This is a genomic window from Clostridium sp. DJ247, from assembly GCF_014231265.1.
In genome coordinates this window covers 1-57,671 of the sequence record NZ_JABAIW010000031.1, presented here as the reverse complement: position 1 = coordinate 57,671, position 57,671 = coordinate 1, and the positions used below count along the sequence as shown (strand labels likewise).

The window sequence follows — 57,671 nt, the reverse complement described above, 5'->3', positions numbered from 1 at the left end:
TCTAAAGCAAGAAGTATACTCCTGAATATAGCATCAGTTTTTCTTCCAAACCATTTATGCAGCTTATATACAGGCTTTCTACTATTAGCTTCTTTCCTAGATAATTGAGATATGAATTTTATAGGAATTGAGTTATCTACCATTTTCACCATACATATTCACCCTTACATATAAATAACATCTACCTATATTATAACTATTGTAGATGTTATTTATAATAAATCTATACTACTCTTAGGTTTGTATCTAATGATTGTTTATCATGATATTGATTTATTCCTATTGATTTTAATTTATCATATAGGTTATCTAAAGTTTTTTCCGGATCATAATAAAATTCACTTGCTCTTACTCTATAAAAGTTCCATCCAAGTCTTCTTAAATCTAATTGTTGTTCAATATGTTCTTCCCAATTATAGTTTTCAACACTAGTATTCCCATCACATATAATTGCTGCCCTGCATTCTACACCTTCTATTAAGAAATCTATTTTATATGTTCCTATTTTAACCTGTGGCGTTACTATATATCCCTTATTTTTTATACTATTATAAAAATCTTTTTGAAACCTTGATTGAAAGACATCATTAGTATTTTTTTTAATCATATTTTTATTTTTGTAGCTTAAACAATATTCTAATAATCCATATCTTACACATTCTGGATTTAAGTCCTTTAAGTCTACAGAATGAATTAACCATAACTGATTTCTAGCTCTACTTGCAGCCACATTAAACCTTCTAATATCAGACTCCTTTGTAAGAGAATTGAATTTAACATTATTTGCTATTATCATAGACAAAAATATTATGTCTCTTTCATCCCCCTGAAAAGAATATGCATCACCACATATAAGATTTCTTTTTATAATTTCTTCTTCACCTAATTTATTTTTAAGCATGCTTTCAATTAACTCACTTTGACTTTCTCCTAAAAGAGATATTACGCCCATAGTCATTCCCATATATCTTTTATCTTTACATAATTCTACTATTTTATTTACTATAAGTTCTGCCTCTTTAAGATTTATTGGTTTATTTAATTCCCTATATCCATCTTCCACCTTTACTGTTGCTATAGGTGGATATAGCATTTCTTTTAGTTGCGAGTATCTTAAGGGATTTATTTCTCCATAGTAACAATACTCATTGCTAAAACCTATTAATTCCGGAACACACCTAAAGTGTTCTTTCAACATTAATCTATTAGGAAACACCCTTAGTGCTGTATCATAGAGGCTTGTTTGTAAATCAAACCATTGGCTATGAGGTATATCTTTAAGATATTTGTCCATTAGTCCATGTATAAGGCTTTGGCTTATTCCAATTGTTTCTGGACTTATTTGTTTATCATCTCCAACTATTATTGCCTTTTTTGCTCTCATTAAAGCACATGTAGAGAATATATTACTTTGACTACTTTCATCAAATATAATCACATCAAATAAATCTTCAGATAGTTTTATATTTTCTATTATTCTATTTAAAGGCATAATCCAAACTGGAATTACTGACTTACATCTTTCCATTTCACTTTGAGCTATTTTTCTATACTCAGATGCCATCTTTCCAGTACCTTTACCTATCCTTTTTACAGCCTGCATCCAAGCAAATAAACTTCTCTTTTCCTCTTCAGAAGTTCTTAATATTTGATTATACCAGGTTCTTTTAGCTACTATATCCTTTATAAGAATTCTCTCTTTTGATTTTTCTTGTTCTATTTCTTCTTCAATAGCCTCAAGATTAAATTCATGTATGTTTTTTAATATACTATTCAACTGAGCCCACTTCCACGCTTTACTCCAACATTCAAATTTGTTTAAATTGATCCTTTCCTCATTAATAATGTTATTTGTTGTTATAGGACAATCTATGCTTAATTTTCTTGTAAGCCTATCTAATTCTAATAAATCATTTTTTACTGATTTTAGTTGTTCAATTTTATTTAGTTCTTTTTCTACATGATCAATATCCAGTTGTGCTAACCCCTTATATAGGTCATCTAACTTACCTGTAGTTAGAATAACCTTCTTCAAAACTTCAATGTATGCTTTTGATTTATTATATTCTTCTAGTTCTTTAATACATTGAATGCACTCTATTAAATAATCATAAGTTTCTGCTATATGCCAGTTTAATTCTTCTGGAATTGATATTTTTCCTAGCATGGACATAATTTCAAACTTATAGTCTTTATCCCAATTAACTATAGTATTTAATTTATTTATATATTGTTCTATAGACATTAAGTCTAGTGTGTTAGAGCTTAAATTATCTATCTCTACTCCATATTCATTTATTGTATTTATCCATAAATTTTGCAAATCTCTTAAAATTATTTTTTCTTGGATAAACAGCTTAAATATTAAAGCCTGATCTAAACCTACTATAGGTTTATCATCAACAGTACATTCATTAATTATATAGTTGCATTCTGGGTGAAGCATCCTAAATACTTTTCCTACTTTTCCTCTTAAACTTAAATTTTTATATAGTATATCAAAGTCTTCACATAATTTATCAAATTCCACATATTTAGAAATATTTATATCATGATTTCTAAGTTCATTTCTTATCTTACTAAGGACTAATATATAATCATTACTCTTATGTGCTAGATCATTAAGTGCTTCATGTGCTATTTTACTGCTGTAAAACCTCTTTGATATATTCCCGAAGATACCTACGTTAACCTCATTCAGCTTTTTTTTATGCTGCACTAATAATTTTGTAAGCTTATGGTAATCACACCTATTCTTGTCTGGTATACGCCATTCTTTCAATATATTAGACAAATAATCCTTTTTTTCATCTAATTTCTTTACCTTAGATATACTATTAAATATCTCATTTTTTGTAGGTAATTTATCTATAACAAGTTTCATGTTATCGAAAGCCTTTTTCTGTTCTTTGTTAACTGTTAACAAGAGGCTTATGAATCTTTTAAACTCCTTTTCAGTTATAACCATTCGTAATTTAGCATCGATATTATCTTGTATCCATCCATATTTGTCTCTATTTTCTTTGACCCAACTAGCTATGTCCGTAATTTTATAAGTTTCATTATTACACTTTATGTAATTATTTTCCATACCTTCTATCATCTTTAATTTATCATATAATTCTTTCTTATTTTTCTTACATTTATCTAATTCATACTCTAAATCCTGTATTTCTTTATATAATCGCTCAGAGTCCTCTGCTAGAAATGTTGTTATTTTTCTCACTGATTCATCAAGATTCTTTAAGGAATTGATATCGTTGCCTAAAACCCCTATGCATAATGGCTTTATCTGTTCCGGTATCTTGTCTGAAAGAACCGTTAGCGCTTTTTCGTTTTGACTTGTAACTAAAATTCTCTTCCCATGTGATAAGAGATGACATATTAAATTAGCTATAGTATGGCTTTTCCCTGTGCCAGGAGGTCCTTGTAATACAACACCATAATTTTCAGATATCCGTTTCACTATTTCTTTTTGTTGTGCATTTGATGGTAGTGGAAAAAGTAAATCCTTTGATACATCTCTCCATTCATCTAAATCAGTTTCACTTTGATTTATGCTCTCCTTGTTAACTAAGGCTCTTACTGTATTTGGTATTTTATATCCTTTATCTATTTTATTAATTATAGTCTTTATTTCTTGCTGCCATAATCTTGTATTAGCCTTTCTTACGAAAATAACAGACTTATTGTATATAACAGGAGTACTTGAAAAATTGAGTTTATCTATAATTGTATTTTCTACATCAATCTTCCCATCTGGACTTAAATATGAAACTATCTCTTTAAATATATCTTTGGTATTGTTTATGTATCTTGGGTCTAAGTCATATTTTACTATTTTGTCATCAATCTTTAATATATTGGACAAATTAGGAACATCTATACCATCAAAGATGTTAACTTCAAGTTTAGCTGTGCCTATTGGAACTAGAGTAAACACTCCTTTTGCAGAATCAAACTTAATTTTCATTCTAGTAGTAAGCATAGGGTGCATTATCTTTTCATTATTGTACTCCCAAACAATTAATCCATTTCCCCAGATAATTTCTTTACATTCCTCTCTTTTCTCAAATTCTAGATACAATTTGAAAAACTGTTCGTAAACATCTTTACATCTTTTATCAATTTCAAGCCACCAGTCCTTACTACTAATTTTTTTATTTACACTACATCCAGTGACTTTACGTAAATCATTTTCCCAATAAAATTTTTCATAATCTGAAATGTTTCTTACCACTTTCTCATTAAACTTTTTAATACCTAAAAGATAAGAAAATAGCTTTTTAACTTTATCTTTATCCTCCATTTTTTTCCCTCCATAGTACATCCTATAACCCTATTCACCTTTATGTAAAATTATACCATCATATATAAATTTTTTCAAAAACAATCATAAAACACATTTCAGACTTTAATGACATCTTTTTTAGACTTATTTTCCATAAAAAAATAAAACCACCGATATGAAAATCTCAGTGGTTTTTCTATGTGTTAACTTTTCTACTAAGGGTCTTTTCTTTCCTTAAGTTCCTCTAAGCAATAAGCACCAATTGATCCTACAATACCTCCTAAGGTACTTATAGTTAGTGGTCTAAACTCACAAATTTATTATTTTTTACAAGAATCTCTTTCTATTAACTCGTGTTTAAGTATATAATCTTTAATTTCTACTTCATGCTTATTTATAATTTTTATAAGCATTCTCATACCAAATGATCCCATATCGTACATAGGTTCTGCTATAGTTGTAAGCTTAGGATAGAATATAGAAGCTGAGTATATATTATTAAATCCAATAACATCTACATCTTCTGGAACTCTTAAACCTTTATCTCTTAATGCATTTATTGCACCCATTGCAATTTCGTCACTAGCACAGAATAATGCATCTATTTTATTGTGCTCTATAATATCAGTCATTCCTTCATATCCGTCCTGAGCTTTTAAGCCTCCAAATCTAATAATGTTTTTATCTAATTCAAGTCCAGCTTCTTTAAGTGCAGCTTTATATCCTAAGTACCTTAAAGCACTAGCGTTATTAGCGTCTTCATGAGTTCCTATGTAACCTATCTTTTTATTTCCTTTATTTATTAAATAATTAACGGCCTCTGATGCTGCTTTTTCGTTATCGATATTTATACTAGGGATACTTGCCTCATTGCTAGCTGTTTCAACTAACACCATTGGAACCTGAAGCTTCTTTATAAGTTCTAACATACTGTCTTCTAAAGATGCACTCATGTATAGAACTCCATCAACCATTTTCTCTCTTAATACTTTCAAGTATTCCATTTCTTTTTCTGGATCTAGGTCTGTATTACATAGCATTATATTATAATCATATATATTAGCTACATCTTCAGCTCCTCTAACAATTTCAGGATAGAATTGGCTTGATATGTCAGGTATTATTATACCCACTGTCCTGGTTTTTTGCGTCTTTAAACTTCTTGCTACTATATTTGGTCTATAACCTAACTTTTCTATAGCTTCTAATACTTTTTTCTTAGTTTCTTCATTAACAACGTCTACATCATTCAAAACTCTAGAAACTGTAGCTATTGATACTCCTGCCTCTTTTGCCACGTCTTTAATTGATGCTGCCATCTTATCAACTCCCGATATTTTTTCTTTTAATTATTATACTTATAAAATCCTTTTATTACAAGTTATTTAAATGTTTTCTTCACTATATAATATTAATCTTATATTGAATTCTTATGTATATTAAAAATGTGTATAAGATATCTTATACACATTTTTAATTATTATCTAACTACTTCAACTGCCATATTAAAGTCTTCACCATTTATCTTATGACTGCTGTATTCCCTTTCAGCATTATAGATTATTTCCACTGCTAAAGTATCTTTCTTTATGTCATCCTCAAATTTCTTAACCACATTTTCTAAATTTAAGTTACCTGAAACATAAAGTTTTATTTTATCAGCTACCTCAAATCCACTTTCTTTTCTCATATTCTGTACTTTACTTAATATTTCTCTAAGGTAACCTTCTTCTCTTAATTCTTCAGTAATGGTTGTATCTAAGACTACGCCTGTAGTTCCTTCACCAGCAAAAGCGAATCCTTCTAGCCCCTGCATTGTTACTAGTAACTTTTCTTCATTTAGTTCTATATCTGTTCCATCTACATTGATAGTTACTATCTGTCCGTTCTTGATTTTTTGAGCAAGTTCCATTTGATTCATAGAAGATATTTGCTTTCTTATGCCTGGGATTAACTTACCATAGGCCTTACCAAGCACAGGAAGATTTGGTTTTATGTCGAAATTAACATACTTTGATAAATCAGCACCAAATACTATATTCTTTATATTTAACTCATCCTTAACTATATCACCATAGTATTCTGGAAGAGATTTAGAACTTACAAGTATTTCAGAAAGTGGCTGTCTATTCTTTATGTTAGCACCATTTCTAGCACTTCTTCCAAGCTTAACTAATTTGTAAGCCTCATCCATTTCTTTTTCTAAATCTTTATCAACTAGTTCTTCATTGTATTCAGGCCATCTGCATAAGTGAAGACTTTCAGGTGCATTACTGTCGATACTTACTACAAGGTTTTGGTAAATTTCTTCAGTCATAAATGGTACAAATGGGGCTGCTATCATACTTAATGTTGTAAGCACTCTATATAGTGTTACATAAGCGCCTACTTTATCATCAGTTAACTCTTCACTCCAGTATCTTACCCTATTTCTTCTGACGTACCAATTTGATAACTCATCCACAAAATCTCCAATGTTGTTAGCTGCTTGAGTAATTCTGTAGTTATCAAGATGATCTGCTGTTTCTTTTATTAATGAATTTAATCTAGATGTAATCCACTTATCCATTATATTTCCACTTACAAAGTCTTTATAATCTAATGGATTAAAGTTATCTAAATCAGCATATAGTACATAAAATGAGTATACATTCCAGAATGTACCTAGGAATTTTCTTTGACTTTCTTGAACAGCTTCTTCATAAAATCTTGATGGAAGCCATGGTGCACTTGCAGTATAGAAATACCATCTAGTAGCATCTGCTCCTTCATTTTCCAAAACAACACTTGGACTCAATACATTTCCTTTATGTTTTGACATCTTAAGTCCATGTTTATCAAGTACATGACCTAGCACAACGCAGTTTTCAAATGCACTCTTATCAAATATTACAGTTGATATAGCCATCAGAGTGTAGAACCATCCTCTTGTTTGGTCTACAGCTTCTGATATAAATTGTGCTGGGAAATTTTGTTCAAAAATCTCTTTATTTTCAAATGGATAATGATGTTGTGCAAAAGGCATAGAACCAGAATCAAACCAACAGTCTATTACTTCTGCAACTCTAGTCATTTCCTTTCCACAGCATGAACATTTTAATTTAACTCCGTCTATATATGGCTTATGAAGTTCTATATTTTCAGGTACATCTATTCCTTTTTCTTTAAGCTCTTCTATACTTCCTATACACTCTCTATGACCGCAATCACATTCCCATATTGGAAGTGGTGTTCCCCAATATCTTTCTCTGCTTAGTCCCCAGTCAATTACATTTTCAACAAAGTTTCCAAATCTTCCTGTTCTGATGTTATCAGGGTACCAGTTTGTGTTATTGGTATTTTGTACTAACTTATCTCTTAAAGATGACATTTTAATGAACCAAGTTTCTCTTGGATAGTAAAGCAGGTGTGTATCACATCTCCAACAAAATGGGTAAGAGTGTGAGAACTTTTCTGCTTTATAAAGTATATTATTTTCTTTTAAATACTCTACTATTTTAGTGTCTGCATCTTTTACAAATAGTCCTTTCCAAGGCGTAACTTCATCTACAAATTTACCCTCAGTATCTACAAGGTTTATAAATGCAATGTTATTTTGTCTGCAAACAAGGTTATCATCTTCACCATAAGCTGGTGCTGTATGAACGATTCCTGTACCATCTGTAAGTGTTACAAAATCTCCATGAACTACAATATGAGCTTTCCCTTCAAATTTAGAGAAGTTAAACATTGGCTCATACTCAACACCTAATAATTCTTCCCCCTTAAAGGTTCTTACTACCTCATATTCTCCTTCTAATTTTCCAAGCAAAGCCTCTGCTAAAATTAAATGTTCTCCGTTGTTTATTACCTCAGCATAATCAAAGGCTTTATTAATAGTTAAAGCCATATTACTTGGTAAAGTCCAAGGTGTTGTAGTCCATGCTAAAATATACTTATTGTCATTTTTAATCTTAAATTTAACATAAACTGATGTTTCTTTTACATCTTTATATCCTTGTGAAACCTCATGGGAAGATAAGGCTGTTCCACATCTAGGACAATATGGAACTATTTTGTGACCCTTGTATATAAGATCTTTATCCCATATTCTTTTGAGTGCCCACCAAATAGATTCTATATAGTCATTATGATAAGTTACATAAGGATTATCCATATCTACCCAGTAACCTATTCTCTCAGACATTTCCTTCCACTGGCTTACATAGGTAAATACGCTATCCTTGCATTTGTGTATGAATTTTTCAACACCATACTGTTCTATTTGTGGTTTACCTGAAATGCCCAAAGCTTTTTCAACTTCTAACTCTACTGGAAGTCCGTGAGTATCCCAACCAGCTTTTCTTATTACTTTATAACCCTTCATAACCTTATATCTTGGAATCAAATCCTTCATAACTCTAGTTAAAACGTGCCCTATGTGAGGTTTTCCATTGGCTGTTGGTGGTCCATCATAAAAAGTAAAATATTCTCCATCATTATTCAGTTCAAAGTTCTTTTTTATTATGTCATTATCTTCCCAAAGTTTTATTATATCTTTTTCCATTTGTACAAAACTTCTTGAATTATCTATTTTTTTATACATAAACTTAACTCCTTTCTATATCTTAGCGTAAATTTTTTACTATTTAAAATATTTTATACCTGAATATACTAATTACAAATAAAAAAACTTCATCCTAATAGGACGAAGTTAAGTTCGCTGTACCACCTATGGGTTTAATTTTCAAGTACATACATACTCTATCCTTTAACGTAGAACTACGAAGAAACTTACTAAAAAACTCTTTACTTGTTCAGTTCCTTAACTCCCAGGTGATTTTCACCAAATTTTTCCTATGGATTCTCACCGTCCACCATTCTCTGTAAGTAACAAACTTTGATTACTTTTCCTGCTCAACATTTTTAGTTATTGAATTTCTAATATTTCAATACAATTTGCTTCTATTATAGTATAAGCATTTTTTGTTGTCAAACTATTTTAAAAAAATTTTAATGTAAGTTTATTTATTATTTTCCAAGACGCTGTAATATTCCATCAGCTATAGCTTGTGCAAATTTCTGTTGATAATCATCACTTTTTAATTTTTCAACATCTTCTGGGTTTGATAAAAATCCTAACTCTATTAATATAGACGGTGCATTTGTATTCTTTATAACGTAGAGTCCTCTTCCATATCCATCCTTCAAGCCTCTATCATAAGTTCCTAATTGTTGTACAATGTTATTTTGTACAGCTTCAGCTAACTTTGCACTATCTTCATCCCCAGGATTGTCCCAAGTTTCTGTACCTAAAGCAGCTGGATCATCTGCAGAATTATTATGAATTGATACAAAATATCTGGCATTAGCATTATTTGATATATCACAGCGTTTTTGCAAACTATCAACAACAGACATTGGAGTTGAACGCATATCCGTTGTTCTTGTATATACAACGCTTACCCCGTGATCTTCAAGTATTTTTCCAACCTTCAATCCTACTGCTAATGTTATATCATCCTCTTGAAGCCCATCTATTCCAGTAGCTCCAGTATCTCTTCCTAGTCCATGTCCTGGGTCTATACAAATTGCTTGACTAGTTGTTACATCCGGTTTGGTAATAACATTTAATGTAAGTAATATGGTCTTACCATATCCAGGTATGGCTCCTTTATATGTATAACTTCCTTCTTTAGATGTATCTATAGTATTAGAATCCCATATAACATTAACTGTTTTGGAAGTTCCATCACTCATAGAAGCTTTTACACTTAAGGGTAACTTATAATCATTTCCTACTACAATCTTGTCAGATATATCTGATACTGAACTTATACTGCTACTACTTTTATCTACTAAACTCAAGGATTCAAGTATTCCACTAGCTATTGCTGATGCACTTTTACTTTGGAAATCATCAGTTGCCATAGTTGTACTCTCTTTTACATTGGTCAAAAATCCCAATTCAACCATAACGGCATTTGCTGTAGTTCCCCTTAATATTTCATGTTGGGCAAGACCTACTTTAGTTCCTCTATCTATAAATTGAGTATTTTTTACTAATTTTCCTTGGATAGATTGTGCTAATTTTTTCCCAGTATTATCCCTATCAGAATAATATGTCTCAATTCCGCTTGCAGATGGGTTATCAGGATAAGCATTACAACGTATACTTACAAAAAAATCTGCTTTAGAATTATTAGACACATCAAATCTTGGCTGTAAGTCGTTATCTTTGTTCCAAGCTACATTATCACTTTGTCTTGTATAGACCACATTTACTCCATTGTCCTGTAGTATTTTTCCTACTTTTAATGCTACAGCTAAATTTATATCTTTTTCTTTTACTCCTAATGTCGAAACATTACCGTCATCACTTCCACCATGTGCTGCATCAATACAAATTGTATAGTTCTTATTTGCACTATTTGCTGGATTAGCTTTAGTTATAAATTGAAGCTTAGATGGTGTTGCTGAAATGTTTTTATCTGATGCTTTTATACCGTCTTTAATAACTAAGTTATAGGTTTTTCCATAGTCATATTGATTTTTAGGTGAGACTATAATAGAGCGTCCATCATCTCCTGACTTTATACTTATTGGAACTGATTGTCCATTTTCGTCTTGTACTAAAATGTTAGAACTGTTTATTGTGTTTTTATCAATTTTCCTATTAAATCTTATTGTCCAAGACTTACTTGTATCAATATTGGACTTAGGCTCTATGTTACTATATGCATCAGCAGCTTTTACAAAAGTAGTACTACTAAAAAGTACTATTGTAGTTAGAAAGCTAATCCAAAATAACAAATAGTTTCTTTTGTTGTTCAAATAATCACCTCCGAATATAAATTTCTTTAACACCTACAAAACTAGACATTTGTAAGGTCACTTATATATTATTATAATATATAAATCCTTAATTTTACACTTAAATACAAATATATTTTCATATTATAATAAATTTTTCCTCCAAACCCACCTTATAACGACAAAAATAATTTTTAGAAAATAATCTGGTGAATTTTATTTTTATCATTAATTTATTTAAGGTTATACTATAAAGGAGTGTGAGTTTCTAAACACTAATTTATTGTTTTTTATTAAATATATATAATCACAACTTAAATTTAACTTATGCTTAGGGATATATTACCAATGTTGAAGTCACATTTAAATATTTTTTTATTAGTCTTAGCGAAAATTTGAGAAAAAATCTTAGAACTTTAGATATATTTGAGCATAGCGAGTTTATGAAAGTTCTTTTATGTTATTATGAAACTCCTCTTCCTTCCGTCAAAGGAGTAAGCGATTCGCACAAAATCACAGATTTTGGCTCTCTGCTTAAATTGGAGCTCTAGACTAATTAAAAATATTTAACGTGACGAAACATGGTAATATATCCGGTCGTATAAGTTAAATTTCGGGCGTGTTTATCTATATTATACACTCTACTTTTCCTAATTACAGAAATAGAAAATTATAAGTAGTTATAATAACATAAGAAAAAGAAAGAGGTGTTTTTTGTGAAAATAACTTGGCTTGGTCACGCATCGTTTTTAATAGAAGATTCAAAGGGTAGAAAAGTTTTGACTGACCCCTTTGATGAAAGTGTTGGTTATCCTGTTTTTGAAGGTGAAGTAGACGTTGTTACAGTAAGTCATTATCATGTTGATCACAGCTATACAGAAAAAGTAAAGTATACTCATCTTGCTGATAAAGTAGGTGCTTTCTATCTTTGTGATATTCCTATTTTAGGTATACCTTCTTATCATGATAAGGTGCAAGGTGCAAAACGTGGTGAGAATATGATATTTGTGCTACAAATTGATGGCTATAGAATATGCCATTTAGGAGATTTAGGTTATGTGCTATCAGATGATGAAATAAAAAGCTTAGGTAATATTGATGTTCTTTTAATACCTATTGGTGGTAATTTTACGTTAGATGGTAAAGAGGCCTCTGAAATAGCACAACGTATAGGAAGCCATATTATTATACCTATGCACTATAAGACTCCAGTGCTTTCCTTCGAATTAGAAGGGTTAGAAAATTTTCTAGCATATATGAAAAATGGTGAAAAAGTTGGCGGCAATACCTTATTTATAGATGGAGCTATCAATGATAAAAATAAAGTTAAAATATTAAATTTTAAATAAATTATTTCACGAAACTGAGGAAATCTTATATGATTTTCTCAGTTTTATACATACTTAGTTATATATAATGCCTAATGAGAAAAACTTAACTTTATTCACACACCTTCTCTCTTCCTATACTATGTAGATACTTGTTTATAATAGGAATAATTACATCTAAGCATTGGGTGAATAATACTATAACCTCTTCTTTTTCGGCCTTTTTCATTGCGTACTCAAGTGCTTCCTCTTCCTTATATATTGTAGTAACCATTTCTTTATTAAATCCAGTTTCATGTATTCCAGCTTTTATTAATGAAGCACTATGTCCTTTTTTTCTTCCTCTTAAGTCCTCTTGTTCTCTCACTATTATGTAGTCACTATATTTTGCTGCTATAGTTCCAAGTTCTTTTATAAGAGAGTCCATCCTGTCTCCAGGTGCGGCTATTATAGATGTTATCCTTGAAGGATTTAGAGACTTTACAAGACTAAACACCTCAGTAAAGGCTTCCGGATTATGTCCATAATCTAAGATGAGTTTAAACTTTCCCATATCTAAAATATTCTGTCTCCCTGGGTTAGCATGTAAATCACATTTTATATCTTTTATTGCTTCAACAATTTTTTCTATATCATTAATAATAGATGAAATTGCTGCTATTGATGCCATTATATTTAGTATATTTCCTTTTGAAATTCCTTTATGGGTAAATGGAATTTCTTTAATATTTATTATTTTTCTTTCTACTCCGTTTTTACAATAAATAATAGAATCGTTTTCTACATATAAAGCTTCACCACCGTCTTCAATATATTCCTCTAAATATATATTTTTATCTAAAGCAAATAGTACAATTTCGTTGCTCGTTGCCCTTTTCCTATATCTTTTATAAACCCTATTAATACAGTATTCAAACTCTCTGAATGCAGCACTTATTAAACTCTCTTGTGCCTTCACTATTATTTTCCCACCAACTCCAACCTCATCTAGTACAACAGACTTTACCTCTATTAATTCTTTTAACCCTTTTATGCCATCCATACCTATATGATCTTTAGATATACATGTTATAATACCTGCTGAAGCTTTGTCATATCCAAGACCATTTTTTAATATTCCACCTCTTGCTGTTTCAAATACAGCCGCTTCTACCTCTTTGTTTTTGAGAACTTCTCTAGCACTTAAAAAACCTGTGGTATCTCCATTCCTTACCTTTTTATTTCCTATAAATATTCCTTCTGTAGATGTTAACGCTGCATGCATACCTAATTTATTTAATAAATTATAAGTTAGCCTAGCAGTAGTAGTTTTTCCATTTGTTCCTGTTATAGATATTATTGGTATATATCCTATTCCTTCTTTTTTTAAACATTTTAGTAGACAATCTGCCAGTTCTACTTTAATACTACTATTGTTAACCTTATCTGCAATATTAAACACAGCCCCCACATCTACCACTCTAAATATATAACTTTTCTTTATATCAACATACATAAATTTTATGTTAAGTTCCTTGTATATGTTCATACAAAGATTTTTAATGTCTACGCCTATATTACTATTTTCACAATCCTCTCTACTATATTTTTCATCATTTATACTATAAATTAGTTGTACGTTTCCATTAAAACATATACATCTATAATCTATGCCTAATTCACATATAAATATTTTTCCGTATTCATCAATCATATTCTTCATCAGTGTTTGAAGTTCATGTTCATTATTTGCATAAATATTGATGTCGTATTTTTTATCAACACATCTTACACTTATGGGAAAAGTGTAATCCTTAAAATATTTTATTTCTTTATCCGAGTATACTACTTTTCCGCTTATTCTAGGAAAATTGCTATACCTAAGCATATCCCATAAAGCTTCCCTATCCATTGATATAACTGTGTTATGCATATTCTCAAAACTTTGGTAGTCTTCACTTATAATTGTAGAGTTCTTACCATATCCTAATTGAAATAACCTATCTGTTAACCTTATACAAGGTATATCAAATAACTGTGATCTATTTACAATGTAATTTACGAATCCTTTGAAAACTAATTGTGAAGCCTTATGAGCTATCTTTTCTACGCTTAAGCTCCCGTAGTAAAGGTTAGTTAATATATATTTAGCCACATTCTCCTCATTGTATGTAACCCATAAACATATGGTTTTATCTTTTTCAACTGAAATAAGCTTTTCCTTAAAACCTAATGAGAAACATATCCTAAAATACTTTTTTAAATATGCGTTTATATTAACTCCCATGCTACTATCTATATATACTCTTACTACTTTTTTCTGTCTTTTAATATTGTTACCTTCAAAAAATTTTAAAGAAAAAACTTCCATAACAACACCCCCGTAATTATTTAGTGCATCTATAGGTTTATAAACTCTTAAAAAAATTATTCATATTTTATAGGATTGTTTCACGAGATACTTATGGTAGTTTAAATTTATTTTTATTTAATCATAGTTCACTATTATTATTTGACCTGTATTTATACTTTTTGATACATCTATTATTCTTTGGTTATCTGAACCTCTATATTTTAAGTTTATTTGTTTCTTTTCCTTCTCAAATCTACCATCCACTAATACATCTATATATTTTAGTAACTCACACCAACCAACCTTTTCATATTGATACTTTAGTATACATTCAAAGGTATAACCTGTATAACACCAGATATTAAGCCCCATATGTTTAAACTTCATGGCCATATATGCAAATTTATCGGCTTGTTCAAATGGGTCGCCACCTGAAAATGTAATTCCTTTTATCATAGGGTTAAGTTCTACATCCTTTATTAACTCTTCCATATCTAATAGTTTTCCGCCCTGAAAGTCGTGTGTCATAGGATTGAAGCAGTCTTCACAATTATGCCTGCACCCCTGTGCAAAAAAAACTCTTCTTATTCCTGGTCCATTTACTAAACTCTCATAAGCTATACCTGCTAATCTGACCATACTCTCTTCCATTTTTAATCCTCCTAATCTTAAATTTTCTACATATTAAAAGACAGAGTACCTCTCTGTCTTTTAATATAAGTTTCACTTTATTACTAATAACCTTAATTTGTATAAATATGTTTATTCGTTTCTTGTGATAGTCGATCTGCTCTTTCGGCAGACTTACCTGCTCCAAATCTTTCATCTAAAGAAAGATATCCTGTCACTCTAGATACTCCTTGTATATTAGTACTTTCACACTTAGGGCATCTATGTTCTCCATAGAGATATGTACCGCATTCTTTACAGTATCTTATATGAAAATTTACTCCTATGTAACTAATATTTGTATTATCATATGCATAATTCAATATATCCATAATATTTTCACCTAGTGGATAATCATCTAATTCTATATAACTTATATGTCCACCATTACACAACTTATGATAAGGGGCTTCTATATCAATCTTATTTTTTATTGATATAGGATATCCTACAGATATATGATATGAATTTGTATAATAATTCTTATCTGTTACACCCTCTATCTCACCAAATATTTTCTTATCTTGAACTATAAACCTTCCACTTAATCCTTCTGCTGGTGTAGCATAGCAACTCCAATTCAAATGAGTTTCTTCTACAAGTCTGTCCGTATAGTTTCTTATATATGAAACTATCTGCAATCCAAGCTCCCTAGCTTTTTTATCTTCTCCATGATGTTTTCCAGTTAAAGCTACTAGGGTTTCAGCAAGTCCTATAAAACCTATGGCCCACGTTCCCTGTTTTAATATAGGTTCTATTGAATCTTCAGGTTTTAAATTCTCTGATCCTTTCATAAGTCCTTGTCCAGCTATAAAAGGTAAATCCTTAACTCTCAGCCTCTTTAAAACATTATATCTATGCATTAAAGACTCCTTTGCTAAATCTAGTTTACTATCCAGTAACTTAAAGAATCTTTCTATATCTCTTTTAGCTACAATTCCAAGTCTAGGTAAATTAATAGTAGTTGGAGCTATATTTCCTCTTCCTTTTGTTCCAGCCTCCCCATTTACATTAGAACATATATATGTTCTACACCCCATAGTTGCAGGAATTATACCTTGGTCATAGTAAAATTTATTAAAATCGGAATCCAAATTCATAAAGGTTGGATTCATTCTTTTAGCAGCAACTCTACAAGCTAACTGAAATAAATAATAGTAAGGATCTCCTGGTGCTTTATTTACACCCTTTTTTACCCTAAATATTATGTTAGGAAAAATAGGTTGTTCTCCAATACCTAGTCCTTTTTCATATTCTTTTAAGAATATCTCGCAAACAAGCGCAGAATCTTTACACTTAGGTATACCTAAATTTATGGAACTAAAAGGCACTTGTGAACCAGCCCTTGAATGCATTGTATTTAGATTATATACAATTCCTTGCATTGATTGTTCTATAGCCCTTATAAGCTTCTTTTCTACTAATTGTTCTATCTTGCTTTGTTCTATTTCTAAATCTATTAATTCTTTTCTTAACTCCTGTCTTGTAGAATCTACAAATACACCCATATCATTATCGAAGTCAGGATGTGACTGTCCACCGAACATATCATTTTGTGTTGATTGCAATAATATGCATGAGAGTTCTGCAGCAGATTCTATCCTTTTAGGAGTTCTAATATTTCCGTATCCAGTATTAAATCCTCTTGTTAATATCTCACTAGTAGGTATATGTAAACAATTTGTTGTTAAATTGTAACTATCTAAATCATGATAATATACATCTCCATTTTCATGAGCTTTAGCCAAGTATTTAGGCATTGCTGATAAGTTATGCCATTTGTTTGATTCACTTGCTATTCTAAGGAGTTTAGAACTAAAATTATTTCCTACGTTAGCGTTATCTCTATCCGTTTCCACTCCTATCTTTTCAATGGCTTTCATTAAATCAGACTTTATTTCTCTTATCTTTGTTCTCTCTTTTCTATAGTTAGAATATGCCATTCCTATATCTCTATAGTTATTTTCCAAGAGAGTTTTTTCAACTACATTTTGTATCTCCTCTACATTTATTTCTAGGACATCCATGTCCTCAATTCTTCTCATAACCTTTTGTGTTAAATCAATAAATTCACTTTCTTTTAAGTCATAGCCGATTTCTTCAGAAGATCCCTTTATAGCATTAGTTATCTTGATTGAGTCAAGGTCTACTTTTCTGCCATCTCTCTTCACAACATGTAGCATATTAACTACCTCCAAACTACCATATATTGTGTTAAATCCTTTGCTATTATACTATGGCAAAATTTTTTAATCAATTTTCAAATTAAGGTTAAGCCTATGTTAACACCATTTACTTTAGTTTACCTTCATATTCTTTTATTTTTTACTATGCTATATGATTTGATATTTAATTTATGACCTATATAAAATTATTACTCATTTTTATGCTTATTTCATTCCATATAATGTAACTTCAAAAAAACTATAGATAACCACAATCTAAGTTATGGAAGGTTTCTTTTATATTATGAATAATTAATTCACAAATACTTAAAATATTATAGAGGTGATATATGATGCTTGGAAAAATAGTTAACATTAATGATACAAATGCCTTTATAAGTTTTCAGGATGAATATACTATAAATGTTGGTGTTAACCAAATTCCAATAGGATCTAAAATTGGTGATACTATAAGTATTGAGCAAAAGCCCTTGAGAATAACCAACGATAAATTTGTTGATTTCTTTTAATATTTTCAGTAAATTAATGTGTGATAATTTTCCTTAAAATTGTTAAAAAGCTAGGAAATTAATTTCCTAGCTTTTTATATTATTCTACACTAATAGCATTTACCGGACAGCTATCAGCTGCTTCACTAGCAGAATCCTCAGCTCCACTTGGAACAGTTTCAGCTATTGCTTCAGCCTTTCCTTCATCATCCATTTGAAATACTTCAGGACTTACTGATGGACATAATCCACACCCTATACAAGTATCTTTATCAACCACTGCTTTCATTTTTATTCCTCCTATAGTTAATTTTTTTAGGTCTCATGTTTATTATTATCCAAAAAATACTTATTTATTATAAAATTTTAAATACATATAATTACACAATAGGAATTAATATAGTTTTCACTGTGGATACTTATCTAGATAACCACAACTTAAATTTAACTTATACGTAGGGATATACTACCAATATTGAAGTCACATTTAAATATTTTTTTATTAGTCTTAGCGAAAATTTGAGAAAAAATCTTAGAACTTTAGATATGTTTGAGGTGCGTGGTTATCTATCTTAAAATCCATCTGGTTTACTATCCGTAATTTTTACATTCCACCTATTATTTTCATACTTATCGAGTATATAATATTTCTTCTCACTCTTTTCTAACTTATCAGAAAAGGTAACTACAGATTTATATAATATAGATTTATATCCTTGAGTTTTAACTGTTACCCATATATCGTAATTTTCTTTATCTTTATCTGCTAAATTTACATTTTTAAATTTACTTTTTAAATCATCCTTAAAGTCTTCTAGGTCAGTAGATAGGATAAACTTTGCTGATTCCACATCATCCTTTAAACTTATACCCACGCTTTTGTTTTTATCTTTATCTTTTAGGTATTGATTTATAGACTCTGTTATTGAACCATAATAAACATTTTTAAAATCCTTAGGCTTTCTTATTGTCCAAAAACTTTTTATTATATCGTTATCTATTCTTTTTGAAACAATATAGATTTTATCACTACTGTATAAGTTTCCAGAGTCTTTTCTATCAACACCAGCTATATAATTAAATTTATGCACCTTATTACTTCCCTCATACATCTCAAAAATATAATCTGGTTCTAATGAAGATTTTTCGTTAGTAGCCTTAGCTACAGATAAAATATTATATAATTCTTCAATTGCTTTTTGATCTGTTACTATAAATCTAAATCCTTGATCTCTAGTACTTTGTATAACTATTTTTTGTATTTTTTTCTGTTTTATATATTCAAAGTCGTTATTTTTTAGATTCATTTTTACTTTTAAGTTATCAATACTAGAACATCCAGATGAAAAGATACAAAAAGATATAATTATACTTAAAAATACATACTTACTACAGAATAACTTTGACATCATATTTTGCAACTAATACTACCCCCTAAACATTAAATACTTAGATTTATATTAAAAATTATTAAATTCCTAGCATATTAAATCAAAATAAACTATTATGCTTAAACTTATAAAACATTATAACATATCTAGAAGAAAAAAACTCCCTACGCTTAATAAGGAGCTTTCCATATATAAATAAAGTTATGTTTATTCTCTATATTGTATTGTTTGAACTATTGTTTTAAATATGGTGGGCATGTTTTCCTTAAAATTATCTTCTTTTACAAAGAATGAAAACCTTACAAACTTACCCTTATTTCTTAAAAAATACTCATACCCTTTATATGTTACATTAGCTGAGTTTATTATAGTATAGTTAACTAAATATCCATCCATATTGTTTATTAAAATTTGATTTATATTATATTCTACATACATGTTTTGTTCGCTAGAAATTTTTTTACTTTCATCGAGAAAGATTTTTAAATCCTTATTAAGATTCCAAATCTCTACAAAACCGTAAATCCTCGAATCTTTACTTGTAAAATCATTATGGTATATTATTTCATCTCCAGAGAATTTCTTTTCTTCCGTAACCCAGTCTGTTGGTAACTTGTAAGTTACCTTACCCCCAAGAACTTGGTATTTTTTAAGAGAATTTATATTATTCTGCATAAGTGCAACAAACTTTAACTTTGTATCAAAGTTTTTTTCAAGTCCTAACAATACTAGCATTAAGCCTATTATGATTACTGTGACACCTAACCGTTTTCTGTTAACAATTATAAGTTTCATATATAATACCACCTTACTTTGATAATAAAATAGTTCATTAAAATATTGCTGATATAAAAATATATAATTAACTGTATTAAAATAGTACCAAAAACATTAAATATTTTTGGTACTTATACTTTTATATTCATATATTACTTTTTTGTTGGTATTACAACAGTTGATGTCTTAAAATCATAGAACATTAGCCAATATCCAAAGCCACTAACTCCCTTGTAATTTTCTTTTGCAGGTATCCAAGTTACAAATCCTGATCTTCCTCCATAAGGTTGATATAATCTATCCTTTGTACCAGGAACTGCATAAACTATATATTTTACATTTCCACTCTTATCACATTTATAACCAATAAGAAAATGTCCAAAGTTTCTTATATATGAATAATAACTTATCATAGGATAATAAATTGTAGTATACCTATTATAATTTGATATGTCATACATTTCCTCTATACAATTAACAGGAACCTTATACCACTTACATCTCTTTATTTCTGGGTGCACTATAGATGTTTCTTTAAATTCTTTTACTATAGGTTTAAAAAAGTCTCCAGTTTTTCCTCTTGGATACTCTTCTAATTTATCATTCATATTTTTGCTTTGATCCTCAGCGCTTACATTATACAAAGGTTGATTATAATAGTTCTTCTCATTAATATTGTTATTAACATTCTTAGATGTCTTATTTTCTTTTGTTTCATCTCTTATTTCATTTACTATAGGTTTAGTTGTAATTTCTTTTTCAGTTTCTACTTTATCTTCTATCTTACATGCTATTTTATCTTCTGCTCTATTTTCTGTATTATTCTCTACCTTCTCTTCTACTTTTCGTTCTATTTCCCTATCTATGTTTATCTCTACTTTTTCTTTTAAAGTTTCTTCAACTTTATTCTTTTCTTCAACTTTATTCTTTTCTTCAACTTTATTCTTTTCTTCAACTTTATTCTTTTCTTCTATCTTTTCATTTATATTCGTTCTTTCTGATATTTCATGTTGTTTTTCCTCACTTGCTGTTTCTACTGTTTCTTGTTGTCTATCAATTTCAACATTCTCTAGATTTTCAGCTTGTTCTTCAGCTTTTGCAGCTTCAATACTCTCTTCATACTTATCAAATATACTCTTTTCTGTAGTGTCTTTTTTATCTTCTTCCACACTGCCCCTGCTCTTATCTTCAATTATAGCAAATGCCTTCCATTCCGGTATATCAGTACTTGTAAATCCACTCATAACAGATATTATATTATTGTTCAGTAGCTTAACTATAGCCGCTCCTGATATTTTATCCATAGCTATATTACTACTAGCTATGTTATCAACAGGGTACTCATAAGAAACATCTGCTCTTCCGTAATCATCTATGTTCATTTCCCCAATTTTAATTATTTTTTTAACTTCTTTTTTATTGCATACAAGCATCATATAGTAAGGTGCCATTTCTTTTTTTAGATTCTGTACATAATAGGATATCTTACACTTATCATTTTTCATTTCCAACTTGGCGTATCCTGAAGCTAATTTATCAGAAGATAAAGAGTATCCTTTTTCATCTTCTTGTAGTATTATAAAATACCTACTATAACTCTTTTTTAATGCCAACTTCACGTACCTCCATATATTTCATTCATTATAATATATGAGGCAAAACTCAAAAAGTGAACAAATAGTCATAAAGTTGTAAAAAAGATTATAGTAAACTGCCTATGCAATCAGAAAGTTTTGCAAATTCTTCAATAGATAGTGTTTCTCCTCTTCTTTTTGGATCAATCCTTGCCTTTATGAATGCTCCTTCCATAGCTTCTGAGGTTAACTTTAACCCTTTAAGTGCATTCCATAAGGTTTTTCTTCTCATATTAAATGAATTTCTTACAATCTTAAAAAATAGTTCTCTATCTATAACGTTAACTCTTGGTATGTCAAATTTATCTAATCTTATTACAATTGAATCAACTTTAGGTCTAGGAATGAAAGATGCTGGGCTTACTCTTCTTATTACTTCCGTATTACAGTAATACTGAACAAGTATTGATAATGCTCCATACTCTTTAGTATTAGGTTTTGCTGCAATCCTTTCTCCTACCTCTTTTTGAATCATTATGGTTAGAGATTTAAATTTATATTCTTCATTCAATAATTTTGAAATAATAGGTGTAGTTACATAATAGGGTAGATTAGCAACTACTTTCACACTTTTCTCATCCCCTATAATTTCTTTAAAATCTATTTTTAATGCATCCTTATGTATTAATTGAAAATTATCAAACTCTTTAAGTTCTTCGTTTAAAATAGGTATTAGTTCTGAATCCAATTCAATAGCACATACTCTTTTGGCTTTTTTTAAAAGTTCTTTTGTAAGTGTTCCTACCCCCGGACCTATTTCTATTACAAAATCCTCACTGTTAACCTCAGCACCTTCAACTATATCATTTAAAACTGAGTTATCTATTAAAAAATTTTGTCCAAGACTCTTAGAAAACTTAAATTCATACTTTTTAACTACATCTTTAGTAGATACCTTTTCCATACTATTCCTCCTTATCTATCTTTGATACAGCTTTAATAAATTCTTCTCTACTTATACCGTAATTATTAAGCCTAGCTAAAAACTGAGATGTATTTCCATAACCTATTCCTAATTCTTTACCAAGCATATCTCTTTTTTCTTTAGATTCATTATTCCCAGTCAACCCAAAATTCATCATATCATTAATATTAAAATCCTCCCTCTTTTCTTTTAACTTACATTTAGCTGCTTCTAAAGCTCTGATTATAGTTTCACAATCGGCATTTTCTACGCCTATATCTCCATCTTTTGTACCATCTTTTCTTGATATATAAGCATGCTTAATTCCTTCTACTCTTTTAGAAATGATTCTTCTGATTTTTTCTCCAGCAAAATCAGGATCTGTTAAAACTATCACTCCCTGTCTTTTTTGTGCTTCTTTTATTTTATCAATAACTTTTTTGTTTATTCCAAAGCCTCCAACGGCTATAACTTCAGCATCCACAGCTCTCTTTACCGCAGTAATATCATCTCTTCCTTCAACTATAATAACTTCCTTTATCATAGTACACCTCCAAATATAATTAGTTTTTCCATTAACAGCAGAAAAAATAGGAGCAAATGCTCCTATTTAACTACGTAGACGTTAACCCATCTTGCTCCCCAGTTATCTACTTCAGAACTAGAGTTAAAAAATAAATCTATCTTATTACCTTTAATTGCTCCACCTGTGTCCTCTGCAATAGCATATCCATATCCTTCTACATAAAGTTTAGTTCCAAGTGGTATTACTCTTGGATCAACTGCTACTGAACTGTAACTATTATTGTTTCTTCTTGCTACGGATCCCGTTGCTGTAATTCCATATTCTGAATCTCCAGGTCTCTTGCCTGTATCAGCATAACTTGCAGTATATGCAGTAGCTCTCATTCTTATGGAATTTGTGTATATAACTTTACCTCCACGTGAAGGCGTATATACACTTAGAGATCCCATAGCCACAATTTTTTGAATAGGCTCTTTTTTAACTACTTCACTTATTATTTTTCTTGAAACTTCTTTTCCATTTTCAAGGACAACCTTAACTGTAGTTTCCTTTTCTCCTAGCTGTCCATCTTGTAACACTTTGCTACTTCCTTGCTCCATATTATAATCTTTTTTTACAACTGTTGTATAGTCTATGGGCTTAACTTCCTTTAGTTCTTTTGTTTCAACTCTTGTTACTGCAACCTTTAGTCCTTCACTTAATGTTGAATCTTTCGATGGGTACACTTTGTCAAAGTCCTGTAGTCCTACTCCTTCTGCATATAACATCTTTTCGATGTTATCTTCTGCAGATTGTACATTTAACTGTTTTCCGTCTACTTCTACTAAAACTTTTACTGCTTTTTTGATGGACAACTTTGTTCCATCTGTTACTTTGCTGTCTAAACTAATCGTTGTCTTATCCTTTGGTCCTATGTTTATACCATTACTACTTAGTGCTTTCCTATAAGTAATACTAAGCGTTTTAATTTTTATGTCTTTTCCCTCTATAGAAACTGTAATTGTTTTTCTACTACTATAAATTATTACTGTTAGAACGACTAAAACTACTAATGTGGCCGATACGACTTTAGGACCATTAGAAAAGAATTTTTTTAAGTAATCCTTAGAAAAATACTTTTCTAAGTAACCTTTAAATTTTTCTATCATAAGAAAACCTCCCCCGGACAAAAGCGACACTACATTATAAACATAATAAATAAATTATGTCAAATATCGCTTGTGCTTTTTAGACTGTTCAATGCAGCACTGTGCATAAATTAAAAAATAAAATATTTATGATAGCAATTTAAATAAACAGTCTATTGTATTTAGGTGGAATCTTATGAATCTATTATAATTATATGCTATAGTTAACATATTAATCACCTAAACTTGGAAATTACATTAAATTTTTGAATAGCCTTTTTCATTTTACACTATTTTGTTATTTTTAGCAACCTTTTAATGTTAAAAATTGTTTCTTCACTAACCTTTTTTGTTTCTATACCCTTAGTTTCAGCTATTTTTTCTATTATATATTTTATATAATCAGATCTATTTCTTTTTCCTCTAAAAGGTACTGGAGCCATGTACGGGCAATCAGTTTCAACTAAAATTTTATCCAATGGAACCTCTTTTGCAACTTCTACTATTTTTTTTGCATTTTTAAAAGTAATAACACCTGTAAATCCTATATAATACCCTAACTTTAAGCATTCCCTAGCAAATTCTACACTCCCTGAAAAACAGTGTATTACTCCAATAACATCTGGAAAATCCTTCATTATATTTAGAGTATCTTCATGTGCATCTCTATCATGTATAATTACAGGAAGGTTAACTTCTCTAGCAAGCTCCATTTGTTTTCTAAATACAGTTTTCTGCACTTCTCTAGGTGGATTTTCATCATAATAATAATCTAATCCTATTTCACCTATAGCTCTTACTTTTTTATTTTTGGTTAACTCCTTAAGCTGATATAAGATTTCATTATTAAATTTATCCGCATGTTCAGGATGTATTCCTACTGCAGCATAAAAAAAGTCATACTTATCAGCCAGTTTTACAGAGTTTATGCATCCATCCCATGATGCCCCACAATTTAAAACTCCAACTACATTATTTTTACTTACTTCTTCTATAATTGCTTCTCTCTCTTCATCAAACTGCTCGTCATCATAATGTGCATGTGAATCAAAAATATTTATCTTTTCGTTTATTAATGTATTTTCTTCCATTGTACCTCTCCATTCATAACACTATTTAATTGCTAACTTATCTATGGTTTGATTATAGCATTAATAAACTTTATTTTGAATCTAGTAGCTACTAAACATATTACCATTTTATTACAATGACAAATATAGTCAAACATTATCCTATACCATTTTTTGGAATTTATTTCTTTAAACTCTATTTTCCTCGTAAATATTAGATTTTTTAACTATACTTACTTAATTGTAAAATTTCACAATTTGTTCTATAAATTTTTTCTAAAAAATATGATACTACCGTTAAAATCAAAAGCGATGAAGTATTTTAACTCCACTTCTAAAATTACTTATTTTAACATAAAAAACCCTATTTAGTTATAAATTTTACTTAACTAAACAGGGCTTTTATCTGATTTTGAAAGTTAGCATAGAAATTTCAAAACTAAAGATACAAAGTTATCTTACTATACTTCCTGTTGGAAGATCTCCTGGTATTGTAACTGTAAAGAGCTTACTATCATCATCAGTAGATGCTGCTAATATCATACCTTGTGAAAGTTCTCCTCTAAGCTTAACAGGTTTTAAGTTTGCTACAAGTACTACATATTTTCCTACTAAGTCTTCTGGCTTATAGTATTGAGCTATTCCTGATATTACCTGTCTTTCTTCTCCACCTAAGTCAACCTTTAGCTTAAGAAGTTTTTTAGCTCCTTTTACAGGTTCACAAGCTAATACTTTAACTACCCTCAGGTCTACTTTTTCAAAGTCATCAATTGTTATTTCCTCTTTTAGTGGCTGAACTTTAGCTTTATTTTCTTCAGCCAACTGCTTTTCTTTAAGGCTGTTTAACTCTTCAATTTTTTGATCTACATCGATTCTTGGGAATAGTAATTCTCCCTTATTAACTTTTGTACCAGCACTTGTTCCATCAAATGATGCTATACTATTCCAACTTATTACATTAACATTTAATTGTTTATTTAACTTTTCGCTAGTTTCAGGAAGAAACGCTGACACGCAAACAGAAACTATTCTCAGTGTTTCTGCTAAATTATATAATACTGTTCCAAGTCTTTCTTTTTTGTCTTCATCCTTTGCCAGTATCCAAGGAGTTGTTTCATCTATATATTTATTAGCTCTTCCTATAAGCTCCCAAATGTTGTCTAAAGCTTCAGGGATTCTTAAACTATCAATGTTTTTCTCAATCTTCTTAGGTGTATCTAGCGCTAGCTGTATAAGTTCATTATCAATATCTTCTTTTGCTGTTGGAGCTGGAATTGCTCCATGAAAATATTTTTCAATCATAGCACAGGTTCTTGAAAGTAAATTACCTAGATCATTTGCTAAATCTGAGTTTATTTTCTTTATAAATATTTCATTATTAAATAGTCCATCTGCTCCAAATGGTATTTCTCTTAATAAATAATATCTTACAGGATCTGTGCCGAAGTGGTCTACTAAAACTACAGGATCCACTACATTACCCTTAGATTTTGACATTTTTCCACCGTCAACTAATAACCATCCATGGCCAAATACTTGTTTTGGTAGAGGTTCTCCTAGTGCCATAAGCATAATTGGCCAATAAATTGTATGGAACCTTAGTATATCCTTACCAACTAAATGAACATCTGCTGGCCAATACTTTTTATATAAATCATCATTTGCACTTCCAAACCCTAATGCAGTTGCATAGTTTGCTAAAGCGTCAATCCAAACATAAATAACATGTTTTTCATCAAAAGTTACAGGTATTCCCCAATTAAATGAAGTTCTGGATACACATAAATCCTGAAGTCCAGGTTTTAAGAAATTATTTATCATTTCGTTTTTTCTTGACTCAGGTTGAATGAACTCAGGGTGATTTTCAATATGCTCAATAAGCTTAGGCGCATATTTTGACATTTTAAAGAAGTAAGCTTCTTCTTTAGCCTTTTCTACAGGTCTTCCACAATCAGGACATTTTCCATCCATAAGCTGTGTTTCTGTCCAAAAAGATTCACAAGGAGTGCAGTACCAACCTTCGTAAGCATCTTTATATATATCCCCTTGATCATACAATTTCTTAAATATATCTTGAACTGCTTTTACATGATAGTCATCTGTTGTTCTTATAAACTTATCATAGCTTATATTCATCATTTCCCATAAATCTTTAATACCAGCAACTATTTCATCTACATATTCCTTAGGAGTTACTCCTTTTTCTTCTGCCTTTCTTTGTATTTTCTGACCATGTTCATCTGTACCTGTTAAAAACATTACATCATAACCAGTAAGTCTTTTAAATCTTGATAAAGCATCAGCCGCTACAGTAGTGTAAGTATTTCCAATATGAAGTTTAGCTGACGGATAATAAATAGGCGTAGTAATATAATATGTTTTTTTACTCATTGGATTTTCCTCCTTCATGTATGAACATTAAATTAATATTTAGGCTGTTAACAATTACTTATAATAAAAAATATACGTATCTTAGTAATTGCTAGATTTATTATAAATAATAAAGCCTCTATATGAAGATTTCTCATCATATAGAGGCATAAGTACGCTTTACCACTCTATTTCATTCTTATTTCACAATAAGAACCTCGCTAAGTAACTTATCTTAGTTATATAGCTAAGACTTTTATTACTCTACAGTATAACGGCTGCTTCCGTACTACTCTACTAAATCTTCAAGTAATCTGCTCTGGAGCCATATTCATAAATTATCCTACCGCTGGTTTTCACCTACTCCAGCTCTCTTCAGGTATCTTCATTTACTACTCTTTCCTTCATAGCATTTCAACATTATAATATGTCATATATTGCACTATGTCAATATAATTTTACACCACTATTTTTATTAATTTTATCCAAGATTTTTTCTTTTTATTCATATACATATAAGGTTATACTGTGAAAGCTTAAATTATACGTAAGGATATGTTACCAAAACTGAAAGCACATTTAAAAACTTTTTATCAGTCTTAGTGAAGTGTTTTAGAAAATCTTGGAACCTTATATATGTTTGAGCATAGCGAGTTTATATAAGGTTCTTAGATTTTCTTAAACACGAACTTTAGACTGATTAAAAGTTTTTAACGTGCTGAAGTTTGGTAACATATCCTGGAGTACAATTTAAGTTTTCACAGTATCTCCCTATATATACTTACAATGTAGTATTTATTAGTTCAGTATATTTATCCTTAATGCTTTTTAAATCTCCCCAAAATATCCTCTTTTTACTCTCATCTCTAAGTACTGCTGAAGGGTGAAATGTTGGCATAATAGAAAAACCTTTTCTTTCAACCCATTTACCTCTATCTCTTGTTACTCTCCATTCATCTCCTAAAATATACTTCATGGCTGTAGCACCAAGACAAATTATAATTTTGGGTCTAACTAATGCTACTTGATTCCTCAAATAATCTATACAGGTATTTGCTTCATCTTCATAAGGGGTTCTATTGTTATCAGGTCTACATTTACATATATTGCATATATAATAATCTCTTTCTCTAATTAAATCTAGTGCTGTTAGCCCTTTAGTAAGTAGCTTTCCAGCCTTACCCACAAAGGGTAATCCTTCCTTATCTTCATCTGCACCAGGTGCTTCTCCTATAAACATAATTTTAGCTTTAGGGTTTCCATCACCAAATACCATGTTTAGTCGCTTATCTCCTAATCTACATTTATGGCAGTTACAACATTCTTCATATAATTCCTTCCACTTTAACAATTTATACACCTCGGAGTTATATCTTTTCTCTTATACATCTTATATAATATCATAATACTAAATTATATCTATAAAATAATTTTATTTTACAAAATAGCTTATAACATTTTTTCATGTACTTTACAACATGATTCTTACAATAGTTATAGCTATAACTATAGATACTAAATCAGCCAAAATAGCTGCCCACAGTGTATGTCTTATTTTCTTTACACCAATAGCCCCAAAATAAACTGTAAGTGTGTAAAATATGGTTTCTGTAGAACCCATAATTACAGATGATACTCTTCCTATATAACTATCCGGTCCAAACTTATTTAGAATTTCAGCAAATACACCAAAAGCTCCACTGCCAGATAAAGGTTTTATTAGTATTAGTGGTACTACTTCAGGTGGAATACCTAATATACCAACTATAGGCTTAATTATATATGTAAACCAATCTAAGGCTTTAGATTCTCTAAATAAACCTATGGCCACAAGCATAGCTAGTAGATATGGAAATATCTTAATACATATAGTTAGTCCCTCTTTTGCACCATCTATAAAACATTCATATACTTTAACTTTTTTTACTACGCCATAGGTAGTAATTAATGCTATAATTATAGGTATTATTGCTTTTACTATGTAATCCAATTCTTCCCCTCCTAGTAATATATCAAAATTTTGAGGTTTATTATACTTTTAGAATTATTATGTTAACGTAATAATATTTAAAAATATCTTTCCAGTATTTTGCAAAACAAAATTCCAAAGATGGCAGCTATTATACTGGTAACTATTGATGGAATAATTGTTTCAGCTGGATTTTTAGATCCTACTGCAGCACGGATAGAGATTATAGTAGTTGGAATAAGCTGTATACAAACTGCATTTAATACTAAAAATAATGACATATCATTGCTAGAAGAATCTTTTTTACTATTAAGCCTTTTTAGTTCTTCCATAGCTTTTATTCCAAATGGTGTAGCCGCATTAGAAAGGCCCATCATATTTGCTGTTATGTTCATAACTATAGCTCCCATAGCTTTTTCATCTTTAGCTGCATCTTTAAATACTTTTTTTAATATAGGATTGAGTATTCTGGCAAGTTTATCTGTAAGTCCACTTCTTTCAGCAATTTTCATGACTCCACACCATAAGCACATAATACCTACAAGTGACAAGACAAGTTTAACAGTAGAATCTGTAGAATTTATAATACTGTTAGTTAACTCTGGCCCTCGTCCCATAAAAATACCAAAAATTATTCCAAATACTAAAATAAAAAACCATATAGTATTAATCATACTTTCTCTCCTTTTTTAACATTTTGTTATAGGGATAGTCATTATTAATGTATATGAACAAAATATAGCAGTATTGCATACAAAAATTTTAAATTGTTTAATAAAGTTAAGACTAATTTCTATTGAAAATATATTTTAAGAGTGTTACCATTTTGTTGTGAGCTACTTTTCTAAATTGGAGGTTTAAAATGACCATTAGAGATATAATGAAATATATAGAAAGTGAATATTTAGTTATAAACGATACTCCTTGTGAAGTATGCGGTGGTGACTATATGGCTGAAAGCTTAAAGATAGACATAGTTGACGGTATACCCTATGATATTTGCGATTGTATATGCTCAGAATGCGGACATGAAAAAACTTTTGAATTTTGTGCACCATTTATTGCAGAAAACGGCTTAAATAAAGCTAAAAATATACTAAACTAAAGGAGAATCATAATGAAAGAAGATAGCCTAAAGCTAGCACAAAAAGATATTGATGAAGCCTTAACTACTATTGAGGCTATGGAGGAAAATATCTCAAATAGCAATTTATCAAAAGAAAATTTAAAAGAAAAATTTGTTTTTCTTTCAGAAAAAATACAACAGCTTGAAAAAATCTTAATAGAAGAAGGTATACTTGAATAATTCTAAATAATAAGGACTTGGAGTATTGATAAAACTCCAAGTCCTTATTATTTATGTTTATTTAAACTGAGGAACATCAAAAGTTGAATTTACATTCTCAGTTTGTCCTAAAACTTGTTTTATTCCATTAATTATATTTGGTATTTGTTTATATGCCCAGGATATATCCGTAGCATACTGGTGTTCTGCTGGCTTTAAAGGATTCCATCTCATTTTATATAAGGTATCCTGTTTATAAGTTGGATTGTTTATATACCTAGATGCTATCCATTTGGCTCCTCCACTAATTGCATCTTCTGGAGTGAACCACTTATTTTCATAAGCTGTTTTGGTTCCATAATAGTTAGCATCAGCATCATAAGCTCCTATTCCAAAGAAATTATATACTGGAACTCCATAAGTATAGTTTTGCTTATCATCTTTTGTGTCTCCATTAGCTACAACAAAAGCAGCATCTGTTGTACCTCCGGCAGCTGGAACAGAAGTATCATCTTTTGTTCCTCCATTAGCTAGAACAGAAGTACCATTTCCTGTTTCTAGTAATGCATGAGATACTAGATAAGCTACACTTATATTATTATTTTTAGCAGCATCTAAAAAAGCTTGTCCTTTTCCTTCTAAAATTCCCTTGCCTTTTAGAATATTATTAATATCATCTACACTTATCCCCTCTGAATAATTTAATTTTAAAAATTGATATTTACCATAGTTATCAAGAAAATTATCAGGGTTTATATAGTATTTTATCTGATTTTTACTTGCAGTATTATTCATAATATTAGCTTCCACAAAAACGGGCGTACTGCCTGCCTTTGTCTGAATATCTACCATCTGATCAATGGTCTTATCATATTTTGTGTATGTTATGTTATCCTTATTTATACTATCTACACACCTAAAGTAATCTATGTAGTAGTTATCATAATCTGTATTAGAATCTTTATGTGCACCAGTTACATTAGTCCTTTTTACATATATTAAAACTTTATACTTTTGACCATTTGCAATGGCTTTAAGAGTCTTAAGTGATACTATTTTCCCATTAGCTGGTGAAGTATATCCATTAGTTAGCTCATCATAAACATCTTTATTGTCAGAGTAGCTATGTACAAAGACTCTATATTGTACATTATCGTTATTTTTCGTAGTTAAAACAAATCCCTGTTTTTGACTTGGTAGTAAAGGTGTATAATCAAATTTACAACCTATTATCTGCGGTAGATTACTATAGTTAGTACCATCACTATACTTGTTAATGACTGTAAAAGGCACTGTAATAGGCTCAGTTAGCTTTTTTCCAGTAATAGATTGAACATTAGTGCTTATAACCAAGTTGTACTTCTTACTTGGTTCATATCCTGAAACACTTGGAGTTACAATAATAGTTTTTGAGTCATTCCCAGCCATTATATTTGCTCCAATAGTCTTGTTATTTTCGTCTGTAATTATTATATTTTTGCTATTTACAGTATCAGCCTTTAAAGGACTATTAAATTTAACAACCCATTCCTTATTTATATCTACATTAGTATTTTGTACATTATCCACACTAAAACCTGCTGCAGACGCTTTAGAATAAAAGGTTGCTAAAGTAAATAGAACCACAAAAGTGAATACTTTTACTTTATTGTTCAAAATCATCCCCCCTGATTATATTTGCTATAATCATATTATAAAAAATATTAATATATTTTTCCAACATTATTTTATAATAATTTCTAGTATGACTATTTCATACTATTAAAAAATTATATTTCAATAAAAGTGTTAATATTTATAAATATTAGATAAAATGCAAATATATAATATTATATTATTTCGTATAGTCATATTATCTTACTTTATAGATAAGACTTTAGAATTTGTATATAATTAATTTATCATACAACATAAGCGAAGGAGGTTTTACATAATTGCAAGAAATAGTAAAACATATGGATAACTCTAACTCTTTAAGAATAAATAAGTTTATTAGCGAGAAAGGAATTTGCTCAAGAAGAGAAGCGGATTCTTTAATTGAACAAAAAAGGGTTTCAATAAATGGTATTGTGGCTCAAATAGGATCTAGAGTTTTTCCAAATGACGAAGTACGCTTGGATGGAAAGCTTTTAAATAAGAAAGAAGATTCAATATATATAGCATTAAATAAACCTGTGGGTATAACTTGTACTACTGAAAAAAAGATAAAAGGTAATATTGTTGATTTCATAAACCACAAGAAAAGGATTTTTCCTATAGGTAGACTTGATAAGGATTCAGAGGGACTAATATTTTTAACTAATGATGGTGATATTGTAAATAAAATCTTAAGGGCTGGAAATAACCATGAAAAGGAATATATAGTTACAGTAGATAAACCAGTAACACAAGATTTTATTAAAGGAATGTCTTCCGGAGTAAGAATATTAAATACAATAACACAACCTTGCAAAGTTAACAAAGAAAGTTCCCATGTTTTTAGAATTATTTTAACTCAAGGATTAAACAGACAGATTAGAAGAATGTGTGAATACTTTGGATATAATGTATTAAAACTTAAAAGGGTACGAATAATGAATGTGACTTTAAAAGATCTGCCAACGGGTAAATGGAGATATCTAACTACAAAAGAGTTGTCAACTATTAATGAATTAGTTTCTAACTCTATAAAAACAGAAGAGGCCTCGAAATAGAAGCCTCTTTAGTTCTTGTGGACTTTTTTATTGGTTGCATTATAATCAGGATTTGTTAGCCTTCTTATAAACTCATTCATTCCAAGATTTGAACTTACATAAACTCTATTTAATATATATATACCTTGAGTCTTATTGGCCCATCCGCTAACAGTTGTGAAAGCCATTTTATATCCAGCATCTTTAGCTGCTTTTATTGTATCATCATTCCAGATCCCAAATGGATACCCTATGTATTTTATATCTTTATTTAATAAATCTTCTAAATACCTTTTAGAATCTTTTAATGTTTGTAGCTGGTTTTCATAACTTAAGCTATTTAGCTTATCATGCTTTACAGTATGACTTTCTATATCTATATCATTATGCTGCATTTCCTTTAATTGTTCTGATGTTAGATACTCTTTATCTGTATCAATAGTAGCTGTAATTACAAATATAGTAGCATTAATCCCATATTCTTTAAGAATAGGATATGCATTTTTATAGTTATCTTCATATCCGTCATCAAAAGTTATTACTACAGATTTCTCTGGAACTGGTGTATTATTTATAAAAAAATCGTAGAGTTCATTAAAAGTTAAAGTTGTATATCCATTATCTTTTATATATTTCATTTGTTCTCTAAACTTTTCTGTAGGTACTCTTAATTCATTATCTTTTTCATAATCTATGGAGTGGTACATAAGAACAGGAACTGATTTGTTATTATATTTTAAAGGGCCATTGTCAAATTTTCTTTCTTTCACGTCATCTAATTTACTGCTATCTTTTAAGCTATTGACTTCAAGCTCTAGAACTTTATTTTCATTTTGCAACATCCTTTTGTTATCTACTTTTTTATTTTTTAAGTTAACTAAATTATAACTAATTGAACCCAGCATAATGAGGATAGCTAAAGCTAAGGTAAATTTTTTATACTTACTATTCACATTCCCACTCCTTTTACAGTAAAAATACTGCATCTATACTATAGTATTAGCATTTTTTTGATTTTTAGATATAAATAAGAGTTATCCACATTATTAACATAATCTCTGTGCATAACTTGTTATTGTTATTTAACAACAATTATCGATAATTTATAATATTTGTAACACAACGTATATCTTCAATAACTGATATCATTTACTTTATATCGCATTTTACTACAAATTATTATTTTCAATTATTAGTATTATAAAATCTCTATTTTAAGTGTTGTTATTGTTAATACACAAATATTATTCACATTATCCACAGAATGCTTGTTCATAACTTGTGAAACTAGTGTTAATTTAATATATCAATACCAACATATTCTTAATTTTCTTTAAATTCTTTCATTATGTAATAACACTTGTACACATTATCCACACTTTTGTGCATAAACTGTGGATAATGTGATAATTAGTTGATATATTCTATTATACATTTACCATTTGTCATTAATCTACATTTTTTTAGTAAATAATTCTATAAGTTTCTACTGCGGAACCCTATATCACTACTGTTTCCATAATAAAAACTTAAAATTAATTTCATTAACTGTTAACACTTTATATTTAGCAAGCATATATTATTAGTGTGTATGACTACTTGCACTGCCCATTTATATTTATAAATATTAAATATACGTAATAACTTTATTTATGAAATTTAATACCTTTTTTTCTCTTCACTTTAGTTAGGGGCCTTTCCCCTAACCTTATTTTATAAAGCTTTTTCTATGGTTAACTCTTATAATAGATGTGTTTAATTTAACTAATTATAATGCTAAGTATAAATTTAGACTTATTTTCAGAATTTTATTAACATTGTTGATAATTTATGTTATGATTTATATAAAAGAAAATGTTTTCAAAAGGGTGGGGATATTAATTATGAGAGATAAAATAATATATATCGATTTTTCTAAGAATAAAAAAAGAAATAAAAAAGAATCCTTTCTCTTAATGTTAAAAAATATACTTACAAAAATGTTTAGCTCTACAAATAAAAATTCTAATTCTAAAAAAAATAAAAAGGTAATTTATTATAATAAAGATATATCTTAGGTGCTAGTTTACCATGCACCTTTTTTTATTATATAATAAAGTGAAACTTAGTACTAATGTCCAATGGATAAAATATAAATAAAACGATTGGAGGAATCTATTATGAGAATAGGAATTGGTTATGATGTACATAAACTTGTTATAGATAGGAGTCTTATACTAGGTGGAGTTACAATCCCTCATTCTAAGGGATTACTTGGACACTCCGATGCCGATGTACTTTTACATGCAATAATGGATAGCTTATTAGGTGCTCTTGCACTTGGAGATATAGGTGCTCACTTTCCAGATACAAGTAAGTCATATAAAGATATATCAAGCTTAATACTTCTAGAAAAAGTAGGTAAAATCATAAATGAAACCGGATATAAAATTGGAAACATAGATTCAACGATAATTGCACAAAAACCCAAGTTATCTCCCTATATAAGTGATATGAGGTTGAATATAGCTAATACACTTAACATCAGTATAGATAAAATAAGTGTAAAGGCTACTACTGAGGAAGGTTTAGGCTTCACTGGAAAAGAGGAAGGAATAGCAGCTCAAAGCATTTGCCTTCTTACACAAACTTAACATTACATGATATTTTGCTAATTTTACATATAAAAATAGTATAAAAATAAACTTAATTATTTCTATACTATTTTTATTTGCCTAGTCGCATAACGTAGCAACCATAACAGCTTTTATAGTATGCATTCTATTTTCTGCCTGTTCAAATACTACCGAATACTCACTTTCAAAGACTTCATTTGTAACTTCCATACACTCAATACCATACTTTTCATATATTTTTAGTCCTATTTCTGTATTTGTATCATGAAATGCTGGTAAGCAATGAAGAAACTTTACATCTTTATTTTGTGTTTTATTTATCATGTCCATATTTACTTGATATGGCTTCAAAAGTTCTATTCTACTTCCCCATACTTCTTCTGATTCTCCCATTGAAACCCAAACATCTGTATATATAACATCTACATCTTTTACTCCAGAATCCACATTATCTGTAATAGTTATACTTCCTTTATTTTCTTGTGAAATCGCACTGCACCTATCTACATTTTCCTTATCTGGAAACAACTCCATAGGAGATACAATTCTAAAATCCATGCCCATTTTTGCTGCTCCAATCATAAGTGCATTAGCAACATTATTTCTTCCATCACCTACATATGCAAACTTTATTTTATTTAAAGGTTTATTAAACTGTTCTATTATAGTTAGAAAATCCGCTAACACTTGAGTGGGATGGTCCTCATTTGTTAGTCCATTCCACACTGGAACTCCTGAATATTTAGCTAGAGTCTCAACAATTTCTTGACCAAAACCTCTATATTCTATTCCATCATACATTCTTCCCAATACTCTTGCACTATCTGCTACAGATTCTTTCTTTCCAAATTGACTTCCAGATGGACCAATATAAGTAACATGTGCACCTTGATCAAGAGCACCAACTTCAAAAGCACATCTTGTTCTAGTAGAATCTTTTTCAAATATTAATACTATATTTTTACCTTTAAGTTTTTGTATTTCCGTTCCAGACTTCTTTTCTTTCTTAAGTTTTTCAGCAAGATCTAAAAGAAAACTTATTTCCTCTTGAGAAAAATCTAGCAATGTTAAAAAGCTTCTATTTTTTAAGCTACACATTTTAATATCCCCCCACCGATTAATACATTTATAATATTTATGCTTATTTCAGTATAATTATACATATATTATATAATATATTAAACTAATTTTCTAGTGTATATCATAAATTTAAACTTATATAATAAGTAAATAACTTATGGTATATTCATGAATATGCATATATTAAAGTATATATCACTATTCCTTAGCGTTATATATGTCATACCATTATTTTTATAATTTATGAAAAAACATCAAGTACTAAACTTGATGCTTACATAAACATTTTATTTAAATATGCTATTTTTCATTTTCATCTCTGTAACTTTCTACTATATTTTGTACAAGCTTTTTCACTGCACTGGCTTGACATATTAGTGTCATAACCAAGAAAAAAACTCTTATTCTTTCTTCATCTTTTGTAGTAAGATTCATGTCTTCTGTCATTTTCTTAAACTTTTCTTCATCAAAATGTTGTTTTGATAGGAATTCTTGAAAACTATCTTTTTGAATATCAGAAAAGATTTTATAAGCTTTTTCCCATGAAATTATATCATCTTCGCTATTATTTATCTCATTAAAGGCCAAATTAAATACTTTTTTTATTTCTTCTGTTGTTAAAATAGGCCTCATATAACTTAATAGTACCAACTGAGCTAAATGTAATTTAGTATAACCTCTCTTCTTTCCATCTTCTGGTTTTGATATTACCTCATTTTTAATATAGTTTTGAACTATGTTATTAGTATATTTCTCTCCTTCAAACTTATCATTTAAATAATCTATAACCTGAGATAAGAATAAATCATATCTAGGCAAATCCTCATAAGGTACAATAGTATTCTTAGATATTTCTTTTGCAGTTTTATTTATATATTCTATGCCAAGCTTATCTTCCATAAATTTTATTCCCTCCTAAAAATGTAATATACTATGATAAAACTTTCAACTAAGTATAACTTTATAAACACAGGTATATTTTAAATATTCAACTTAAGCTTAAAAGATTTACTAACTATTCCTTTATATTTCACCTTCTAAACTATATTATAATAACATTATACGGTATATATAACCCCTTTACAAGTTAAGTATTATAAATTTATATAACACATTTTATAGAAATATGGAGATATTAGAAGCTATCTGATGATTTATTCTTTTACTTAATTAAAATAGACTATCACATAATAAAATAAGGTTTTATTATCATTGTAATATAGTATATTTTACTATATAATACTATCATAGTTGATTATTTAGAAATTTAATCTTATTTATAACCAATATAAATGTATAATATGCTAACATAATTACTAGGGAAATATCATTGTGTCTTCTTGGGGGGGGATTAAAATTAAGAAAAAACATTTTATAAGTTGTATAGTGCTTACTTTTGTATTTCTATCTGTTCATATATTTAGTCCTGAATTATTTAGCCATGCAACAGTTAATAGTAATTATTCTATAGCTTATGCTGCTAGAAGTAGCGGAGCTCATAGTTCTGGTGGCAGCTTTAAATCTGGAGGTTTTTCATCACCAAAGTCATCTAGTGGTTCTTTTAGTGGAAGTTCTAAATCTAATGGCGGAGGATTTAAATCAGGTAGTTTTTCTAATACACCTAATAAATCCAATAATTCTAGTGAATATAATTCTAAAACAAATACTAACACTAATCCACCGAGGTCAAGTTATGATAATAATAAAAAGAGATCCTTTTTACCTATACCCATCCCCATACCAATACCTTGGGGAAACCATAATACTAACTATGGATATGGTGGATATAATCCTATAGGTAGTTTTATTTTGGGTTTCTTTAAATTTGTATTCTTAATAATTATATTAATTATAGTTATTAGATTAATAAAAAAATATAGAAGAAGATAATAAGAGGAGGATATTTTCTATGGGAATATTTAAAAGAATTTCCAATATTTTTAAATCAAAGGTTAACAACGCTTTAGATGAAGTGGAGAATCCAATAGAGCTTTTGGATCAGAAAATTAGAGATATGGAAGAAAGCTTAAATCAAGCTAAGTTATCATCTGCACAAATTTTAGGAAATGTTCATGAAATTGAAAAAAAGATGAAACAAGCTAAACAGACTTCAGAAGACTTTGATGAAAAAGTTAAACTTGCTCTTAGCAAGAATAACGAAGAACTAGCTAGAAAAGCTCTTGCAAAAAAAATAGAGGCAGATAATAGTTATAACTCTCTAAAAAGCAGCTATGAAGATGCACAAAAAAAGGCTGTTGCAATAAAGCAAAAGCTTCGAGATCTTGAGGAAGAAATAACAAAAACTAGAAGCTATAGAGATGAAGCCGCTGCAAGATATAATAATGCAGAAGCAAGTAAAAAGGTTAATGAAATTTTAGCAAACGTTGATGCTGGAACTAATAAAATTAACTTAGAGGATATAGAACGAAAATTAGTAAGAAAAGAAGCCTTAGCTGAAGGTTTAGGTGACTTAAGAAATACAGATTCATTAGAAGATGAGTTTAAGAAACTAGAAGAACTGAATCTTGATGAAGAATTGAAAAAATACAAACAGAATTAGTATATAAATATCTAAAGAGGACTCTGCATTTGCAGGTCCTTTTTAGATAATATAAATCATTCTAAAAAATGATTTATCCTCATCTATAATCTATCAACTTAATAAGTTATAAACATGCTTTTATACTTGTCCACAGTTTTCACGTTTTTATTAACAGTTTTTGTGGATAACTTATAACTATTGATAATATTAAATTTTAACAGGTTTCTTCAATACTTATTAACAATGTGGATAAACAACTTTGTTAATAATTTTAATATGTTTTGTTAAAACTTTGGATAACATCTTTCATATGACTATTTTTTTCTACTATTCTCAATAAAGTTATAGATTTTTACACAAAATATTGTACAAATAATTTATACTAAATTTTGTAATTAACTCCATATGACGTATAATATAAAAAATTCCTTATTTTTTACATTGATGCTATCTTTAATTTCTTTACTTATCTCAATACTAAACAGCTATTATTTTTTTCCACTAGTTACTATAAATAAAATACTATTTATCTATATTTTAACTTATATTTTCTATATTTTTAATATGAAGATTAAAAATATATTTTTGCATCTAGATTTTCGACATATAAAATAATAGATATCCATATAATTACTATTTTATATATACATTTTATATTGTTTTTTCATATAGTTGATTTATTTGGTTTATTTACTGTATATGCTATAAATCATTGATATATCTGCATTTTATAATATATCAAGAAATATATTTTCAATAAAAACATATTGACTTTTGTATTATTTGGTAGTATATTAACTATAGATGGAATTTAATAAGAAATTTGTAAAATTAATTAAAAAAGTATATTGACTTTTAATGTCATATTTGCTATTATTTAATTAGATTTATGTCGAATGATGTAATTAAAGGAGGATAACAATATGAAATCAACAGGTGTTGTTAGAAGAGTAGACGAGCTAGGAAGAATAGTTATTCCTATAGAACTTAGAAGAACTTTAGACATAGCAGAGAAAGATGCTTTAGAAATATATGTAGACGGCGAACAAATCATATTAAAAAAATATGAACCTGCATGTATATTCTGTGGAGATGCAAGAGATGTTGTAAATTACAAAGGAAAAAATATTTGCCAAAACTGCTTAAAAGAACTTAAAGGTGATAAGTAATATTTTTTATCCCACATGTTAACTGTGGGATTTTTACTTTTAAATTTAAACATAAAAAGGCTTACAAATTTTATAACTTGTAAGCCTTTCTTATGTTTACTTAACTCTTCTTGCTCCACTATAATCGGATCTATTTATTGGAGATATTTTAACTACATCCCCGGAATGAGGCGCATGTATGTATGCTCCGTTACCTACATATATTCCAACATGGTGCGCAGGAGATCCAAAGAAAACTAGATCACCTGGTTGAAGCTTATCTGATGCTACTGGTGTACCTACATTCTGTTGGTCTTCAGAAACTCTAGGCAAACTAATTCCAAAATGAGAATATACATAGCTAGTAAAACCAGAGCAATCAAATGTACTTGGTCCAGTACCACCCCATTGGTAAGGTGTTCCAATAAAATTTGATGCATATGCTACTATTGAACTGGATGATGCAGGTGTTACCGAACCCCCACTTGCTCCTCTAGATATCCTAGGAGCTGCAGCTCTTATTTTTTGTACTTGATCTGCTGCTGAAGCCACTAATCTTGTGTCTGAAATTCCAGCTGCTGCTAGCTCTTTTTCTTTATTTTCTAGATTTTTTACCATTTGTTGTTGATTAGCTTTATCATTACTAAGCTTGGACAATTTTTTCTCATTATCCGCTTTTAAAGTTAAAAGTTTTTTATTTTTTTCATCGAGAGCTTGTCTCTGTTTTGAAATTGCTTGTTTTTTATCTTTTAAATCACCAATTGCTTTGTTGTCAAAATTTATTACTTTTTTTACATTTTCGATTCTTGATATAAAGTCACCTAAGTTATTTGACTCTAGTATAACACCTAGATAACTATCTACTCCGTTTATGTACATAGCTCTCACTCTTTTATTAAACAACTCTTGCTGTCCCTGTATATTCTTTTCTGCAGTAGCTAAATCTGTTTCTGATTTTTTTATGTCTTTAGATATATTCTCTATATCTTTTTTATTTTTATCAATATTCTGCATTACATGTACTATTTCACTATCCAATTGTTCTACTTTTCTTTCTAAGTCACGTTTTTGATCTTGAACCTGCTTCAATGAAGTCGGTGTATTGGATGGTGCAGCTAAAACATTTCCGCTTATTGCTAAAGCTAAAGTTAAAGCCATAGCAATAGATGCCGTCTTCCTATTCATTTTCTTACCTCCTCAAATAAAAACAACCAAAAATGAAACTTTAATATAATAAAATTTCACTTTTAAATATAAAAATTTTAGTTAAATTGCTTCATAACTTTTATAGTAATTAATTACTCATAAAAATACATATACTCGTAATTAAATCTTAAATATACAAAATACGAAAGTTTTAGTAATTAATTTACATATTATTATTATAGCATTAGAATATATAAAATCTCAATGTTAATAAGTCAATTTTTTTAAATTACCGTGATTTTTTTACAACATTGTATAATTATTAGTAGATTTGGAAGACTTATTTTAGTAGTTTTTAGATTAAAACATAACATATTAACTGATTTTCATATTTTATATACTTTATAAATCAATAGAATACTTATATATTTCAGATTTAGATATCTTTCTATCTTTAGCTACCTTTTTTATAGCACTTTTTTTATCCATACCTTCTAATATATATTTTTTAATATGTTCTTCCACAGTAAGTGCTTGCCATTTGGATATTTCCTCATTGAGTAACTCTTCTTGTGATTTTCCCTGGATTACAAGAACAAACTCACCCTTAATTGATTTATCGGTATAATACTCTACAGCCTCTTCTAAACTCAGTCTCAAAATTTCTTCATGCAATTTAGTAAGTTCTCTACAAATAGATATTCTTCTATTCCCTAAGTTGTCTCTTAAAAACTTTAATGTGTCTTTTAATCTGTGAGGAGCTTCATAAAATATTAATGACTCACTTCTATCCTTTAATTCCTCAATTACTGCTCTTCTATCCTTGTTTTCCCTGGGTAAAAACCCTCTAAATGTAAACTTAGTTGTATCTAAACCTGAATACACTAATGCAGTTGTGACAGCAGTAGCCCCTGTTAACACTTCAAAATCTATGTGTTCTTCTATGCATTTAGATACTATTATACTCCCTGGATCTGATATTCCTGGTGTTCCAGCATCGCTAACCAATGCTATGTTTTTTCCATCCTTAAGTATTTGTATTAGATTTTCGCTTTTTCCTTGTTCATTATGTTGATGATAACTTATTAACGGCTTTTTTATATTAAAATGATTTAAAAGCTTAATGCTTTGTCTCGTATCCTCAGCAGCCACTATATCAACATTTTGTAATGTTTCTAAAGCTCTTAATGTTATATCTTTTAAGTTTCCTATAGGTGTAGGTACTATATATAACTTACCTATATTCATTTAGCTTCCTCTCCTTTGTTGTATGTTTTTCTTCCATATATATCATCAATTTCACTAGTATAATTTCCATCTAAATTATAGATGTATATAGGTTTTTCCCACTTTAGAAACATCCCCCCATTATTTTGACCTTCAATTAACACCATATTAGGTGCTTTATTGACATTTGGTTGAACCATTTGTATAAGCTTAGGTTCAATTTTATATGTCCTCATTGTACATATGATATCTGCTAGTCTATCCGGTCTGTGTATCATATATACTCTGCCATCGTGATTTAATACCGACTTGCATGCTTTAATTACATCTTCTAAGGTGCAGCATATTTCATGCCTTGCTATAGCATTCTTGTCATTAATATTTATAATACCTGAATTTTTAAGTTTATATGGCGGATTCACAGTTACTAAATCAACCTTAGGCATAGTTTTTAAAAAATTTATATCCTTAAGATCTTTATGTATAAACTTTATTTTATCTTGTAATTTATTAAACAATACAGATCTTTTAGCCATTTCAACCATTTCTTCTTGTATCTCTATTCCAATAATTTGCGAAGCTTTTGTTTTTCCAGCTAAAATGAATGGTATTATTCCTGTGCCAGTACATAAATCTATCACTTTTGCACAGTTTTTAATTCTTGCAAAATTAGCAAGTAACACAGCATCAACACCAAACCTAAAAGCATCCTTCTTTTGTATAACATGTATACCGTTTAACTGTAAATCATCTAAAGTTTCATCAGATTTTAATAATTTATATTCCATAAGTTATATCTCCATATTTATTTACTAATTCTTTTAGTTGTATCTATTACTTATTAATTATTATTTATACAATATAAATTGTCAAATAAATATAAAAATCCTTGGAATCAATTTAATATCCCAAGGATTTTTACTATTTACCGTTGGTTACAGGATTGTTTCCTATACCCTTGTTTTCTAGTTTATCAAACTTACTATTGACTATTATTATGTCAACTCTTCTGTTTCTAGCTCTTCCCTCTTCTGTTGAGTTATCTAAAATTGATCTATACTCACCATACCCTACTGCTGACATCTTTTGAGGTGGTATATTAGAGTTATCAATTAAAAATTGAGTAACATTAGCTGCTCTAACTGAAGATAACTGCCAATTTGAACCAAACTCTCCATTTCTTATAGGCACATTGTCTGTATGTCCCTCTATTCTCATATAATTATTAAGTTGATTAAGTATTTTTCCTAACTCTATAAGTTTTTTTTGCCACTCAGGCTTTATTTCTGCTTTTCCGGTATCAAAAAACAATGTATCATTTAAGCTGACTACAAGACCTCTCTCATCAATTTGTGTTGATACACTGCCTTTCATTCCACTTTTATCAAGATAAGAATCTACTTGCTTTTTTAGCTGTTCTAGTTTTTGCTCCTCTTGTACCTGCTGTAGTTCAGTCTCTGATGATTTCATATCTTGTGTTGTATCAACGCCATCTTGTACTGCAATGACAGACTTCCCTCCCCCCATAGCTATACTAAGGGATTGAGATAGTTGTTTAAATTTTACCTTATCTACATTACTCATAGCGTATAATACAACAAAAAGTATCATAAGTAAAGTCATAAAATCTGAATAGCTGAGAAGCCATCGTTCGTGATTCATATGTCCTTCTTCTCTTTTTTTCTTCATATCTCTGCCTTACCGTCCATTCCTTCGAACTTAGCAACTTCATCTTTATTCAAGAATCCTTTTAATTTTTCTGCTATAGTATTAGGATTTATTCCTTCTTGTATGTATAATATTCCTTCAATTACAAGTGACTTTTCAATAAATTCCTTATCATCTAATGCTTTTAATCTATTACCTATTGGTAAAAATATGAGATTTGCAGATGAAAGACCATATAATGTAGCTATAAATCCAGCAGAAATTTTAGGTCCTAAAGTATTGGGATCTGATAAATCAGCTAAAATATGAACTAATCCCATTACTGTACCTATAATACCCAGAGTAGGAGAATATCCACCAGCTTGTTCAAATATTGCAGCAGATTTTCTATGTCTCTCAGAGGTAGATTCTAGTTCCAACTCCAAAATACTTCTAACGGCTTGAGGATCTACACCATCCACTACCAATTGAAGTCCCTTCTTAATAAAAGGGTCTAAATTAGGATCGGCGGATATTTCTCCCTCAAGGCTTAACAACCCATTTTTTCTAGTTTTGTAAGATACATCTCTAAAATATGCTACAAGTGCTGGCATGTCTACTTTTTTAGGATTCATAAGCACCTTAATCATCCCTGGCAACCTTTTTAAAATTTCCGAAGGAAACGTAAGTCCAACCGCACCAGCTGTTCCACCAAATACTATTAACGCTGGTGAAAGTAACAAAAGAGCTGTTATATGTCCTCCCTCTAATAGGAATCCTGCTATAACAGAACCCATTCCAAATATAATGAAAATAATAACATATATATCCATATTTATCCTCCACCTAGTAAAGTTTAAAGAAAATATTATTATAATTTTTATGCTTATATAATAAATATTCGTATAAACTTAGTTAACCTTTAATGGTAACAATTATAAATTACATAATGTTTATAGTACTTGTAAATTAAAAAAGCTGCTATAAAAGCAGCCTTTTTAACTTAAATTATTCTTGAACTGGAGCTCCAACTGGACAAACATTAGCACAGTTTCCGCAATCGATGCAAGCACTTGCATCTATATCAAATTGAGTATCTCCTTGACTTATAGCGTTAACTGGACATTCTGAAGTACAAGCTCCACAGCTTACACAAGCATCTGTAATTTTATATGCCATATGTAACACCTCCTTAAAAGTTTAGATGATTAACATCTACTTCATATTCTATCACGTTTATATAAATTTTTAAAGCTATTTTATTACAAAACTGCATATCCCAGGTCTTCTAAGGACTGAATTAAGTGTTCATTACTTACAAAAAAGTCATCGTATATTACACTTACTTCCCCTTTTTCCTTGCTAATCTGACAAGCTACTACTCCTTCATTATTTGAAATAGCCATTCTTATTTTATTCACATCGCTGACAGTATTCATATTGCAGACCTTTAATACCGACTTCATGTTCTACCTCCTAATCTTCCTTAAATAGCTCTTTAATTATTTCTGCATCTTCAACATTTTCAACTTCCACATCTATTTTAATTTCATCTTCACTAACGCTTCCTTCAAAACCTCCTGAAATCAGCTCTACTTCTGATATTGGTATTTCTTTTATAGTTTCTTCTCCATCTTGAATCTTAATTTTTACTTTTACACTTTCTTTTACTACTGAATTTGAAACCACTTCACCTTTACCGTATGGAGTTTTAACTATAGATTGAACCTTAGGTAATTTTTTTCTGATTTGTTCATAAGTTTCTTGTTCATAATTCAAGCAACACATTAATCTTCCACAAATGCCAGAAATTTTAGTAGGGTTTAAGGATAGATTTTGCTCCTTTGCCATTTTTATTGATACTGGGGCAAAATCCCCCAAAAATGTAGAACAACATAAGGTTCTTCCACAAGGCCCAAGTCCACCAATCATCTTTGATTCATCTCTAACACCAATCTGTCTTAATTCAATTCTTGTTCTAAATATTGCTGCTAAGTCCTTTACAAGTTCTCTAAAGTCCACTCTTCCATCTGCAGTAAAGTAGAATATTACTTTATTGTTATCAAATGTATACTCTACATCTATAAGCTTCATTTTCAAGCTGTGATGCTTAATCTTTTCTAAACATATTTCAAAAGCTTCTTTTTCTTTATCTTTATTTTCTCTGTGCTTATTTATATCCTCATCAGTTGCTATTCTTATTACACTCTTAAGTTGAGATACTATCTCACTTTCATCGATCTGTTTAGGTGCTATAACACAATGACCAAATTCTACTCCCCTTGCCGTTTCTACTATTACACTATCATCCTTATTTACTTTCAATTCGCCTGGTGAAAAATAATAAATTTTACCGGCTTTTTTAAATCTAACTCCTACGACTGTTACCATGTCATACCTCCTGCATTTTCACCAACATAGAATTAAATACTAATGTTGCATTAACGTTTCTTTCTAGTTTTTTTCTAGTGTCTTTTATAATATTAATAATATCATTTAACTTGTTAAAGGAAAACATTTCTGCTATATCTTTTATTTCTTTTATCTTATCTACATTTATTATTATATCCTTGTTTCCAGTTTCCTTGTATATTAAAGTATCTCTTATATATGAAAGAAAATAAGTTAAAAGCTCTTGCCATTCATTTTTATATTTTAAAAGGAAATCTTCGTGTATTAATACCTTATCTAATGTATTTTCACATATATTTCTTAAGATTTGTATTGTTGTATCCCGCATTTCCCGCAGTGAGTTGTCTTCTGTAAATCGTTCAGCTCTACCAGGTATACCATCACTAAAGGCAGCAATTACTTTTAATTCTTCCTCTGACTTATTATGATATCTAGTATTTAAAAAAGCCCTCATTTCATCTTCATTTAATCTATTAAGCTTATATATTTGACATCTTGACTTTATTGTATCTAATATGTTATCCAATTTTTCACACAAAAGTATTATAAAAATTCCATTGGGTGGTTCTTCTATAGTCTTTAAAAATGCGTTTTGTGCCGCTTCTGTCATAGTATCAGCCTGATATAATATAATTACTTTTCTATCATTTTCATAGGGTTTCTTATTAGTTTCTACTATTATATTTTTTATTTCATCAATCCCAATAGACTTTTTATCTTTTGCAAGTCTAAACTCTACTATATCTGCATATTGCTTTTGTTTCCATTTTCCTAAGAGCCTTATAGCAGTGTCTTTTGCTATAAGACTCTTCCCTATACCATCTTCACCTACAATAATATGAGCATGAGAAAACCTATTATTTTTTATTGAATTCACAATTTGTAATTTTATATTCTCATGCCCTATTATCGCATCAAAACTCAATGCTCTACACCTCCATTTTAAATCTTAACAAACTTATCTACATCAACTACAAATATAGTAGCTCCACCAACTTCTACTTCTAGTGGGTATGGTATATAAGCTCCCGTTGTACCAACAGCTGGAGAAGGCGATGTAACGATTTGCTCCCTTGTCTTACATACTTCTTCTATCATTGATATAACCGTATCTACATCTTTTTCATCTACACCAATCATAAGTGTGGTATTACCCGATTTTAAAAATCCTCCTGTGGTAGCTAGCTTAGTTACTCTGAATTCTTTATCGGTTATATTAGATATAACATCTCCCGCATCATCATCTTGAACTATAGCAATAACAAGTTTCATCTTCTCATCTCCTTTTTATTTTACCCCATTATATATATCTTAAATTTAATATATTAGATTATGTTTAAAACTATTTATATTAATTTTATCATAAGTTTACTAATTATATTATTGTTTTTACTTTTTCATAGATTTCATTATGTATATCTTCAATAGATTTAATTTTACAATCTTTTATGCACTGTACTCTGTGCCAATTATATTTTTTAGCTACATCTTTTGAACTATTATATGAATGAGCTAGATAGTTATAGTCTTTTTCATGTATGTCTTTATCATCATCCCCAGTTATTTTGTTAGCTCTGTCAGACATGAGTCCCTTACTATATTCCGGTGGCATATCTAAGAATATAACACAATCTGGAATAGGTAATTGGAAATTTTTAAACTCAAAGTCCCATAACCAATCTAAAAATTTATTTCTTTCATCTAAATCCTTGATTTTAGAAGCCTGATGTATCATATTTGCCGTAGTATACCTGTCTGCTATTATTATACCTCCATCTTCATAAAACTCTTTCCAATGAATTTTATAAGACGCAAATCTATCTACAGCATAAAAAGTAGATGCCACATAAGGATTTACATCCTCAGGCTTATCTCCAAAGCACCCTCCCAAATACATTTTAACTAAAGCTGAAGATTGACTATTATAATTTGGATACTCTACTTTTTTTACATTATATTCTTCTAAAACTAATCTATCATATAGTTTTTGAGTTTGAGTGGCTTTTCCACTACCATCGCAGCCTTCTATAACTATAACCTTCCCTTTTTTTGAACTCATTGTTATTACCCTCCACTAATACAAACTAAAGCTTTTTAACTACTTTTATTTGCTGTTTATCTATACCTAAGATATCTACACCACTAGTTTTATAATAATGTATAGATTCCAAACAATTTTTATCAATTATCTCTCCCATAGTTACAATTGGAATTCCAGGAGGATAAGGTACTATACTATCGGCACTTATCCGCCCTAAAGACTTATCTAGATCCACATGCTCTTTTTCATTATTCACAACTTCAAAAGGCAAAAGACCTGTTTTCGGAATTTCAGATTGTATTGGTTTTATATTTTCAGATTTTATGTTAGTAAGATCACACTTTTTTAAGCAATCATATAATTTCTTGAATTCCCACGTCTCATTAAAGGGTGAAAAAATCATTACTACATTTGAACTATCACTCATTTCAACTTGAATACCATTATTTCTAAGATATTTTTCTAACAAATGACCACTATATTTCTTATCCAGGTTTAATACATACCTGCTTATATCTATATTTGAGACGTAATCTAATTTGTTAATACTATTCTCATTACTATTATAAACCTCTTCGTTAAATCTACTTATATCTTCTTTTCCAATTACATGAATCCCATGCAATCTATTTATTTTGTTTCTATAGTGATTTGCTATACCCAGAAGTTTTTCATACTGTTCTCTACCATAGTTCTCTAAATAGAATCTAGCATAATCCATAGCACATAAGAATAAATAAGAAGGACTTGTACTTGAAAATGCACTAAAATAAAAATCTACCACTCCAATATCTTGTCCATTATTTACATGAAGATATGATGTTTGGGTTAGGCTGCAAAGAGTCTTATGCGCACTAGTTACTATCATATCTGCTCCTAGCTTAACAGCACTTTTAGGCAAATCATCTTGAATACCAAAATGAGATCCATGGGCTGAATCTACTAATACCTTTACTCCAAGCTTTTTGCACTTATCTATTATGTACTGTAAATTGCTGCATACCCCATAATAATTAGGATATGTAATAATAATACCTTTGGCATCTTTATTATTATTTATAACCTGTGAAAAATGCTCCAAATCTAAAGATAAAGGAGCATTTAATCTCTCACTTATTTTATTTTTTATATATACAGGCTTAAGTTTTCTCATTATTATAGCATTGAATATAGATCTGTGGCAATTTCTCTCTACAAGTATCTTATCCCCTTCATTAAAGCTGCTAAATATCATAATCATATTTCCTGATGTGCTTCCGTTGACTAAAAAGTAAGATTTTTTACTTTTATAAAAGGATGTTAACATATGAACAGCATCCTTAATTATACCCTCTGGATTATGAAGGTTATCTACTCCATCTACTTCTGTAATATCACACTTTAAAAAATTTTCTATAAACTCCCTACCTACTGGAGTACTCATAAAACCATTTCCACCCTTATGCCCAGGCATATAGAAAGAAATATTATTTTCTTTAATGTATCTTAAAACACCTTCTACAAGTGGTAATTCTGACAATTTATTTCCTCTCCTCTTATGACAGATTGTACAATGGACTTTCGTATACAATCCTTATAATAGGAATAAAAATCTGTGTTAACATCTGAATTTATAACTCTTTCTTCACAAGATTTGCAGATTCTTCTTCCATATATAATTATACCATTGTTTAGAGGCTTTCCGCATATAATACAGCTTTGTTTTTTCATTTGATATCCCCCTCTTATCGAAATTATTGATATCTTAAATTTTTGCCTCCTATAGTATATAATATTCACTTACACCTATAAATTTATTTTGTCCACAAAAATAATTGAACTCAGTGTAATAAAAATTTTTATTACACTGAGTTCAATACTATTATTAATCTTTTACTGTAACAAGCGTACCAATTGGTATGTTATCCTGAATCCATTTTGCATCATCTATAGGTAACCTTATACAACCATGTGATGCCTTTAATCCTAGTTTTTCATATTCAGCTTCTATAGGGTATCCACTTAAATTATATAAAACACTATGGAATAGAAAATTATTATCTATCCTTGTCCAATAATAACATATAACAGTATCTGATGCATAAAAAGATGGGCCCTTACCGCCTATTAAAAATCTTCCTGATGGAGTAGGTGTATCATCCGTGCCAGTAGAACACATAATTTCTTTCACTAAATCTTTGCCATTAAATATATATACTTTCTGCTTTCCTTTATCCACTAGTATATTGTATGATCCTGTAGGTGTTACTGTCTTTACCATGTTCTTAGGTACATAACCTTTAATATAATTTAATGTGTCATAATCTAACACTTCTACATAATAATAATCATCCTTGCTATCTAACACCTTCACCTCTGGAAGGCTTCCATAGGTTGATCCAACATTAGGTGCAGAGGAGCTTGCATATTGCTTTATATATACTCTATTAGTTTCTGAAGTATTCATAACACTGAAGGAATTTGTCCATTCAGGAGGTTGAGGACCCTTAGGTTTCTCTGGCTCTGGTGGTTTCTTTTCTAATCCTATTAAGTATAAGCTTCTTAAAGAAACAGCACCTTCTGCACCTAATATATAAACTTTTTTAGCCGAGGATAGTATACTCTTAATTTTATTTTGCTCATCCTCATTGATATCATCATTAACTAATATTAATGGTGATTTACTTTTTTGTGCTAACGCTGATCCAGAAAGAGAATCTGGAAAATTTGCTGCTGATGCAATATATACATTATTTTTATCTAATACATCTGTAAACCTACTTATTATCTGGAGATTTGTGTCGTACCTGTTTATTCCAGCTATTCTTTCAGAATTCTTAAACTGAGCTTTCACACTTTCACTTATAGATCCTTCTGATCCTATTATGTATGTATTAGTAATATTATTACTTGCTAATAAGCTTTTTACCGAATCAGGTATGTTGTCTTTACTCACTAGTATAATAGGCATGTCCATAATTCCAGCAATAGGTGCTATGGATAACGCATCTGGATAATTTTCACCTGATACTACTGTAATTCTATCCTTTATACCTACATAGTTTGCAACTAAAGTAGCTGTTTCGTATCTATCTTTTCCACCTATACGTTCACATTTTATTCCCATACTATTGATAGCATTTTCAACATCTTTAGATATTGAATTACCTATTACAAACACCTTAGATATATTGTAATTTTTAAGTTGCTCAGTAGCTCTTCTATCTAAAATTTTCTCAGTAGTAAGTATTATAGGTGCATCATATTTTTTTGATAAAGGAGCCGCACAGAGAGCGTCTGGGTAATTCTCACCAGAAGCAAGTATTGCATAGCCAGATTTAGAATTAAAATCCTCCATAATTTTCATAGACGTATCGTATCTATCAGTACCTCCATATCTCTGATAACTACCTTGTGCATAAACCTTTGTGGTACTGCTAATAATAAATAAAAGTAAGAATAAAATTTTAAATTTAATCTTTTGATTGTTAAATAATATTATACTAATCACTCCCCACTTAAAAATTTTATCAAATAGACATATATTTATTTTAGACATATTTTACAAAATTTACAAGTGAATAAAGTTACATTTTTTAAATAATGTTACTGGAGGTATTTACATGAAAAATGAAATAATTAGCCATCTCAATACTCTTAAGGAAGATATTTTAAAACTATCAACATACCTTTATGAAAATCCTGAAGAAAGTTTTCATGAGTATAAAGCTTATGATTACATAGTAAATATGCTAAAAAGTAATAACTTTAATGTTACGGAAGGTTACCTTGAGATGCCTACAGCCTTCTATGCACAATATGGTACAGGTCACCCTAAAATTTGTTATATATGCGAGTATGATGCTGTTAAAGATCTAGGGCATATATCAGGCCATAATTTAATATCTTCTATATCACTTGGGGCAGCTATATCACTAGCAAAGGTATTGCCTAAAGAAAAAGGCAGTGTTATCGTACTAGGCTGTCCTGGTGAATTTATAGGAAGTTCTAAAGTAACAATGACAAAACAAGGAACCTTTGATGACATTGATGTAGTTCTTATGGCACATCCTGATATAGTAACGGCTGAAAGCGGATCATCTAAAGCAGTCCTTCCTATAAAAATCACTTATAGAAGTAATCAAGGATTTACTTATAGAAAATCCCATGGGCATTCCGCTCTGGACGCATGCCTTTTTACGTTTAACACGTTAAATCTTCTTGAAAAAGGCTTTACAGATGACTCTACTATAGATGGAGTTATACTAAAGGGTGGAGATTCTCCATATCTATTACCATCAATAACTGAGTCTAAGTTCTATATTAGATCTTCAGAAATGTCTACAGCCTGTGCTATAGAGAAAAGAATTAGAGAGTTGGTTAAGACTACTAGCTATATAATGAATGTTGACTCAGAAGTTTGCTTGTATGAATTACCTTATGATGAACTTATACCAAACAGTGTCTTATCTAGGGTATTCTGTCACAATCTAAAAGAAAGTGGCATAATAGAAATAGAACCTCCTAAAAATACAAATTCATCACTAAGCTTAGGTACAGTAAGTCATATTGTACCATGTATTCATCCATATATATCAATAACAGAAGATGTAAATACAAATTATCCATCAGCAGAGTTTGCTATGGCAACAACCTCTTACTTTGCACAAGATAGAGTTCTAAAGTCAGCCCAGGCCCTTGCATTAACTGGATTAGATTTAATTGAAAATGAATCTATTCTTAATCAAGTAAAAACTGAATTTTATAGTAGAAAAGGAAAAGGGAATACATAGACTCTTTTCCTTTTCTATATTTTACACATATTTTTATCTATTATTAAATAAAATTTATATTAATTTACTCTAATATATTTAAGTTAATGATAAAATATATACATAAATATTTTATCAAATATAATATATTTATAAATAACCTAATACAACTAGGAGGAATATATGATTTCAATTTACAAAACTTTAGATGAATCAGGGGTATTACAATCAATAGATACCATTGAACCTGGATGCTGGATAAATATTGTTGCTCCTTCCGAAGAGGAACTTTTATTAATATCTAAGAAAACTAGGGTTTCTCTAGATTTTTTAAAATCTGCTTTAGATGAAGAAGAAACATCTCGTATTGATATGGAAGATAACAATTTGTTAGTAATTGTTGATATCCCCTTCACAGAGATGGAAGCTAATTCACTCACATATGATTCATACCCTTTAGCAATAATACATACAGAATCATTAATAATAACTGTATGTTTAAAAAATAGTAAAATACTCACGGATTTTATAGACAGAAAGGTTAAATCCTTTTTTACCTTTAAACGCTCCAGATTTATTCTTCAAATACTCTATAGAATAGCAAGTTATTACTTATTATACTTAAGACAAATAGATAAAAAAAGTGTTATGATAGAACAGCGACTTCATAAGTCAATGAAAAACAAGGAACTAATACAGCTTTTATCATTAGAAAAATCCCTTGTTTATTTTTCTACTTCTCTTAAATCAAATGAAATTACTCTAGAGAAGATGTTAAAATTAGAACTGCTACAAAAATACCCTCAAGACCAAGATATACTAGAAGATGTTATTATAGAAAATAAACAAGCTATAGAAATGGCTAATATTTATAGTAACATACTAAGTGGAACAATGGATGCATTTGCTTCTGTTATATCTAATAATCTTAACATAGTTATGAAATTACTGGCATCTATAACTATTGTTATGTCTATTCCAAACATAATTTTTGGCTCTTTTGGAATGAATGTAGATGGAATACCCTTTAGCAATAGTCCTAGTGCTTTTTGGATAGTTTATTGTCTAGCTGCAGTAATATGTTTAATTGCTATAATTATATTACGAAAAAAAGGATTATTTTAGATAAAGGATGTGGTAATTTGTTAGCTAAAAGGTTACAAAAAGGGGATACAATTGGACTAGTATCTCCTGCTGGACCTGAAAATAAAGGAAAAATACAAGAAAGCATTAAATTAATAACAAATCTAGGTTTTAAAATTAAAGAAGGTAAACACATCTATGATAAATATGGGTATCTTGCTGGGAAAGACGAAGATAGAGCAAAAGATCTTATGGATATGTTTGTAGATAAGAATGTTAAAATGATACTATGTGTAAGGGGTGGTTATGGCACTATGCGACTTCTTCCTCTTATAGATTTTAGTGTCATAAAAAACAACCCTAAAATATTTGCTGGTTTTAGTGATATTACTACATTATTAAATAGTATAAACAGTAGATGTAACTTAATAACTTTTCATTCACCTATGTGTAATTCTAGTTTATCTGATAAGTATACTTTAGAAAGCTTTCTTAATACACTTATGAATGGTAATGCAGCTTATATTCTAGAAAATCCTGAAACATTTCCTGTAAAGTCCTATTCATCAATTCCACATATTACTGGCAAACTAGTTGGCGGTAATCTTTCATTAATATGTAGTACTTTAGGTACTCCTTTTGAAATTAATACCGATAATAAAATTTTATTTGTAGAGGATGTTGGAGAAGAACCCTATAGAATTGATAGAATGCTTACTCAGTTACTTCTAGCAGAAAAACTTCAGAAATGTAGAGGATTTATATTGGGACAATTTACAAAATGTGAACTTCCTGATTATGAAAGAAGCTTAACCTTGGATGAAGTTATTGAAGATAGACTCTTGAGTCTAAATAAACCAACACTACTAAACTTTCAATCTGGTCACGGATACCCAAAGCTTACTGTTCCTATAGGCGCTAATGTTAAAGTTCACTTTAAAACAGGTAAAATTGAAATATTAGATTCAGTAGTATGTTAATAAAAAAACACTCCGTATTTTACGGAGTGTTTTTATGGAGGCGCCACCCAGATTTGAACTGGGGATAAAGGTTTTGCAGACCTCTGCCTTACCACTTGGCTATAGCGCCATATATATTAAGGTTTAATACTTTTATATTATAACATCTTTAAAACTATTTGTCAACAGTTCTTGTCCATATTACTTTTATAAATTCTCTATAAATGGAAATTATTTATATGATATAATAATTATAGGAGAGGTGATATTATGTCTTATGAAGAATTAAAGTCAGCTATAAATTCTAGTAATAACATTGTTTTTTTTGGTGGTGCAGGAGTATCTACTGAATCATCAATTCCAGATTTCAGATCTGAAGCTGGATTATATAAAACTAAAGATAACTTTTCATATCCACCAGAGGTAATGCTAAGTCATTCTTTTTTTATTTCAAATACTGAAGACTTTTTTGATTTTTATAAGAAAAAGATGATATATAAAAACGCTAAGCCTAATGCTGCTCATATTTCATTAGCAGAACTAGAGCGTGTGGGCAAATTAAAAGCTGTTATAACACAAAACATTGATGGTTTACATCAATTAGCTGGTTCCAAGAATGTATTTGAACTTCATGGATCAATTCATCGAAACTATTGTATGAAATGTGGAAAACATTTTGATTTAGATTATATAGTATCTAGTGAAAACATAGTTCCTAAATGTGATGAATGTGGATCAACTGTAAAACCAGATGTAGTGCTTTATGAAGAAAACTTGAATATGAATGTTTTAAATAAGTCTGTTGAAGCCATAAGGAATGCAGATGTACTTATAGTAGGAGGAACTTCACTTGTAGTATACCCAGCTGCAGGTTTAGTAGATTATTTTAATGGAAATAAATTAATTTTAATAAATAAATCTTCCACATCTTATGATAACAGAGCTGATATAGTTATAAGTGATAGTATAGGTAAAGTATTAGGTAGCATTCTATAAAAAAGAATAGCATACCTAACTCTACTTATTTTATCTGATAACTACCCGTTCTAACATTCCCATCTTTATCTGTTTATAACGTTAAAAATTTATCTTAAACAATAAAAGAGTACTAATATAAAATTAGTACTCTTTATACCTAGCAGCGACCTACTCTCCCACAGGGCCTCCCCTGCAGTACCATCGGCACGGTGAAGCTTAACCGTCGTGTTC

General features: G+C 29.5%; 52 protein-coding genes, 1 tRNA gene and 2 other annotated features (1 of these 55 running past the window's edge). Of the genes, 14 read left to right on the top strand and 39 right to left on the bottom strand.

The annotated features are described in order from the left end of the window. The 5 genes from HGI79_RS13420 to HGI79_RS13400 form a co-directional block, all read right to left on the bottom strand. Positions 1-152, bottom strand: the 5' end (the start) of a protein-coding gene (locus HGI79_RS13420) for a DNA methyltransferase (RefSeq protein WP_185651201.1). 2,005 nt of this gene lie to the left of the window's left edge; the window shows 152 of its 2,157 coding nt (coding positions 1-152); its start codon is at positions 150-152; its stop codon lies off the left edge, out of view. 71 nt (positions 153-223) lie between these two features. Further along, positions 224-4,309 carry an AAA domain-containing protein gene (locus HGI79_RS13415; protein ID WP_185651200.1) on the bottom strand — a complete coding sequence of 1,362 codons (4,086 nt, stop codon included), beginning with the start codon at positions 4,307-4,309 and terminating at the stop codon, positions 224-226. A 302-nt stretch (positions 4,310-4,611) separates the two neighbouring features. Next, positions 4,612-5,610, bottom strand: a complete 999-nt coding sequence (locus HGI79_RS13410) for a LacI family DNA-binding transcriptional regulator (RefSeq protein WP_185651199.1) — start codon at positions 5,608-5,610, stop codon at positions 4,612-4,614. Positions 5,611-5,771: 161 nt separating this feature from the next. Further along, entirely contained in the window at positions 5,772-8,876 is a 3,105-nt protein-coding gene (gene ileS, locus HGI79_RS13405) for an isoleucine--tRNA ligase (protein WP_185651198.1), read from the bottom strand. A 95-nt stretch (positions 8,877-8,971) separates the two neighbouring features. After that, positions 8,972-9,200 (bottom strand) — a binding site (T-box leader). 101 nt (positions 9,201-9,301) lie between these two features. Continuing rightward, positions 9,302-11,104 (bottom strand): N-acetylmuramoyl-L-alanine amidase, encoded by a 1,803-nt coding sequence (locus HGI79_RS13400; protein ID WP_185651197.1) that lies wholly within the window; start codon positions 11,102-11,104, stop codon positions 9,302-9,304. A 695-nt stretch (positions 11,105-11,799) separates the two neighbouring features. Here HGI79_RS13400 and HGI79_RS13395 point away from each other — a divergent pair. Continuing rightward, a complete protein-coding gene (locus tag HGI79_RS13395; protein ID WP_185651196.1) occupies positions 11,800-12,432 on the top strand; it encodes an MBL fold metallo-hydrolase in 633 nt (210 codons plus the stop codon). 91 nt (positions 12,433-12,523) lie between these two features. Here the strand turns inward: HGI79_RS13395 and HGI79_RS13390 are convergent, their stop codons facing one another. The 3 genes from HGI79_RS13390 to nrdD all read right to left on the bottom strand — a co-directional run bounded on the left by HGI79_RS13390 (position 12,524) and on the right by nrdD (position 17,595). Beyond that, positions 12,524-14,761 (bottom strand): Mur ligase family protein, encoded by a 2,238-nt coding sequence (locus HGI79_RS13390; protein WP_185651195.1) that lies wholly within the window; start codon positions 14,759-14,761, stop codon positions 12,524-12,526. Between the two features lie 117 nt (positions 14,762-14,878). Next, positions 14,879-15,394 carry an anaerobic ribonucleoside-triphosphate reductase activating protein gene (nrdG, locus tag HGI79_RS13385; protein WP_185651194.1) on the bottom strand — a complete coding sequence of 172 codons (516 nt, stop codon included), beginning with the start codon at positions 15,392-15,394 and terminating at the stop codon, positions 14,879-14,881. A gap of 92 nt (positions 15,395-15,486) precedes the next feature. Then, positions 15,487-17,595 carry an anaerobic ribonucleoside-triphosphate reductase gene (gene nrdD / locus HGI79_RS13380; protein ID WP_185651193.1) on the bottom strand — a complete coding sequence of 703 codons (2,109 nt, stop codon included), beginning with the start codon at positions 17,593-17,595 and terminating at the stop codon, positions 15,487-15,489. Between the two features lie 332 nt (positions 17,596-17,927). Between nrdD and HGI79_RS13375 the strand changes: the two genes are divergently transcribed. Continuing rightward, positions 17,928-18,107 carry a hypothetical protein gene (locus HGI79_RS13375; protein ID WP_185651206.1) on the top strand — a complete coding sequence of 60 codons (180 nt, stop codon included), beginning with the start codon at positions 17,928-17,930 and terminating at the stop codon, positions 18,105-18,107. A 79-nt stretch (positions 18,108-18,186) separates the two neighbouring features. On the opposite strand, the gene HGI79_RS13370 is transcribed toward HGI79_RS13375, so the two are convergent. From HGI79_RS13370 to HGI79_RS13315, 12 genes are all read right to left on the bottom strand, one after another. Beyond that, entirely contained in the window at positions 18,187-18,375 is a 189-nt protein-coding gene (locus tag HGI79_RS13370; protein WP_185651192.1) for a ferredoxin, read from the bottom strand. A 283-nt stretch (positions 18,376-18,658) separates the two neighbouring features. Further along, positions 18,659-19,498 (bottom strand): hypothetical protein, encoded by an 840-nt coding sequence (locus HGI79_RS13365; RefSeq protein ID WP_395939547.1) that lies wholly within the window; start codon positions 19,496-19,498, stop codon positions 18,659-18,661. A 186-nt stretch (positions 19,499-19,684) separates the two neighbouring features. Then, positions 19,685-20,272 carry a hypothetical protein gene (locus tag HGI79_RS13360; RefSeq protein WP_185651191.1) on the bottom strand — a complete coding sequence of 196 codons (588 nt, stop codon included), beginning with the start codon at positions 20,270-20,272 and terminating at the stop codon, positions 19,685-19,687. 134 nt (positions 20,273-20,406) lie between these two features. Beyond that, the gene (locus HGI79_RS13355; RefSeq protein WP_395939546.1) at positions 20,407-21,873 is read right to left on the bottom strand and encodes a hypothetical protein; all 1,467 of its coding nucleotides are present in this window, start codon (positions 21,871-21,873) and stop codon (positions 20,407-20,409) included. Between the two features lie 82 nt (positions 21,874-21,955). Next, positions 21,956-22,792: a 16S rRNA (adenine(1518)-N(6)/adenine(1519)-N(6))-dimethyltransferase RsmA gene (gene rsmA / locus HGI79_RS13350; protein ID WP_185651189.1), complete on the bottom strand. Its 837-nt coding sequence runs from the start codon at positions 22,790-22,792 to the stop codon at positions 21,956-21,958. 1 nt (position 22,793) lies between these two features. Continuing rightward, positions 22,794-23,336, bottom strand: a complete 543-nt coding sequence (gene rnmV, locus HGI79_RS13345; RefSeq protein ID WP_185651188.1) for a ribonuclease M5 — start codon at positions 23,334-23,336, stop codon at positions 22,794-22,796. Between the two features lie 62 nt (positions 23,337-23,398). Then, positions 23,399-24,466 (bottom strand): 3D domain-containing protein, encoded by a 1,068-nt coding sequence (locus HGI79_RS13340; RefSeq protein WP_185651187.1) that lies wholly within the window; start codon positions 24,464-24,466, stop codon positions 23,399-23,401. Positions 24,467-24,735: 269 nt separating this feature from the next. Further along, positions 24,736-25,536 (bottom strand): TatD family hydrolase, encoded by an 801-nt coding sequence (locus tag HGI79_RS13335; protein WP_185651186.1) that lies wholly within the window; start codon positions 25,534-25,536, stop codon positions 24,736-24,738. Positions 25,537-25,968: 432 nt separating this feature from the next. Continuing rightward, a complete protein-coding gene (gene metG / locus HGI79_RS13330; RefSeq protein ID WP_185651185.1) occupies positions 25,969-27,906 on the bottom strand; it encodes a methionine--tRNA ligase in 1,938 nt (645 codons plus the stop codon). A gap of 139 nt (positions 27,907-28,045) precedes the next feature. Further along, positions 28,046-28,302 (bottom strand) — a binding site (T-box leader). Positions 28,303-28,666: 364 nt separating this feature from the next. Next, entirely contained in the window at positions 28,667-29,236 is a 570-nt protein-coding gene (locus HGI79_RS13325) for a uracil-DNA glycosylase family protein (protein WP_185651184.1), read from the bottom strand. Between the two features lie 120 nt (positions 29,237-29,356). Continuing rightward, the gene (locus HGI79_RS13320; RefSeq protein WP_185651183.1) at positions 29,357-29,875 is read right to left on the bottom strand and encodes a spore maturation protein; all 519 of its coding nucleotides are present in this window, start codon (positions 29,873-29,875) and stop codon (positions 29,357-29,359) included. A 77-nt stretch (positions 29,876-29,952) separates the two neighbouring features. Then, positions 29,953-30,528, bottom strand: a complete 576-nt coding sequence (locus HGI79_RS13315; protein ID WP_185651182.1) for a nucleoside recognition domain-containing protein — start codon at positions 30,526-30,528, stop codon at positions 29,953-29,955. A gap of 188 nt (positions 30,529-30,716) precedes the next feature. Here HGI79_RS13315 and HGI79_RS13310 point away from each other — a divergent pair, with 188 nt between their 5' ends. Together HGI79_RS13310 and HGI79_RS13305 are read left to right on the top strand one after the other, a co-directional pair. Continuing rightward, positions 30,717-30,959 carry a metal-binding protein gene (locus HGI79_RS13310; protein ID WP_185651181.1) on the top strand — a complete coding sequence of 81 codons (243 nt, stop codon included), beginning with the start codon at positions 30,717-30,719 and terminating at the stop codon, positions 30,957-30,959. Between the two features lie 12 nt (positions 30,960-30,971). Then, positions 30,972-31,160, top strand: a complete 189-nt coding sequence (locus HGI79_RS13305; RefSeq protein ID WP_185651180.1) for a hypothetical protein — start codon at positions 30,972-30,974, stop codon at positions 31,158-31,160. Positions 31,161-31,217: 57 nt separating this feature from the next. Here the strand turns inward: HGI79_RS13305 and HGI79_RS23285 are convergent, their stop codons facing one another. Next, positions 31,218-32,795 carry an N-acetylglucosaminidase gene (locus HGI79_RS23285; RefSeq protein WP_395939545.1) on the bottom strand — a complete coding sequence of 526 codons (1,578 nt, stop codon included), beginning with the start codon at positions 32,793-32,795 and terminating at the stop codon, positions 31,218-31,220. Positions 32,796-33,094: 299 nt separating this feature from the next. Between HGI79_RS23285 and rluF the strand changes: the two genes are divergently transcribed. Then, positions 33,095-33,832, top strand: a complete 738-nt coding sequence (gene rluF, locus HGI79_RS13295) for a 23S rRNA pseudouridine(2604) synthase RluF (protein WP_185651204.1) — start codon at positions 33,095-33,097, stop codon at positions 33,830-33,832. A gap of 8 nt (positions 33,833-33,840) precedes the next feature. Here the strand turns inward: rluF and HGI79_RS13290 are convergent, their stop codons facing one another. Then, entirely contained in the window at positions 33,841-34,797 is a 957-nt protein-coding gene (locus HGI79_RS13290) for a polysaccharide deacetylase family protein (RefSeq protein WP_395939544.1), read from the bottom strand. A gap of 897 nt (positions 34,798-35,694) precedes the next feature. On the opposite strand from HGI79_RS13290, the gene HGI79_RS13285 reads away from it, so the two are divergent. Together HGI79_RS13285 and ispF are read left to right on the top strand one after the other, a co-directional pair. Beyond that, the gene (locus tag HGI79_RS13285; RefSeq protein WP_185651178.1) at positions 35,695-35,868 is read left to right on the top strand and encodes a hypothetical protein; all 174 of its coding nucleotides are present in this window, start codon (positions 35,695-35,697) and stop codon (positions 35,866-35,868) included. A gap of 102 nt (positions 35,869-35,970) precedes the next feature. Beyond that, the gene (gene ispF / locus HGI79_RS13280) at positions 35,971-36,444 is read left to right on the top strand and encodes a 2-C-methyl-D-erythritol 2,4-cyclodiphosphate synthase (RefSeq protein WP_185651177.1); all 474 of its coding nucleotides are present in this window, start codon (positions 35,971-35,973) and stop codon (positions 36,442-36,444) included. A gap of 81 nt (positions 36,445-36,525) precedes the next feature. Here ispF and argF read toward each other — a convergent pair whose 3' ends face one another. Both argF and HGI79_RS13270 read right to left on the bottom strand, forming a co-directional pair. Beyond that, positions 36,526-37,524, bottom strand: a complete 999-nt coding sequence (argF, locus tag HGI79_RS13275; RefSeq protein WP_185651176.1) for an ornithine carbamoyltransferase — start codon at positions 37,522-37,524, stop codon at positions 36,526-36,528. 282 nt (positions 37,525-37,806) lie between these two features. Next, complete coding sequence (locus HGI79_RS13270) at positions 37,807-38,406, bottom strand: DUF1836 domain-containing protein (RefSeq protein ID WP_185651175.1); 600 nt, start codon at positions 38,404-38,406, stop codon at positions 37,807-37,809. 432 nt (positions 38,407-38,838) lie between these two features. On the opposite strand from HGI79_RS13270, the gene HGI79_RS13265 reads away from it, so the two are divergent. The 3 genes from HGI79_RS13265 (at position 38,839) to HGI79_RS13255 (ending at position 41,217) form a co-directional block, all read left to right on the top strand. Further along, positions 38,839-39,396 (top strand): hypothetical protein, encoded by a 558-nt coding sequence (locus HGI79_RS13265; protein WP_207725781.1) that lies wholly within the window; start codon positions 38,839-38,841, stop codon positions 39,394-39,396. Positions 39,397-39,415: 19 nt separating this feature from the next. Continuing rightward, positions 39,416-40,066 carry a PspA/IM30 family protein gene (locus HGI79_RS13260; RefSeq protein ID WP_185651174.1) on the top strand — a complete coding sequence of 217 codons (651 nt, stop codon included), beginning with the start codon at positions 39,416-39,418 and terminating at the stop codon, positions 40,064-40,066. 905 nt (positions 40,067-40,971) lie between these two features. After that, on the top strand, positions 40,972-41,217 hold the full coding sequence (locus tag HGI79_RS13255; protein ID WP_185651173.1) for an AbrB/MazE/SpoVT family DNA-binding domain-containing protein: 246 nt from the start codon (positions 40,972-40,974) through the stop codon (positions 41,215-41,217). Between the two features lie 96 nt (positions 41,218-41,313). Here the strand turns inward: HGI79_RS13255 and HGI79_RS13250 are convergent, their stop codons facing one another. The 14 genes from HGI79_RS13250 to HGI79_RS13185 form a co-directional block, all read right to left on the bottom strand. Continuing rightward, positions 41,314-42,381, bottom strand: coding sequence for a C40 family peptidase (locus HGI79_RS13250; protein ID WP_185651172.1), 1,068 nt, complete (start codon positions 42,379-42,381; stop codon positions 41,314-41,316). A 363-nt stretch (positions 42,382-42,744) separates the two neighbouring features. Further along, positions 42,745-43,590 carry a 16S rRNA (cytidine(1402)-2'-O)-methyltransferase gene (gene rsmI / locus HGI79_RS13245; RefSeq protein WP_185651171.1) on the bottom strand — a complete coding sequence of 282 codons (846 nt, stop codon included), beginning with the start codon at positions 43,588-43,590 and terminating at the stop codon, positions 42,745-42,747. Then, positions 43,587-44,357 carry a tRNA1(Val) (adenine(37)-N6)-methyltransferase gene (locus HGI79_RS13240; protein WP_185651170.1) on the bottom strand — a complete coding sequence of 257 codons (771 nt, stop codon included), beginning with the start codon at positions 44,355-44,357 and terminating at the stop codon, positions 43,587-43,589. Before HGI79_RS13240 ends, rsmI begins: the two co-directional genes overlap by 4 nt. A gap of 133 nt (positions 44,358-44,490) precedes the next feature. Beyond that, positions 44,491-45,258, bottom strand: a complete 768-nt coding sequence (locus HGI79_RS13235; protein WP_185651169.1) for a flagellar motor protein MotB — start codon at positions 45,256-45,258, stop codon at positions 44,491-44,493. Next, complete coding sequence (locus tag HGI79_RS13230; RefSeq protein WP_185651168.1) at positions 45,255-46,049, bottom strand: flagellar motor protein; 795 nt, start codon at positions 46,047-46,049, stop codon at positions 45,255-45,257. Before HGI79_RS13230 ends, HGI79_RS13235 begins: the two co-directional genes overlap by 4 nt. Before the next feature lie 175 nt (positions 46,050-46,224). After that, positions 46,225-46,395, bottom strand: a complete 171-nt coding sequence (locus HGI79_RS13225) for a DUF362 domain-containing protein (RefSeq protein ID WP_185651167.1) — start codon at positions 46,393-46,395, stop codon at positions 46,225-46,227. Between the two features lie 83 nt (positions 46,396-46,478). After that, a complete protein-coding gene (locus HGI79_RS13220; RefSeq protein ID WP_185651166.1) occupies positions 46,479-46,682 on the bottom strand; it encodes a heavy-metal-associated domain-containing protein in 204 nt (67 codons plus the stop codon). A gap of 10 nt (positions 46,683-46,692) precedes the next feature. Next, positions 46,693-47,607 (bottom strand): stage 0 sporulation family protein, encoded by a 915-nt coding sequence (locus tag HGI79_RS13215; RefSeq protein ID WP_185651165.1) that lies wholly within the window; start codon positions 47,605-47,607, stop codon positions 46,693-46,695. 1 nt (position 47,608) lies between these two features. Further along, complete coding sequence (locus HGI79_RS13210) at positions 47,609-48,553, bottom strand: DNA polymerase III subunit delta' (protein WP_185651164.1); 945 nt, start codon at positions 48,551-48,553, stop codon at positions 47,609-47,611. A 17-nt stretch (positions 48,554-48,570) separates the two neighbouring features. Next, complete coding sequence (locus HGI79_RS13205) at positions 48,571-48,900, bottom strand: cyclic-di-AMP receptor (protein WP_185651163.1); 330 nt, start codon at positions 48,898-48,900, stop codon at positions 48,571-48,573. Positions 48,901-49,003: 103 nt separating this feature from the next. Beyond that, positions 49,004-49,687, bottom strand: a complete 684-nt coding sequence (locus HGI79_RS13200; protein WP_185651162.1) for a thymidylate kinase — start codon at positions 49,685-49,687, stop codon at positions 49,004-49,006. 25 nt (positions 49,688-49,712) lie between these two features. Further along, complete coding sequence (locus tag HGI79_RS13195; protein ID WP_185651161.1) at positions 49,713-51,188, bottom strand: aminotransferase class I/II-fold pyridoxal phosphate-dependent enzyme; 1,476 nt, start codon at positions 51,186-51,188, stop codon at positions 49,713-49,715. After that, complete coding sequence (locus HGI79_RS13190) at positions 51,167-51,379, bottom strand: sigma factor G inhibitor Gin (RefSeq protein WP_185651160.1); 213 nt, start codon at positions 51,377-51,379, stop codon at positions 51,167-51,169. The genes HGI79_RS13195 and HGI79_RS13190 overlap by 22 nt, the downstream gene beginning before the upstream one ends. Positions 51,380-51,533: 154 nt before the next feature. Then, entirely contained in the window at positions 51,534-53,207 is a 1,674-nt protein-coding gene (locus HGI79_RS13185) for a cell wall-binding repeat-containing protein (protein WP_185651159.1), read from the bottom strand. Between the two features lie 64 nt (positions 53,208-53,271). Here HGI79_RS13185 and HGI79_RS13180 point away from each other — a divergent pair, with 64 nt between their 5' ends. From HGI79_RS13180 to HGI79_RS13170, 3 genes are all read left to right on the top strand, one after another. Beyond that, positions 53,272-54,441 carry a M20 family peptidase gene (locus tag HGI79_RS13180; protein ID WP_185651158.1) on the top strand — a complete coding sequence of 390 codons (1,170 nt, stop codon included), beginning with the start codon at positions 53,272-53,274 and terminating at the stop codon, positions 54,439-54,441. 162 nt (positions 54,442-54,603) lie between these two features. Beyond that, the gene (locus tag HGI79_RS13175; RefSeq protein WP_185651157.1) at positions 54,604-55,545 is read left to right on the top strand and encodes a magnesium transporter CorA family protein; all 942 of its coding nucleotides are present in this window, start codon (positions 54,604-54,606) and stop codon (positions 55,543-55,545) included. Between the two features lie 17 nt (positions 55,546-55,562). Further along, on the top strand, positions 55,563-56,483 hold the full coding sequence (locus HGI79_RS13170; RefSeq protein ID WP_185651156.1) for an LD-carboxypeptidase: 921 nt from the start codon (positions 55,563-55,565) through the stop codon (positions 56,481-56,483). Positions 56,484-56,518: 35 nt separating this feature from the next. On the opposite strand, the gene HGI79_RS13165 is transcribed toward HGI79_RS13170, so the two are convergent. Beyond that, positions 56,519-56,592 (bottom strand) — tRNA-Cys (locus tag HGI79_RS13165). A gap of 140 nt (positions 56,593-56,732) precedes the next feature. Between HGI79_RS13165 and HGI79_RS13160 the strand changes: the two genes are divergently transcribed. Then, complete coding sequence (locus tag HGI79_RS13160; RefSeq protein ID WP_185651155.1) at positions 56,733-57,458, top strand: NAD-dependent protein deacylase; 726 nt, start codon at positions 56,733-56,735, stop codon at positions 57,456-57,458. The last annotated feature ends 213 nt before the right edge of the window (positions 57,459-57,671 follow it).

Bases quoted from the DNA above. Each gene is read 5' to 3' on its own strand.
- HGI79_RS13160 (WP_185651155.1), top strand. From the start codon at position 56,733: ATGTCTTATGAAGAATTAAAGTCAGCTATAAATTCTAGTAATAACATT.
- HGI79_RS13315 (WP_185651182.1), bottom strand. From the start codon at position 30,528: ATGATTAATACTATATGGTTTTTTATTTTAGTATTTGGAATAATTTTT.
- nrdG (WP_185651194.1), bottom strand. From the start codon at position 15,394: ATGGAAGAGAGTATGGTCAGATTAGCAGGTATAGCTTATGAGAGTTTA.
- HGI79_RS13250 (WP_185651172.1), bottom strand. From the start codon at position 42,381: ATGAATAGGAAGACGGCATCTATTGCTATGGCTTTAACTTTAGCTTTA.
- HGI79_RS13270 (WP_185651175.1), bottom strand. From the start codon at position 38,406: ATGGAAGATAAGCTTGGCATAGAATATATAAATAAAACTGCAAAAGAA.
- HGI79_RS13200 (WP_185651162.1), bottom strand. From the start codon at position 49,687: ATGAGTTCAAAAAAAGGGAAGGTTATAGTTATAGAAGGCTGCGATGGT.
- HGI79_RS13340 (WP_185651187.1), bottom strand. From the start codon at position 24,466: ATGATAGAAAAATTTAAAGGTTACTTAGAAAAGTATTTTTCTAAGGAT.
- HGI79_RS13190 (WP_185651160.1), bottom strand. From the start codon at position 51,379: ATGAAAAAACAAAGCTGTATTATATGCGGAAAGCCTCTAAACAATGGT.
- HGI79_RS13205 (WP_185651163.1), bottom strand. From the start codon at position 48,900: ATGAAACTTGTTATTGCTATAGTTCAAGATGATGATGCGGGAGATGTT.
- argF (WP_185651176.1), bottom strand. From the start codon at position 37,524: ATGTGTAGCTTAAAAAATAGAAGCTTTTTAACATTGCTAGATTTTTCT.
- ileS (WP_185651198.1), bottom strand. From the start codon at position 8,876: ATGTATAAAAAAATAGATAATTCAAGAAGTTTTGTACAAATGGAAAAA.
- HGI79_RS13310 (WP_185651181.1), top strand. From the start codon at position 30,717: ATGACCATTAGAGATATAATGAAATATATAGAAAGTGAATATTTAGTT.
- HGI79_RS13240 (WP_185651170.1), bottom strand. From the start codon at position 44,357: ATGGAATATAAATTATTAAAATCTGATGAAACTTTAGATGATTTACAG.
- nrdD (WP_185651193.1), bottom strand. From the start codon at position 17,595: ATGCTACATGTTGTGAAGAGAGATGGCAGAAAAGTAGACCTTGACTCA.
- HGI79_RS13390 (WP_185651195.1), bottom strand. From the start codon at position 14,761: ATGGAAGTTTTTTCTTTAAAATTTTTTGAAGGTAACAATATTAAAAGA.
- rsmI (WP_185651171.1), bottom strand. From the start codon at position 43,590: ATGAATATAGGTAAGTTATATATAGTACCTACACCTATAGGAAACTTA.
- HGI79_RS13410 (WP_185651199.1), bottom strand. From the start codon at position 5,610: ATGGCAGCATCAATTAAAGACGTGGCAAAAGAGGCAGGAGTATCAATA.
- HGI79_RS13290 (WP_395939544.1), bottom strand. From the start codon at position 34,797: ATGCAGTATTTTTACTGTAAAAGGAGTGGGAATGTGAATAGTAAGTAT.
- HGI79_RS13215 (WP_185651165.1), bottom strand. From the start codon at position 47,607: ATGGTAACAGTCGTAGGAGTTAGATTTAAAAAAGCCGGTAAAATTTAT.
- HGI79_RS13255 (WP_185651173.1), top strand. From the start codon at position 40,972: ATGAAATCAACAGGTGTTGTTAGAAGAGTAGACGAGCTAGGAAGAATA.
- HGI79_RS13285 (WP_185651178.1), top strand. From the start codon at position 35,695: ATGAGAGATAAAATAATATATATCGATTTTTCTAAGAATAAAAAAAGA.
- HGI79_RS13175 (WP_185651157.1), top strand. From the start codon at position 54,604: ATGATTTCAATTTACAAAACTTTAGATGAATCAGGGGTATTACAATCA.
- HGI79_RS13335 (WP_185651186.1), bottom strand. From the start codon at position 25,536: ATGGAAGAAAATACATTAATAAACGAAAAGATAAATATTTTTGATTCA.
- HGI79_RS13235 (WP_185651169.1), bottom strand. From the start codon at position 45,258: ATGAAGAAAAAAAGAGAAGAAGGACATATGAATCACGAACGATGGCTT.
- rluF (WP_185651204.1), top strand. From the start codon at position 33,095: ATGGATAACTCTAACTCTTTAAGAATAAATAAGTTTATTAGCGAGAAA.
- HGI79_RS13220 (WP_185651166.1), bottom strand. From the start codon at position 46,682: ATGAAGTCGGTATTAAAGGTCTGCAATATGAATACTGTCAGCGATGTG.
- HGI79_RS13230 (WP_185651168.1), bottom strand. From the start codon at position 46,049: ATGGATATATATGTTATTATTTTCATTATATTTGGAATGGGTTCTGTT.
- HGI79_RS13260 (WP_185651174.1), top strand. From the start codon at position 39,416: ATGGGAATATTTAAAAGAATTTCCAATATTTTTAAATCAAAGGTTAAC.
- HGI79_RS13225 (WP_185651167.1), bottom strand. From the start codon at position 46,395: ATGGCATATAAAATTACAGATGCTTGTGTAAGCTGTGGAGCTTGTACT.
- HGI79_RS13365 (WP_395939547.1), bottom strand. From the start codon at position 19,498: ATGATGTCAAAGTTATTCTGTAGTAAGTATGTATTTTTAAGTATAATT.
- HGI79_RS13370 (WP_185651192.1), bottom strand. From the start codon at position 18,375: ATGAAAGCAGTGGTTGATAAAGATACTTGTATAGGGTGTGGATTATGT.
- metG (WP_185651185.1), bottom strand. From the start codon at position 27,906: ATGAGTAAAAAAACATATTATATTACTACGCCTATTTATTATCCGTCA.
- HGI79_RS13185 (WP_185651159.1), bottom strand. From the start codon at position 53,207: ATGTCTAAAATAAATATATGTCTATTTGATAAAATTTTTAAGTGGGGA.
- rnmV (WP_185651188.1), bottom strand. From the start codon at position 23,336: ATGATAAAGGAAGTTATTATAGTTGAAGGAAGAGATGATATTACTGCG.
- rsmA (WP_185651189.1), bottom strand. From the start codon at position 22,792: ATGGAAAAGGTATCTACTAAAGATGTAGTTAAAAAGTATGAATTTAAG.
- HGI79_RS13305 (WP_185651180.1), top strand. From the start codon at position 30,972: ATGAAAGAAGATAGCCTAAAGCTAGCACAAAAAGATATTGATGAAGCC.
- HGI79_RS13360 (WP_185651191.1), bottom strand. From the start codon at position 20,272: ATGAAACTTATAATTGTTAACAGAAAACGGTTAGGTGTCACAGTAATC.
- HGI79_RS13180 (WP_185651158.1), top strand. From the start codon at position 53,272: ATGAAAAATGAAATAATTAGCCATCTCAATACTCTTAAGGAAGATATT.
- HGI79_RS13415 (WP_185651200.1), bottom strand. From the start codon at position 4,309: ATGGAGGATAAAGATAAAGTTAAAAAGCTATTTTCTTATCTTTTAGGT.
- HGI79_RS13375 (WP_185651206.1), top strand. From the start codon at position 17,928: ATGATGCTTGGAAAAATAGTTAACATTAATGATACAAATGCCTTTATA.
- ispF (WP_185651177.1), top strand. From the start codon at position 35,971: ATGAGAATAGGAATTGGTTATGATGTACATAAACTTGTTATAGATAGG.